50 protein-coding genes and 1 other annotated feature (1 of these 51 running past the window's edge) are annotated in these 57671 nt (G+C 55.4%); of the genes, 9 read left to right on the top strand and 41 right to left on the bottom strand.

Going from position 1 to position 57671, the window contains the following annotated elements:
* Positions 1 to 1178, top strand: the 3' portion of a protein-coding gene (gene hemG / locus QMF38_RS11695) for a protoporphyrinogen oxidase (RefSeq protein ID WP_281759533.1). Its footprint begins 247 nt before the window's first position; the window shows 1178 of its 1425 coding nt (coding positions 248-1425); its start codon lies off the left edge, out of view; it ends in the stop codon at positions 1176 to 1178.
* Positions 1179 to 1198: 20 nt separating this feature from the next.
* Here the strand turns inward: hemG and QMF38_RS11690 are convergent, their stop codons facing one another.
* Positions 1199 to 2476: a WD40/YVTN/BNR-like repeat-containing protein gene (locus tag QMF38_RS11690; protein ID WP_281759532.1), complete on the bottom strand. Its 1278-nt coding sequence runs from the start codon at positions 2474 to 2476 to the stop codon at positions 1199 to 1201.
* A 74-nt stretch (positions 2477 to 2550) separates the two neighbouring features.
* On the opposite strand from QMF38_RS11690, the gene QMF38_RS11685 reads away from it, so the two are divergent.
* The 3 genes from QMF38_RS11685 (at position 2551) to QMF38_RS11675 (ending at position 7149) form a co-directional block, all read left to right on the top strand.
* Complete coding sequence (locus QMF38_RS11685; protein ID WP_232302100.1) at positions 2551 to 3408, top strand: sulfite exporter TauE/SafE family protein; 858 nt, start codon at positions 2551 to 2553, stop codon at positions 3406 to 3408.
* 58 nt (positions 3409 to 3466) lie between these two features.
* Complete coding sequence (locus QMF38_RS11680) at positions 3467 to 4663, top strand: cation:proton antiporter (protein ID WP_281759531.1); 1197 nt, start codon at positions 3467 to 3469, stop codon at positions 4661 to 4663.
* Between the two features lie 152 nt (positions 4664 to 4815).
* Positions 4816 to 7149, top strand: coding sequence for an EAL domain-containing protein (locus QMF38_RS11675; RefSeq protein WP_281759530.1), 2334 nt, complete (start codon positions 4816 to 4818; stop codon positions 7147 to 7149).
* A 37-nt stretch (positions 7150 to 7186) separates the two neighbouring features.
* Here QMF38_RS11675 and QMF38_RS11670 read toward each other — a convergent pair whose 3' ends face one another.
* From QMF38_RS11670 to QMF38_RS11630, 9 genes are all read right to left on the bottom strand, one after another.
* On the bottom strand, positions 7187 to 7411 hold the full coding sequence (locus tag QMF38_RS11670) for a hypothetical protein (RefSeq protein WP_281759529.1): 225 nt from the start codon (positions 7409 to 7411) through the stop codon (positions 7187 to 7189).
* Positions 7412 to 7507: 96 nt separating this feature from the next.
* Entirely contained in the window at positions 7508 to 7957 is a 450-nt protein-coding gene (gene dtd / locus QMF38_RS11665) for a D-aminoacyl-tRNA deacylase (protein ID WP_281759528.1), read from the bottom strand.
* Between the two features lie 24 nt (positions 7958 to 7981).
* Positions 7982 to 10159 (bottom strand): RelA/SpoT family protein, encoded by a 2178-nt coding sequence (locus tag QMF38_RS11660; RefSeq protein WP_058093631.1) that lies wholly within the window; start codon positions 10157 to 10159, stop codon positions 7982 to 7984.
* A gap of 31 nt (positions 10160 to 10190) precedes the next feature.
* Entirely contained in the window at positions 10191 to 10709 is a 519-nt protein-coding gene (locus tag QMF38_RS11655) for an adenine phosphoribosyltransferase (protein WP_281759555.1), read from the bottom strand.
* A 19-nt stretch (positions 10710 to 10728) separates the two neighbouring features.
* Positions 10729 to 12783, bottom strand: a complete 2055-nt coding sequence (recJ, locus tag QMF38_RS11650) for a single-stranded-DNA-specific exonuclease RecJ (RefSeq protein WP_281759527.1) — start codon at positions 12781 to 12783, stop codon at positions 10729 to 10731.
* A 1-nt stretch (position 12784) separates the two neighbouring features.
* Positions 12785 to 13720 carry a cation diffusion facilitator family transporter gene (locus tag QMF38_RS11645; protein WP_157057148.1) on the bottom strand — a complete coding sequence of 312 codons (936 nt, stop codon included), beginning with the start codon at positions 13718 to 13720 and terminating at the stop codon, positions 12785 to 12787.
* 97 nt (positions 13721 to 13817) lie between these two features.
* Positions 13818 to 14741: a protein translocase subunit SecF gene (secF, locus tag QMF38_RS11640; protein ID WP_058093633.1), complete on the bottom strand. Its 924-nt coding sequence runs from the start codon at positions 14739 to 14741 to the stop codon at positions 13818 to 13820.
* Positions 14725 to 16026 (bottom strand): protein translocase subunit SecD, encoded by a 1302-nt coding sequence (gene secD / locus QMF38_RS11635; protein WP_074691151.1) that lies wholly within the window; start codon positions 16024 to 16026, stop codon positions 14725 to 14727. Before secD ends, secF begins: the two co-directional genes overlap by 17 nt.
* Before the next feature lie 181 nt (positions 16027 to 16207).
* Complete coding sequence (locus QMF38_RS11630; protein ID WP_281759526.1) at positions 16208 to 16483, bottom strand: post-transcriptional regulator; 276 nt, start codon at positions 16481 to 16483, stop codon at positions 16208 to 16210.
* A gap of 162 nt (positions 16484 to 16645) precedes the next feature.
* On the opposite strand from QMF38_RS11630, the gene spoVB reads away from it, so the two are divergent.
* Positions 16646 to 18232 (top strand): stage V sporulation protein B, encoded by a 1587-nt coding sequence (spoVB, locus tag QMF38_RS11625; RefSeq protein ID WP_281759525.1) that lies wholly within the window; start codon positions 16646 to 16648, stop codon positions 18230 to 18232.
* A gap of 27 nt (positions 18233 to 18259) precedes the next feature.
* Here the strand turns inward: spoVB and QMF38_RS11620 are convergent, their stop codons facing one another.
* Both QMF38_RS11620 and QMF38_RS11615 read right to left on the bottom strand, forming a co-directional pair.
* Positions 18260 to 18949 (bottom strand): DUF421 domain-containing protein, encoded by a 690-nt coding sequence (locus tag QMF38_RS11620; protein WP_281759524.1) that lies wholly within the window; start codon positions 18947 to 18949, stop codon positions 18260 to 18262.
* Positions 18950 to 19092: 143 nt separating this feature from the next.
* On the bottom strand, positions 19093 to 21243 hold the full coding sequence (locus QMF38_RS11615; protein ID WP_281759523.1) for a sensor domain-containing diguanylate cyclase: 2151 nt from the start codon (positions 21241 to 21243) through the stop codon (positions 19093 to 19095).
* 131 nt (positions 21244 to 21374) lie between these two features.
* Here QMF38_RS11615 and QMF38_RS11610 point away from each other — a divergent pair, with 131 nt between their 5' ends.
* On the top strand, positions 21375 to 21782 hold the full coding sequence (locus QMF38_RS11610) for a TIGR04086 family membrane protein (protein ID WP_281759522.1): 408 nt from the start codon (positions 21375 to 21377) through the stop codon (positions 21780 to 21782).
* 92 nt (positions 21783 to 21874) lie between these two features.
* On the opposite strand, the gene yajC is transcribed toward QMF38_RS11610, so the two are convergent.
* From yajC to tyrS, 16 genes are all read right to left on the bottom strand, one after another.
* Positions 21875 to 22294, bottom strand: a complete 420-nt coding sequence (gene yajC, locus QMF38_RS11605; RefSeq protein ID WP_058093640.1) for a preprotein translocase subunit YajC — start codon at positions 22292 to 22294, stop codon at positions 21875 to 21877.
* A complete protein-coding gene (gene tgt, locus QMF38_RS11600) occupies positions 22291 to 23436 on the bottom strand; it encodes a tRNA guanosine(34) transglycosylase Tgt (RefSeq protein WP_281759521.1) in 1146 nt (381 codons plus the stop codon). Before tgt ends, yajC begins: the two co-directional genes overlap by 4 nt.
* Positions 23414 to 24481: a tRNA preQ1(34) S-adenosylmethionine ribosyltransferase-isomerase QueA gene (gene queA, locus QMF38_RS11595; protein ID WP_281759520.1), complete on the bottom strand. Its 1068-nt coding sequence runs from the start codon at positions 24479 to 24481 to the stop codon at positions 23414 to 23416. The genes tgt and queA overlap by 23 nt, the downstream gene beginning before the upstream one ends.
* 66 nt (positions 24482 to 24547) lie before the next feature.
* Complete coding sequence (locus tag QMF38_RS11590) at positions 24548 to 25429, bottom strand: anti-sigma-I factor RsgI family protein (RefSeq protein ID WP_281759519.1); 882 nt, start codon at positions 25427 to 25429, stop codon at positions 24548 to 24550.
* A gap of 4 nt (positions 25430 to 25433) precedes the next feature.
* Complete coding sequence (sigI, locus tag QMF38_RS11585) at positions 25434 to 26195, bottom strand: RNA polymerase sigma factor SigI (RefSeq protein WP_058093644.1); 762 nt, start codon at positions 26193 to 26195, stop codon at positions 25434 to 25436.
* A gap of 114 nt (positions 26196 to 26309) precedes the next feature.
* A complete protein-coding gene (gene ruvB / locus QMF38_RS11580) occupies positions 26310 to 27302 on the bottom strand; it encodes a Holliday junction branch migration DNA helicase RuvB (RefSeq protein ID WP_058093645.1) in 993 nt (330 codons plus the stop codon).
* Between the two features lie 56 nt (positions 27303 to 27358).
* Positions 27359 to 27973: a Holliday junction branch migration protein RuvA gene (ruvA, locus tag QMF38_RS11575; RefSeq protein ID WP_281759518.1), complete on the bottom strand. Its 615-nt coding sequence runs from the start codon at positions 27971 to 27973 to the stop codon at positions 27359 to 27361.
* Positions 27970 to 28527, bottom strand: coding sequence for a crossover junction endodeoxyribonuclease RuvC (ruvC, locus tag QMF38_RS11570; protein ID WP_058093647.1), 558 nt, complete (start codon positions 28525 to 28527; stop codon positions 27970 to 27972). The genes ruvA and ruvC overlap by 4 nt, the downstream gene beginning before the upstream one ends.
* Before the next feature lie 128 nt (positions 28528 to 28655).
* Positions 28656 to 29036: a hypothetical protein gene (locus QMF38_RS11565; protein WP_157057149.1), complete on the bottom strand. Its 381-nt coding sequence runs from the start codon at positions 29034 to 29036 to the stop codon at positions 28656 to 28658.
* 79 nt (positions 29037 to 29115) lie between these two features.
* Positions 29116 to 29856, bottom strand: coding sequence for a YebC/PmpR family DNA-binding transcriptional regulator (locus QMF38_RS11560; protein WP_281759517.1), 741 nt, complete (start codon positions 29854 to 29856; stop codon positions 29116 to 29118).
* A gap of 21 nt (positions 29857 to 29877) precedes the next feature.
* Complete coding sequence (locus QMF38_RS11555) at positions 29878 to 30729, bottom strand: NAD+ synthase (protein WP_052012242.1); 852 nt, start codon at positions 30727 to 30729, stop codon at positions 29878 to 29880.
* The gene (locus QMF38_RS11550) at positions 30713 to 31594 is read right to left on the bottom strand and encodes a nitrilase-related carbon-nitrogen hydrolase (RefSeq protein ID WP_281759516.1); all 882 of its coding nucleotides are present in this window, start codon (positions 31592 to 31594) and stop codon (positions 30713 to 30715) included. Before QMF38_RS11550 ends, QMF38_RS11555 begins: the two co-directional genes overlap by 17 nt.
* A gap of 79 nt (positions 31595 to 31673) precedes the next feature.
* A complete protein-coding gene (locus QMF38_RS11545; RefSeq protein ID WP_281759515.1) occupies positions 31674 to 32666 on the bottom strand; it encodes a phosphotransferase in 993 nt (330 codons plus the stop codon).
* Between the two features lie 2 nt (positions 32667 to 32668).
* A complete protein-coding gene (locus tag QMF38_RS11540) occupies positions 32669 to 33736 on the bottom strand; it encodes a LysM peptidoglycan-binding domain-containing protein (protein WP_281759514.1) in 1068 nt (355 codons plus the stop codon).
* Positions 33737 to 33828: 92 nt separating this feature from the next.
* Positions 33829 to 34548: a sporulation protein YunB gene (locus QMF38_RS11535; protein ID WP_281759513.1), complete on the bottom strand. Its 720-nt coding sequence runs from the start codon at positions 34546 to 34548 to the stop codon at positions 33829 to 33831.
* A 67-nt stretch (positions 34549 to 34615) separates the two neighbouring features.
* Positions 34616 to 35848 carry a tyrosine--tRNA ligase gene (gene tyrS / locus QMF38_RS11530; RefSeq protein ID WP_452038982.1) on the bottom strand — a complete coding sequence of 411 codons (1233 nt, stop codon included), beginning with the start codon at positions 35846 to 35848 and terminating at the stop codon, positions 34616 to 34618.
* Positions 35849 to 36095: 247 nt separating this feature from the next.
* On the opposite strand from tyrS, the gene QMF38_RS11525 reads away from it, so the two are divergent.
* A complete protein-coding gene (locus tag QMF38_RS11525) occupies positions 36096 to 39008 on the top strand; it encodes a transglycosylase domain-containing protein (protein ID WP_281759511.1) in 2913 nt (970 codons plus the stop codon).
* An 8-nt stretch (positions 39009 to 39016) separates the two neighbouring features.
* Here QMF38_RS11525 and QMF38_RS11520 read toward each other — a convergent pair whose 3' ends face one another.
* Positions 39017 to 41350 carry an endonuclease MutS2 gene (locus QMF38_RS11520; protein WP_281759510.1) on the bottom strand — a complete coding sequence of 778 codons (2334 nt, stop codon included), beginning with the start codon at positions 41348 to 41350 and terminating at the stop codon, positions 39017 to 39019.
* Positions 41351 to 41460: 110 nt separating this feature from the next.
* On the opposite strand from QMF38_RS11520, the gene QMF38_RS11515 reads away from it, so the two are divergent.
* The gene (locus QMF38_RS11515) at positions 41461 to 41814 is read left to right on the top strand and encodes a phage holin family protein (protein ID WP_040289024.1); all 354 of its coding nucleotides are present in this window, start codon (positions 41461 to 41463) and stop codon (positions 41812 to 41814) included.
* Between the two features lie 70 nt (positions 41815 to 41884).
* Here the strand turns inward: QMF38_RS11515 and QMF38_RS11510 are convergent, their stop codons facing one another.
* The 4 genes from QMF38_RS11510 to pheS all read right to left on the bottom strand — a co-directional run bounded on the left by QMF38_RS11510 (position 41885) and on the right by pheS (position 46295).
* Positions 41885 to 42436: a CvpA family protein gene (locus tag QMF38_RS11510; RefSeq protein WP_058093656.1), complete on the bottom strand. Its 552-nt coding sequence runs from the start codon at positions 42434 to 42436 to the stop codon at positions 41885 to 41887.
* Positions 42433 to 42708 carry a cell division protein ZapA gene (locus QMF38_RS11505; RefSeq protein ID WP_040289023.1) on the bottom strand — a complete coding sequence of 92 codons (276 nt, stop codon included), beginning with the start codon at positions 42706 to 42708 and terminating at the stop codon, positions 42433 to 42435. The genes QMF38_RS11510 and QMF38_RS11505 overlap by 4 nt, the downstream gene beginning before the upstream one ends.
* A gap of 101 nt (positions 42709 to 42809) precedes the next feature.
* Positions 42810 to 45224: a phenylalanine--tRNA ligase subunit beta gene (pheT, locus tag QMF38_RS11500; protein WP_281759509.1), complete on the bottom strand. Its 2415-nt coding sequence runs from the start codon at positions 45222 to 45224 to the stop codon at positions 42810 to 42812.
* Between the two features lie 27 nt (positions 45225 to 45251).
* A complete protein-coding gene (gene pheS, locus QMF38_RS11495) occupies positions 45252 to 46295 on the bottom strand; it encodes a phenylalanine--tRNA ligase subunit alpha (RefSeq protein ID WP_390854574.1) in 1044 nt (347 codons plus the stop codon).
* Positions 46296 to 46388: 93 nt separating this feature from the next.
* Positions 46389 to 46654, bottom strand: a binding site (T-box leader).
* Positions 46655 to 46850: 196 nt separating this feature from the next.
* Here pheS and QMF38_RS11490 point away from each other — a divergent pair.
* A complete protein-coding gene (locus tag QMF38_RS11490; protein WP_279586199.1) occupies positions 46851 to 46985 on the top strand; it encodes a hypothetical protein in 135 nt (44 codons plus the stop codon).
* A 77-nt stretch (positions 46986 to 47062) separates the two neighbouring features.
* On the opposite strand, the gene purK is transcribed toward QMF38_RS11490, so the two are convergent.
* From purK to QMF38_RS11450, 8 genes are all read right to left on the bottom strand, one after another.
* Positions 47063 to 48253, bottom strand: coding sequence for a 5-(carboxyamino)imidazole ribonucleotide synthase (purK, locus tag QMF38_RS11485; protein WP_281759508.1), 1191 nt, complete (start codon positions 48251 to 48253; stop codon positions 47063 to 47065).
* Entirely contained in the window at positions 48240 to 48737 is a 498-nt protein-coding gene (gene purE, locus QMF38_RS11480) for a 5-(carboxyamino)imidazole ribonucleotide mutase (protein WP_006446357.1), read from the bottom strand. Before purE ends, purK begins: the two co-directional genes overlap by 14 nt.
* A 35-nt stretch (positions 48738 to 48772) precedes the next feature.
* Complete coding sequence (locus QMF38_RS11475; protein ID WP_232302104.1) at positions 48773 to 49849, bottom strand: class I fructose-bisphosphate aldolase; 1077 nt, start codon at positions 49847 to 49849, stop codon at positions 48773 to 48775.
* Positions 49850 to 49882: 33 nt separating this feature from the next.
* A complete protein-coding gene (pfkA, locus tag QMF38_RS11470) occupies positions 49883 to 50842 on the bottom strand; it encodes a 6-phosphofructokinase (RefSeq protein WP_040289059.1) in 960 nt (319 codons plus the stop codon).
* A gap of 78 nt (positions 50843 to 50920) precedes the next feature.
* Positions 50921 to 53635, bottom strand: a complete 2715-nt coding sequence (gene ppc, locus QMF38_RS11465; protein WP_281759507.1) for a phosphoenolpyruvate carboxylase — start codon at positions 53633 to 53635, stop codon at positions 50921 to 50923.
* A 135-nt stretch (positions 53636 to 53770) separates the two neighbouring features.
* Positions 53771 to 55504, bottom strand: coding sequence for a methyl-accepting chemotaxis protein (locus QMF38_RS11460; RefSeq protein WP_281759506.1), 1734 nt, complete (start codon positions 55502 to 55504; stop codon positions 53771 to 53773).
* 363 nt (positions 55505 to 55867) lie between these two features.
* Positions 55868 to 56269, bottom strand: a complete 402-nt coding sequence (locus QMF38_RS11455) for a hypothetical protein (RefSeq protein ID WP_281759505.1) — start codon at positions 56267 to 56269, stop codon at positions 55868 to 55870.
* Between the two features lie 111 nt (positions 56270 to 56380).
* On the bottom strand, positions 56381 to 57226 hold the full coding sequence (locus QMF38_RS11450; RefSeq protein ID WP_281759504.1) for a DUF2785 domain-containing protein: 846 nt from the start codon (positions 57224 to 57226) through the stop codon (positions 56381 to 56383).
* Between the last annotated feature and the right edge of the window lie 445 nt (positions 57227 to 57671).

Genomic DNA, 57671 nt, shown 5'->3' with positions numbered 1-57671 from the left:
TATATATGAATCCGGAAGCCTCACAGACATTCATCGTACGCAACGGCAAACTGCACCCTATGCCACAAGGTACCTTCGTCGGTATTCCTGCCGAAGTGGAAAAGTTCCTCGCCTCGTCTTTACTGTCGGGGACTGGGAAATTGCGGGCGCTGGCGGACGTCTGGCTGCCAGCCAGTCCGATTCAACAGGATGTGTCGCTTGGAGCGTTTTTGCGATCTCGCCTGGGGGATGAATGGGTCGATTATTTAGGCGAACCTTTGCTCGCAGGCATCTATGCGGGGCGCATCGACCAACTAAGCCTGTTTGCCACCTGGCGTCAATTGTACGATCTCGCCGTGCAATCGCGCAGTTTAATCATTGGGGCGATGGCCAGCCGCAAGCGACAACAAACCAATCGCAGCGGACTGTCTGGACGCAGCGCCTTCGTGACGGTGCGCACGGGGCTCGAAAGCGTGATCGAACGTTTGCGCGACGACATCGCGCAAGCGGTCTCGATTCGTCTCGAAACGCAAGTTGTGGCCATGCGCCGGACGGAGAATGGCTATGAGGTGCGAGCCACGGGCGACAATGGCAGCAGTGCCAGCGAAACGTTTGATGGTGTTGTTCTCACGACGCCTGTCTCAGTTGCCAAGCCGTTGCTCCGTCAGCTAGACATTGTCAGCGACGAGTTTGACGTGCCGTATGCGTCGACGGCAACCATCATCCTCGCGTACCGAAAGCAAGATGTCACCGTCGATTTGTCACATGCTTCAGGTTTTTTGGTTCCTCGCTCTGAAGGTATGGCCATGACAGCGAGCACGTGGATGTCGAGCAAGTGGCCACACACGACCCCCAGCGATATGGTTGTACTACGCTGTTACGTCGGGCGCGCGGGACAAGAAGAGTATCTTCAGTTGGACGACGAGGCGATGGTCAAACAGGTGAGTCGCGAAGTGGAGAGCATAGTGGGCATTCAAGCCGAACCAGTCTGGCACAAGGTCACACGCTGGTCGCACGCGATGCCCAATTATCTCGTTGGCCACGGCGACCACCTGCAAAGGCTGCACGCCGCGATTCAAAGCCAAGCGCCCGCCCTTGCTGTGGCGGGCGCCGGATACGAAGGTCTGGGGTTGCCCGACTGCATTGTGCAGGGTCAGCGGGCAGCCGATGAAGTCTTTACTGCGTTGTTCCGGCGTTGAACTGCCACTGTTGCAGCCGGTTAGGGGACCGGCTGCCAACGGTCGCGCAGGCCTGCAGTTTGCAACAACACCGTATGCTTTTGGGTGGCGTCGGCCAACAGCATGTAACCTTGCGTATAGGATACAAAGTTCATCGCTAAGACGCACGGATAACGTTGTAGCCACAGTTCCAAGGACGGCGAGTGAACCGTCAGCCAACTGTCGCCGGAGTCTGTGGTGCGTAGCAAACGGCCATCGTTGACGGCATAGCCGTAGTCCGGCGTCGCGAACACGGCTGGCTGTCCTTCATAGTTCGCCTTGGCTCCATCCAGCTGATCCGTCAACTCGCCAGCAAACGTCTTGCCACCGTCGCGGGATCGGAAGATGACCACGTGTTGCTTGCTGGACTTTCCTGTTCCAGTAGTGAAAACGGCGGCAAACGTCCCTTCGTTTTCGAGTAGTTGCGGCTGATAAACCTTAACGGCCTTCGCGCCAAGGATTTGCTTCGGAGGCTTCAGGGTGCGCACGGACCAGTGACGACCGCCATCGTCTGTCCTATAAAGCGACAGTTCTCCGGACGACGTGGTCGTAAGCAACCACCCACTGCGCAGGTTGGTGAAGGCGACGACAGCTTGCGCGTTCATGGGCAGACCGGAGGCCGACGGCAAGTGACCGACCTTGACTTGTGCGACCGTAGCGCCGCCGTTCGTCACATGATACAAGAGGGTCACTCCGCTATTTGCGGCACCCGTTCCAGCGAGTAAAACCCATCCTTGTGACTTTGCTGGCTGACTTACGCTTGTCACCCGGAATCCATCTGCACCTAAATCTGTGCGATAAACACTCCAATGCGCACCCCCATCACTTGTTCCCGCCCGCACGAAGGAATGCCCAGAGACGCCATACAAATAAAGCGTGTCCAGGTTGACCACGGCTAGTTGTGGGTTTTCTACTCCGCGGTAGACAGATTCTGTGCTTAAGTCAAAACGGACGGGAACGTTCACGCCGCGCCAAGTTGCGCCGCGATCGTCCGTGCGCTGAATTTGAAAGACCCCGTGCATATATCCCCAGCGATAGCCTGTATCGCCGTCCGGCAGGTCGATGTTGTACCATACATTGTTTCGCTGCAAGGCTGTCAATGAGACAGCGGCTGGAATACCTGCCGGATCTGGCTTTTGTAATACGGCAGCAGTGTCGTGAGACGGCCGCAACGACGTTTGTGACTTCGATATCATGGCACCCGTGTTTGCACCGCATCCGACGACCATGAGCGCGACGGCGCCAGCCGCAGCAACTGACAACAAGCGCGATCGATACATGCGCATCCCCCTCGTCTCCAGTTCATCTAGCGTTAGCTTGGCTGGCCGCTGAAAAACCATGCACGCAAAGGGTTATGAAACAAACGAAGGTTGTCAGACAAGGCGGTCGGCAGTACAATATTCAGGATTTTGGAACGAGCATCGTGCGCACAGAAAGGACGCGTTACACCGTGCACCTGTCACTCATAACCGTCATCACCCTGGCAGTTTCCGGCTTCGTTGCTGCTTTCATCGATGCGACGGTCGGCGGCGGCGGCCTCATTTCGCTGCCTGCTCTTTTGTTCGTCGGACTGCCCCCATCCTTGGCCTTGGGCACAAACAAGTTGGCGGGAACCATGTCCGCGGTCACGAGCTTTACGTCGTACTTGACGTCGGGGAAGGTGAGCATTCGCCTGGTTGGCCCCCTCTTTCCGCTCGGCGTGTTCGCGTCGGCGGCCGGCGCCATCGTTGTCCATCACCTTCCGTCTTCCTTTCTCCGCCCGTTCGTCCTTGTCATGCTCGTCTTCGTCGCCTCGTATACAATCTTTAAGAAGAACTTGGGTCTGGTCGAAGCGATGCGTACGACGAAGGCTCGCACCTACTTGTGGACAGCATTGCTTGCCATCGTGCTCGGCTTTTATGACGGCTTTTTCGGCCCAGGTACAGGTTCGTTCCTGATGATGGGCTTTGTCCTGCTCGGCTTTGATTTTTTAGCGGCGAGCGGCAACGCCCGCACACTGAACTTTGCGAGCAATGTAGGCGCCTTGATCGCATTTGCCAGTGTCGGCTCCATCCGCTATGAGGATGGCCTCATCCTTGGCGTATGTATGATGCTTGGCGCGTTTACGGGATCGCGGTTTGCCATTCGCAAGGGTTCACGGTACGTGCGCCCCTTGTTTATCGGCGTTACTTGTATCGTGATCGCGCAACAGATTTATACTTTGATTCACTGAGGTGCTGTCATTCGCTTGTCCCGCAACGCATATCGTATACCGTTTGCGGGGTGAGCGAATGGATGCTACCATGTTTCGATTTCTCACATTGTTTGTTGCCGCATTTGCGGTTGCCGCATTGCTTGGACGCACACCGCTGTTCAAAGTGCCAAGCGCCATATCGTATTTGATCTTTGGCTTGCTTCTCAAACTTCCCGCACTGCACCTAACCCCCATGGACGCTTGGTGGTTGCGCCGACTCGGCGATTTGGGACTTTTGTTTCTTATGTTCCTGTCCGGCATGGAAATAGATGTTCACTTGCTGTTTAGGAAGCGCGATGATCACAAAGAGGGTACATCCCCGGCCATCGTCGGAACCATGATGTTTTGCGCCACCCTGCTCTTTAGCTTCGTGTGCTGCGCATGTCTGGCACATTTTTCCCCCGATGGTGCGAATCCGTATATGCTGTCGCTTTTGTTCGCCACAACATCGCTTGGCGTCGTCCTGCCCGTGCTTGAAGAAACAGGGTACCTTCATCGGCCTTTGGGCCAAGCCATCTTATACAGCGCCGTGATCGCAGACTTCATGACCATGCTGTTGGTCTCACTACTCCTTGGCGCCCACAAATCGGCGGATCCCTGGCGAGTCTGGCTTACACTCGCCATCGTGCCGATCGCGCTTGGTGTGGGCCTGAGCCTCGAGAAATTGCGGCAAGTGCCTGCCGCAGGCCGCTTGTTGGGGCAAGCCATGGATCGAACGCGCGCGACGATCGCGCTTGTCGCCATCTTTGCCATACTGGCAGAGGCGACAGGCAGCGAACCGATTTTGGGCGCTTTTTTGGCCGGCGTGATCGTCCGTGGGCTCAAATTTGCGCACAAGCCGCTCGTCGTCACCTATAGCTATGGCGTCGGTTATGCCGTATTTGTGCCCATGTTCTTTGTGGCAACTGGGTATGCAATGCCTATCGCGCAACTGCACTCGGTAAGGGCATTATCCTGGCTGCCTGTCTTCGCAGGGCTGGCTTTTGCTGTGAAACTCCTACCTGCACTCACCCTGCTGCGCTTCCACGGCAAACGCCAGGCATGGGCGGCAGGCTTCCTCCTCTCGAGCCGGCTAAGCTTGGTGGCAGCAGCCGCGCAGCTTGCCGTCAATGCCCACTTGCTCCCAGAAATCTGGGCCGCCAGCACCATCCTGGTATCTATCGTAACGAGCCTTATAGGCCCTCTGGCCTGGGCAATTCTCGCACCACAACTGCCTCCTGTCGATAGCCGCTGAGATATGCCGAGACAAGAGGACTTTCCTCTACGAATGTCGAAAGAGTGAAAGTGCGACATCAAGTAGGGAACTGAACTTTTGTCATGCGCTATAGAAATAAGATTTTTCTTAAGATGCTTCTGTAGTGCGGCATTTTACGAGGCGGTGGCTTTGTGGGCAATGACTTTCTAACAATGCAGCGGGACGGCTTGACCAACTTGTTTTCCCGTAGCCATTTTCTATATGCCGTGGCACAGGCAATGCCCAACGCGCCAACGGTTTCAATACTCCTTGTCAACCTGGATCGGTTTCGCTTGGTCAATGAGCATTTCAGCTACGCAGATGGAGACATTGTTCTGCGCGAAACCGCAAAGCGTATCGTCGCGGTCATACCGAGCTCAGCTACAGCAAGCAGACTCTGCGCTGACGAGTTTGCCGTCGCCTTGATCGACGTTGACCAGGACGGTGCGCAAGCGATGGCCGAACGGATTCGACTCGCCATCGCCGAGCCCCATCACATTGCCGGCACCGAAGTCATTGTCACCGCCAGCGTCGGCATCGCAACGGGATCACATCCACAGATGACAGCTGAACAACTGCTGCGCCAAGCCGATGCAGCAGTCCGCTGTGCAAAGCAATTGGGGAGTAATCAGGTGCGCACCGACTGCGCGAGGCCTCCTCGTGAATTGCCACCGCTGATGGTCGAAACCATGCTCCGCCATGCACTGCGCAATCGCGATTTACAAATTTATTATCAACCAAAAGTGCATGCTAAATCGATGCAAGTCGTCGGAGCCGAAGCTCTGTGCCGCTGGCGGCATCCGGAGCTTGGTGACATTCCACCCCACGCGTTCATCCCTATCGCCGAATCGAGCGATCTCATTCTGCCAATCGACGAGTACGTCCTTCGCGCCGTCTGCGAACAAGGCAGTTCCTGGCTTTCACAAGGTTATCGCGTGCGCACGAGTGTCAATATTTCAAGCCGCCAGTTTTTACAACCGTCATTTCCCCAACTGGTTCAGCAGGCTCTGGCTGAATCAGGCTTGGATCCATCATTGCTGGAGCTTGAAATCACCGAGCGAACGGCCATGTACGACGTCGAACGAGCGGTTCACATCTTGACCCAGTTGCGCCAAATCGGTGTACGCATCGCGATCGACGATTTTGGCGTTGGGTATTCGTCGCTTAACTATCTCATGCAGTTTCCAGTACATACGCTCAAAATTGACCGTTCGTTTACTGCAGGCATTCAGAGCGCGGTCAACCAGACGCCGATTATTGGGGCCATCATTTCACTTGCAAAATCACTCAACTTAAGCGTTGTCGCGGAAGGCGTGGAAACCGTCCAGCAGTTTGACTTTCTGCGCGATAGCAAGTGTGACGAGATTCAGGGGTATTTATTCGGCGCCCCGGTTCCACCGGCATCCTTTCAACTCTCTGCGTTCATTGCGACGTTGCAGCCGCGCCAGCCCCATCTCGTGCCTGACGACACACATAACCTGGAGCGCTTGAGTGAACGCGAGTGGCTCGATGTAGTGCTCACGGGTGTGCAACGTCATCCGCGCTTGCACGAGTTGACCTCGTACTTGGCTGACGCCATTGTCGAGCAACTGCCCTTAGACCGACTAAGCCTTGAATTCGTCGAAGAAGGCGCCGCGTTTTCTGCTGTACACGAAGTGTCCCTGCGCGATGACGTGCCGGCTAGACCCGTTGGCACGTTGATACCTGTTGCCAATAGTGGTTTGGCATTTGTACAGCGCACGAAACAACCCGTGATGTGCGCGGACATCTTGCGCAACCCTGAATTTCAAGATGATTACAGCTTAGCAGCACAAGGAATTCAGTCTATTATTCGGGTGCCTTTGATACGGGGCAACCACGTCTTTGGTACGATGAATGTGCAGTCCACGCTTGAGCGCGTGTATACAGAAGCGGATCGCAACCGTCTGCAGCGGACAGCCCAACGCCTAAGCGACGCGGTTTATGCCGCGTATCAAGATACACGGCGACCAATTGCACATTTATATGACACGAAAACAAAACTTTACCATCGCCAGTTTCTCGTCGAGCTACTCGCCGCAGACCAGCCCGCAGAGTGGCTATCGCAAACCGTTTTGCGCCCGTTTCCCGAGTGGACGACAGTAACGGCTGTGGTAGTCTCGATTGCCAACCATGATAGCATGGGCGTCGTGGAAGGCGAACAAGCCGTCGCCTACATTGGACAATGCTGGTCGACCCACGCCGTGCCAAATGCGGTCGCCATCCGTATGGGAGCAGGAGAGGTGCTCTTCGTCGCATTTGATCAACCGAGTCTGTCCGTGACGCAATTTGTTCACCAATTGCGTTCACATATTCAATTGTTGAATGCACGAGCGGAGCGGCTGGGAGATGCCAGTCTTCGCCTGGAGGTCAATACCGGCCAGGCGTCAGGAGACTGGTGTGCGTTTTGGAATGTTTATGTAGACGCAAGGGAACAAGCATTGGTCCTACAGCGCACAAATGCTTAAATAAGCGCGGTGCCTCGGCGAGGTACAAACCAAAACTTCACGTCTTTGGGTGAAGCGCTTTGAACTGATTAATGGCGTTGCATTTCGGGCACTGGAGTTCGATTGCCATCTCAACATAGTTACTAGTTGTTCCAGTGACCGAGATCGTGGCGTCCACCTCGTTTCCATGCGCCACGACAATTCCGCCAAAAATGTGGCCTGCAAACGGCATGATATGGCCGCATGCGTAACAGGTGTGTGTGGCGTGAATCTCGTTTTCCATGACTGCACCTCCCCGGCCTAGCGTCCGTCAAACACATGACGTCTATGCGCGGGGAGCGTTTCCTCACATAACTGCGCACAAAAGCCAGGGATACACTTAAAATGTCTTTTTGCTGTCGAGCAACAAGGTCACCGGCCCGTCATTCACGAGATACACTTGCATCATGGCTCGAAACTGCCCTGTCTCCACATGAACGTTGCGATCGCGCAACAATTCATTAAACCGGTTATATAATTCCACTGCCATGTCAGGCGGTGCCGCATCAGCATAACTTGGCCGCCGACCTTTGCGCGCATCTCCGTAGAGCGTAAATTGGCTGACGGAGAGAATGCTACCCCGAGCCTCGCGCACATCATGGTTCAATTTCCCTTCTGTGTCCGGGAAAATGCGCAGTCCAACAATCTTGTCCGCCAAATACACGGCATCCGCTTCCGTATCATCCCTGCTGACACCAACCAATAGCACGAGCCCTTTCTCGATTTGTCCGACGATCTCGCCGTCAACTTCAACTCGAGCAGGACCACTTCTCTGCACGACTACGCGCATACCACGCCTCCTTGCCACGCTTCTTCACTGAATGATGCGTCGCACACTATACATGTCTTTGATCCGCTTTAAGCGCTCGACGACCGAGCGCAGGTGATCCAAATTGCGAATGCGGATGCTCATATGGATGTGCGCAACCTTTTTCGCATCCGCCCGGGCACTCACGGCGGTAATATCGGTTTTCGTCTCGGCGACGGCGTTAAGGACCTCATTGACAAGACCATGCCTATCCAACGCAGTCACCTCAATTTCAGCGTTGTACGACCAGTCTTTGCTGGTCGCCCACTCGACCTCCAGGGTCCGCGTCTCAGTCGCTGAGAGGGCAGCGACATTTGGACAATCGACGCGGTGCACCGAAACACCGCGACCGCGCGTAATGAAGCCCACAATGTCATCGCCGGGTACAGGATTACAACAACGTGCGAAGCGAATTAACACGTTGTCAACGCCTTTGACGCGCACACCCGTATCTGATGGCTTCGCCTGTCCCTTCGTAATGGACATCGAATCGACTGGCTTCTCTTCCAGAGACCGCCGGTATACTTCCACGAGCCGTGTTACAACCTGAGCCGCACTCAAGCCTCCATAACCGACCGCAGCGTAGAGATCCTCCTCACGGGAGAAACTGAATTTATGCATCGCTTCGGCGAGTCCCGCAGAGGTCAACAACTGTTTAGGCTCTAAGCGTTGACGAACGATCTCGCGCTCGATTTGTTCACGACCACGCGCGACGTTCTCCTCTCGCTTTTCACGTTTGAACCACTGTCTAATTTTGCTTTTTGACTGAGATGATTGTACAATTTTCAGCCAGTCACGGCTCGGGCCGTACGAATGTTTGCTGGTGATGACCTCGACGATATCGCCAGTGCGCAGGCGGTAGTCGAGAGGTACCATCTTGCCGTTCACTTTTGCGCCGATACAGTGGTTTCCAATATCCGTGTGAATGCGGTATGCGAAGTCGATGGGTACAGAACCAGCGGGCAGTTCAATCACGTCGCCCTTGGGAGTGAACACAAAAACCTGGTCCGAGAACAAATCGATTTTGAGGGTTTCCATGAACTCCTGGGCATCGCGAAAATCCTGCTGCCATTCAAGTACCTCGCGAAACCAAGCCAACTTCTTCGCGAAGTCGTCCTCGACCCTGCGCGATCCAGACTCCTTATATACCCAGTGCGCGGCAATACCGTATTCGGCGGTCTGGTGCATTTCCCAGGTGCGAATCTGAATCTCCAGAGGTTCTCCATTAGGCCCGATGACCGTCGTATGCAGACTCTGATACATGTTCGCTTTCGGCATCGCGATGTAGTCTTTAAAACGCCCGGGCATAGGCTTCCACATGGTGTGTACGACACCGAGCACCCCATAGCAGTCTTTGATGCTTTCGACTGTGACGCGAATCGCAAAAAGGTCGTAAATTTCGTTAAACTCCTTATGCTGCGTCGTCATCTTGCGATAGATGCTGTAAATGTGCTTCGCCCGTCCGCTGACTTCAGCCTTAAGATTGAGCTCGCCAAGTTTCTGGCGCAAAACGTCCATCACACCTTCGATGAACTGCTCGCGCTCCTGTCGCTTGCGCGCCATCAAATTGACAATCCGATAGTACTGTTGCGGATTGAGATACCTTAGCGAGATGTCTTCCAGTTCCCACTTAATTGTGTTAATTCCAAGGCGGTGTGCCAAAGGAGCGAAGATTTCAAGTGTTTCGCGCGCTTTGCGCATCTGTGTCGCTGGCGTTTGATAGCGCAGCGTACGCATATTGTGCAAGCGATCCGCCAACTTGATGATCAGCACGCGTATGTCGCGCGCCATCGCCATAAACATCTTGCGCAGATTTTCGGCTTGTTGTTCCTCTCGTGAATCGAAGCGGATCCGCTTCAGCTTTGTCACGCCGTCGACGAGTGACGCCACCTCGGCCCCAAACGTCTGCACGATGTTGGAATCCGTCACGGATGTGTCCTCGACCACGTCATGCAGAAGAGCCGCGACGACGGCGGTCGCGTCAAGCTGCAGGTCTGCAAGAATATACGCGACCGCCAACGGGTGCGTGATATAGGGTTCACCCGACATGCGCACCTGCCCCGCATGGGCACGGCTTGCAAACTCGTAAGCCTGACGCACTTCATCAAGTTCTTCCTGGCTGCAGTACGATGCCAACTTTTCGCATAAGCCATCTATTGACTGATCCTTCGTTTGCTCCGTCATGGCAGTCACCTCCCGTCGACAGCATGCCAGTTCACGATTCGTATTGAACCAGCGTGTGAATCGGAATATCACCCAAGCGAGAACGCCCCGCTAACGCCTGTAACTCGATGAAAAAAGCCGCGCCGACAACTTCTCCTCCCAACTTGCGCACCAGTTCGATAGTCGCGCTCATCGTTCCCCCAGTTGCGAGTAAATCGTCTGCGACGACCACACGTTGTCCCTGTTGAATGGCATCACTATGAATTTCAAGCCTATCCTGACCATATTCTAAGTCATAGGTCACAGATACTGTGGTATATGGCAATTTGCCCGGCTTACGAACCGGCACGAAGCCCAGTCCCAGCATCGCTGCAAGGGGTGCACCAACCACATAGCCACGAGCCTCCGGCCCGGCGATCACGTCAGCACCCCACGCCCGCACGCGCTCGGCGAGATCTGTAATGGCCTGTCTATAGACGGGACCATTGCCCAAAAGCGGTGTAATGTCTCGAAACAAGATGCCCGGCTTAGGAAAGTCCGGAACATCGCGAATCCAATCACGATATCGAATGGTCAACACATTCTCTCCTCTACGCCCTTTGCTGTCGCTCGTCCAAACCAGAGCCTGTCCACCCGCTGTCATCTAATGGCGACAGGTGCTCGCGCACCAGCGACTGGTATGTCATTGCATCGCGTAAATCGCGCTTTTCTCCCTCTATGACATGATACGCACCATCGCGCTCAGCGGCAAATCCCAATTCGACAAATGTCGCCAAAATCGCAGCGAGCTCCTCGGGTGTACTGCCTTCCCCGCGATTGTGCAGGTGCTCAAGCAAGGCTTGCGCCCGCTTGACACCTTGGCGCAAGAGGCGGTACACCGTGGCAAAGCGCGATCGCAAAACCGGTGCATCCAGCACCCAGCCGCGGCGAATGAGCAACTGCGCCGAGCGCCTGCCTTGCCATACGTTTTCTTCGATTTCGACCAAAAACGCACAAACCTTTGGCAGGCCTGCCGCCAACCTGGCAGCTGCAATCGGCGGTACCTGAAACCAAACTGCATCCTGTTCGACGCCGCCTTCTGCAAGCCTAAGGCGCACATGTGAACCATTTCCTATCTTCGTAGCCTGACGTACTTCCACTGGCCCAACAAACAGCTGCAAAGGTTCGTTCTCAGGCCCAAATGGCGCGAATCGCTGTGCCCACTCAAGCAACTCCAACCCATGTTCCGACAGTGGCAGGTAGTCATCTGCGAGCATCTCCTGTGAAGAGCATGTGACTGTTTCGCCGTTTGCTTCCCGCAAATGCGCCACGGCTGCTGCGAACGCCGTTCGAAAATCGGCCAAGGACGACGCTTGTAAACCGCAACCAATTGCCGCATCGTGGCCGCCAAAGTGGCTGAGATACGATGCGCAAAGGGCCACCGCCGAGTGTAGCGAGATGCCAGAAGGTGCCCGCCCGGACCCGCGCAACGTGCCGTCCTCCATATGGGCCAGCGCGATGGCCGGGCAACCAAAGTGGTTCACCAGCTTGGCTGCTACAATGCCGACAACGCCTAATGGCCACGCGCCACACGCCACGACTGCATCTGGGTTGGGTCCATACATCGATTCGACCTGGGCGATGGCTTCTTGCGTCGCACGCTCCGTCGCCTGTCTCCGCTGAACGTTTAACCTCTCGATCTCGTCCGCGAGTTCGAGAGCCTCCGCCCGGTGTTCGGCCATGAGCAAAGAAAATGCCGTACCCGCATGAGCCATTCGTCCGGCCGCGTTTAGGCGCGGCCCAATCCGCCACGAGATGTCACTTACGGACAACTGGTTCACATCGACCCTGGCTCGTTCACAAAGCAGTAACCAGCCAGGGCGCTGGCACGTGCGCAGGGCGGTGAGTCCTTCCCGAACCAGCCGCCGGTTCTCGCCACGCATCGGCATCATATCGCTCACAGCACCAAGTGCCGCAAGGCCTATCAACCACTCCTCGTGAAACTGTGCAGGAGCACCTTGCGCCCGCCGCGGATCGACTGTTTGCATAGCTTGCGTCAGCTTCCACGCCACACCAGCGCCAGAAAGTGGACGGGACCGTTCGCTATCGGCGTGACGGCTATAGTGAACCACAGCTAAAGCACCTGTGAGAATCTCATCGCCCGGCTCATGGTGGTCTGTAATAATCACGTCGATGCCAAGATCGCAAGCCACTTCAAGGGCGGCCTGTGCCCGAATGCCATTGTCCACCGTGACAATGAGGGTGCCTCCAAGTTGTTCTGCACGCCCGACCAATGGCGGCGCCAGTCCGTAACCGTCTGCCACCCGCTCCGGAATGATGCAGTGCCAGTTGGCGCCCCGCGCCTCAAGTTCACTCGCCAGAATGGCGCTCGCTGTCACACCATCCACGTCGTAATCACCGACAATCACAATCTGCTCACGATTGCGCACCGCTGACAAGATGCGATCGACAGCCAAGCGCATGTCGAAAAAGTCGAATGGATCTGTCCACGCCTCGCGCGCAAACAAAAATCGGCGGGCCTCATCTTCGTTGCTGATATTGCGGGCCAACAGCCAGCGCGCAACACGCGTCGGCAGTCCCAGACGATCCGCAAGTGAGACGGCATACTCCGGAGGGACACTTGCGGCCCTCCACAATGGTTGCATATTACTCACAATCCCTATTCCCTTCTCTTCGCTCGTCCCCCACCTCATATGGGTTCACGTGAACAAACACGTCTTGCACACGAGCGAATTTCTCACGCAAGACGCGCCGGACTTCCGCGGCAATCTCGTGACCTGCGAACACGGTGATGTCCCCATCCACCGCAATCTCGATATCGACAATCACATACTGGCCGTGATCGCGCACGCGCAGTTCATCAATGGCCCTTACCCCGTGTACCTGCATCACTTGTTCACGGTACGGATGTAAGGCGGCTTCTTCTAGCACGACCCTGTCCATCAAACTCTGTAGCGAGTCTTGCGCAATATGAATCGCCATTTTGAGGACAAGACACGCCACGAACAGGCCAGCGGCGGCATCCATGTACATGAGCCAGCGGATGCGCAGCCGCTCACCGATGATGGCCAAGACAATGCCGACGAGCGCCGCCAACGACGAATAGACGTCGGAACGGTGGTCGTATGCCTGTGCCATCAGGCTCTTACTTTGCAAGCGACGGCCGATCCGCACGTTATATCGAAAAAGTAGCTCTTTGACTACGATCGCGACGAATGCCATTTCGGCTGCCGCCAGTTCAGGGGCTTTGGGGGACTTCATAAAAGACGAGATCGACGACACGCCCACATCAATGGCGGCGGCAATCAACAAACCGGCTACGACGATGGAAGCGATCAACTCCGCCTTGCCATGGCCGTAGGGATGGTCTTCATCAGGCGGTTTGCGGGCGATGCGAAGCCCGATAATGACGGCCAAGGAGCCGACGAGATCAGAAGCTGAGTGGACCGCGTCAGCGATGAGGGCGTCACTGTGTGCTATCGCGCCAACGAGTCCCTTCGCAGCCGTAAGGGCGACGTTAAACCCTGCATTGGCATAGGCGATGCGAGTTCCTTGACGCACAAGTCTGGTTGTTGCATCCACTGCGGATCTCGTCCTTTCCCACGCGTGACCGATGTACGTTCGCTAAGTGCGCGAAATTAAAGAAGCGCCCCTTGGGAGCGCTTCGGCGCAACATGAATCACTGCACACTTGCTTCATTGGCAACAGCTTTATGTTTACGCATGGAGCGACCTCTCCATGCAACCCAAATCGGACTCGCGATAAATATGGACGAGTATGCACCGCTGATGAGACCGATGATGAGTGCAAACGTGAAGTTGCGAATGGACACCCCGCCGAAGAAGTAGAGAATCACAGCCGCAACGAGCACGGTAAAGACCGTGTTGATAGATCTCGTCATCGTCTGCCACAGGCTCTTGTTGACCACTTCGCGCAGGGCATCGATGTCTTCCGGCTTGTGAATTTTCACGTTCTCACGGATGCGGTCAAAAATGACGATGGTGTCATTGATGGAATACCCCACAATGGTCAGCAACGCCGCGACAAAGGTCAAATCGACTTCGCGGCGCAAAAGAGCAAAGGCAGCAAGGACGATAAACGCGTCATGCAACAGGGCGATGATGCCGGCAATCGCAAAGCGGAATTCAAAGCGGATGGCCACGTAAACCACAATGCACACCGCCGCCGCGAGCACGGCCCAAATCGCTTTGCGCGCCGTTTGTTGTGCGACAAACGGATCGACCGAATTCACCTGAATGTCTTGCTTGGCGCTCGGAAAGAATTTGTGTTCAGCCGACTGAATGGCCGCAATCTGTTTGGCGCTCAACTGTTCAGGGAGTGTGACGATGGCGACATTACGTTCGATGCCACCAACCGTGAGACCGGTGTCGCCAATCGTGAGGCCGACGGATTGAAACATTTGCCGCACGCGCGCATCCGGAACTTGTTGATTCAATTGAAACTGGATTCGCGATCCGGCTTTAAAATCTGTGCTTAAGTTAAATCCGAACAATGCGAATACGATAATGCCGGCGATGGTAATGGCACCCGACAGCATAAAAAACCATTTGCTCAACCGAACAATGTTAAACCTGGGTTTCATGCTGTTTCAACACTCCCTTCCCGACGCCGTACCACCATGGGCGGCGAACGGCGCCAGACGCCGTGAACGTAAGCAGCATGAGACGGCTGAGCAACACTGCAGTCAAAAGGCTGACGATGATGCCGACCATGAGCGCGACGGCAAAGCCCCGAACGTCCCCTTGTCCGCCGAAGATGTACATGACAGCACCAGCGATAAACGTCGTCGCATTCGAGTCGACGATGGTGCGCAAGGCGTTCTTGTTGCCGATACGCACTGCGGATCGCAAGCTGCGGCCGTTTCGCATCTCGTCCTTAATGCGCTCATACGTGATGATATTCGCATCGACCGCAATCCCCACGCCCAGCACGAGAGCCGCCAATCCCGAAAGCGTGAGTACGACGTGCAGACCCGAGAAGACCAGCAAAGTCAAATAACCGTACGCGATGAGCGCAATATCGGCGATAAGACCGGCCAGGCGATACACGCAAATCATGAAGGCGAAGATGATAATGATGGCAATGAGACCTGCGACCATCGTCCGCTGCAAGCTCGTTTGGCCAAGCGACGGACCTACGCTCGTCTCACTTTCGAGCGTCAGCGGATACGGGAGTGCGCCCGCATTCAACTCGTTTGCCAACGCCATACACGCTTGCGGCGTCGTCAAGCTGCCACCCGATATTTCACTGCTGCCACTGTACATAACCTGCTGAATCACAGGATCTGTCAGCAATTGCCCGTTGAGAAATACAAAAATCGGCTTACCGACGTACTTTTTTGTGATGTCAATCCACTTCTGTGCCTGTTTAAACTCGATGGCGACCGCATTTTTGCCATCTTGCTGATCCACGACCCACTTGGCATTACTCTTCAGGTCGGCCCCGGTCGCAAGGGGTGCGCCAACAGGTGTGATTTTGCCTGTCTTTTTGTCAATGGTTGCGTCCCCGTAAATGGCCAACTGAGCGGTTGCGCCGATGACTTGCACTGCCTCTTGCTGATTTTTCACGCCTGCAACCTGGACGCGGATCTGATCTTGCCCAAGTTGGTTCTTGCCTTCGAGATCGATGCTCGGCGATGAAACGCCAAGCGAGTTCACGCGCATTTCAACCGCCTTTAATAAGGCTTGGCGGCCGCTGTCCGAAAGCGATTGCCCTTTTGGCGTATCGACCGCGTACAACAAATCGACACCGCCTCGCAAGTCGAGTCCGAGTGGGATCGACTTCCATACCTGTGGAACTGTGCCCGCTGTAACGCCGATGATAGCCGCGACCATCAGCAGAAACGCGAACAGGCGTCCCCATTTCATAGCTTGTCCTCCTTCAGTCCGCCGTCCAGCCTCACCCGGCAAACGGGTGGCGTCGAACCCAGCGAACGATCCGCTGTCGCTTCCAACAGCATGCCATGTTCAGTATACGAACGACAAATTTCGCCGTCAAACAAAAAAACCTGCCCCCGCGGCACGAGGGCGTACACCATCCCTGCTGCTGTCACGAACGCGGTGGATCACCAAGTCCACCTTCCATTTGGCGATAGGCGTTCACCGTCAAATAATTCATGTAATCCGTGATGCGAACGGATAGAATGAGTTCCACCAACTCGTGCAATTGAATACCAAACCGCACTTTTGATTCGATGTACGACCAGAACTCGTCAAACTCTACCCGATCATAACCGAGAAGCTTAAATTCCTCGATTTTGGCTCGGCAGAGATCGAGTATGGCCGCTTTGTGTTCCGCGATCGACGGTAGTTGGAACGGATCCATGCCCCATGCATCTCCCTTGGCTTGCCTGAGCTATCTATGTTTCCACCCGCACAGCGCAAATTCCTCTGTGGTCCAAAAAAAGGACTACCTCACGACCGTTTCGCATACGGAATAACGTACATGTCCGCCGCAGACAGAATCCAAAATGGGAGGTACTGTACCGTGAATCGCCACACCTTCCTGCACGGAGCGCTTGTGCTGATGATCGCAGGGCTCGTCACACGCGTGATGGGCTTTATATACCGCATCTTCCTCACGCGCATCATCGGAGCCGAGGGGATGGGGTTGTTCCAAATTGTCTTTCCCATTCTTGGCTTGGTGTTGACCTTTGTCACCATGGGCTTTCCCTTGGCCATCTCCAAGCTCGTGGCAGAGGCGGTTGCACAGCGCGATCGCGCCCGCATTCAGCGCATCATGCGTATCTCAGGAATTTCGGTCGCGTCGCTTGCCGTCCTGTTCACTCTGCTCATGTACCTATTTCGCCACGTGATCGAAACACATTGGCTGACCGACCCGCGCGCCTATCCGGCGTATCTTGCGATGATTCCAGTAGTCGGAATTATCGCCATCTCAAGCCTTTATCGCGGCTACTTTCAGGGACTGCAGGACATGGCACCGACGGCCTGGGCCTCGATTCTTGAGCAAACGGTGCGCATTCTAAGCATTTGGATCCTGGCGGCATACTTTGTTCGCTATTCGCTTTCCTACGCCGCGGCCGCTGCCATGATGGGCATGGTTCTCGGCGAACTCTCCGGCCTTTTGTTTATGGTCTTTCAGCAGCGGCGGCGAGCGCGTCTCGTCGACGTCATCCCTGACCCTGCCTACACGCGTGCCGCCGAGTCGATGCGAAACACTGTGCATGCGATCGGCCAAATTTCACTGCCTGTGACGTTAAGCAAATTGATCTGGTCGCTCTTGTTTGCAGCTGAACCGGTACTGGTCATGCGTGCGTTGCAGGCCGCAGGCTTTGTCACGAGCCAAGCCACCAGCATGTACGGCGAGTACAGCGGCATGGCGATCCCGCTGCTCGTATTCCCGACGGTGATCACATCCTCACTGGCAACCAATCTTGTGCCGGCTGTGTCGGAAGCGGCGGCGGCAGGCGAGATGTTCCGCATCCGCAAGCGACTCTCGCAAAGCTTCACTGCGACCGCACTTGTCTCGTTTCCTGCGTCCGTGGTGTTCACGCTGTTCGCAGGGCCTCTGACGACCGTCATTTACAAACAGCCTAACATCGGCCCCATTCTCGCCATTATGGCTCCGTTTGAGTTTTTGCTCTGCCTGCAAGCGCCCCTGACAGGCATTTTACAGGGTTTGAACAGGGCTGGTGTCGCAATGGTCAATTCCATTGTCGGTGGCGTCGCCAAACTGTTGCTCATCGTCGTATTGGCCCGTCGCCCCGAAGTCGGTATTCTCGGTGTGAGCATGGCAACGGCGTTTTCGTTTACACTCTCGACGCTGTTAAACTTGTGGTTTGTCGTGCGCATGATTGGCTTTCACATTCGACTACAGTCGCTCCTACGCGTCGGTATCGCTGCACTCGGGATGTTCGCCTACATGCAGGCCATCACGTTCCACCATCGCCCATTGCCCGGCTCTACCCTGCTCCTCGCCATTGGCGGTGGACTCATCGTCTACTTTGCGCTCTTGTGCGCCCTGAGGGTACTCACGAGCCGAGCGGTCTCGCGCATCCCCAAAGTGGGTCCAGCGTTGGCACGAATCGTCCGCTGGATGCCCTTTGCGGTGTGAGGGACAGCATGGACACATGCACGTGCCCTATATTTGGTCCCGCTCGTCAATCCATATACTTCCGTCAGCATCGATGGTCGCATAAAATACGTTTTCCAGGGTATAGCCGCGATGCCTTAGCTCATCTCGCAGCCACACCTCATCGCGGCCGATGATGGTGAGCGTCTTTGGCACGGGGCGGCCATCGATGACAAGCGGCCATGGAATGGCTTCTGCCGCGACCGGCTTGCCCAAGTCGCGGGGTGTGAGGGGGCGTGCCTCGGCTTTCGGAATCACACTCAATTGGCCAGACGTCTCCAGTATCGCAAACTCCACATCCGCTACGTTGGCGACACCTTTTTCGCGAAGCTGTGTGAGCAAATCGTGAACTGAGTAGCGAATTCTTCGCATTTCCCTATCCTGAATTCTCCCATGTTCGATGAGCACGGATGGTTCACCATCAATCAAGTGGCGAAAACGATGGCTCTTGATCTGGAGAAACGCGACTGCAACTTGAAATAGCACCAGTGACGCGATGGAGATGGCCGCTTCATAAATGGGCACGCGCCGATCCTCCATCGGCAAGGTGGACAACTCAGCCATCATGACGGATACGACGAGATCGAACACGGAGAGTTGACCAATTTCCCGTTTACCCATAATGCGCAGGGCAATCATCACAATCAAATAGAGCACGAGTGCGCGTGCTGGAAATTGCCATAAGGGAACGCTATGCATGGCTAATCCCTCCGGCGCTAGTATGACCTGGTAGCGCCGTCATTCATGCGTCCTCGGGGCGGACAAACGTGAAGCGAAGCGGGAAAGCGAAAAACGCCGGAGCAATGAAACATCTGCCACTCCCCCGTTTTCGCAACAGGGCGTTACGCCATCGTTTGCTCGGAAGCTGTGCTCAGTTGTGCAAACATCTCAGCCACCCGGTTGAATAAGTCTGGGCCGTCCGCGACATCTTCAAAAACGCAGTATGTAGCCGTTGTCCGCATGGAAAACACCACATTGTCGGAGACGACGTAACGGTGTTGTTCGATTGCGTTCACGACGCGATCGCAAACTCCCGCAAGCTCTGTTTCTGCAACATCCGGCAGGACGATCAAAATTTCGTCTCCCCCGTACCGACAGGCGAGTTCCGTATGGCGAAGGCATTGGCGGACGAGCACGCCCACCTGGCGTAGAACCGCGTCCCCTACATCAAAGCCAAATCCTGCATTGACTTTGCCGAACTGGTTCAGGTCAATACAGATGACCCCCCACTTTGTCACACCTTGCATCATGTCATCGCGGATCCGGATGTTGACGAAGTGGTGCGTGTACAAGCTGGTTAAACTGTCGACAAACAATTGCGTATCGAACTCTGGCGCATACATGGCCGTTCGGTTGCGCCCCCTCTGTTTCGCGCCCCAATACATCGCACTGTCGGCCTTGAGCAGGAGATCCCGATCCGAGACGCTATGGTCGGGACATGTGGCGACACCGACACTGACGGAAATTCCCTGTAGGTGGTAACCGTGAAACTCGACGGCCAACCGACTGACCTCTTGCCGAATCTGTTCCGCAATCCGATAAGCCTCTTCGGCGTTTGCCCAGATGAGGACGGCAAACTCTTCGCCTCCGTAACGGGCGGCGATTCCTTGAGCTCCAGCATGCCGCTGTAGCAGGCGCCCAACCTCACGCAACACGACATCGCCCGCCAAGTGCCCATAGGTGTCATTGAACTTTTTGAAGAAGTCAACGTCGGCAATCAACACCGAAACTGGACGGTTCTCTGTTACGGACGTTTGCACCCGTTTTGCCAATTCCTCGTAAAAATAGCGATAGTTAAACAGGCCCGTCGCTTCGTCACGGAAGGTGCGTTCCTGAAGTTCCTGGTATAGCTTCGCGTTCTCAAGCAAAACGGAAACTTGGTTGGACAAAGTGTCCATATATTGGTGTACGTGTGCAAAGGCCCGAGGCCGCTTGGCATAACAGACGATCGCGCCATGTGCTTTGAGATGGGCATGCATGGGGAAGATGGCCATACTTAAAAATGTTGGGTGATCGCCTAAAATGCGTACGCGCGCGTCCTTACGAACGTCCGGAATGTGCACGGGATCGCGGTGGTGAATGGTCTTCCATATGACACCGCCTTCTTCCTCAGGCCAACCGTTCTTGTCAAACAAGTGATCGTAGGCTTGCGGATACACGGCCATAGGGACAAGCGCATTGTGCTCGTTGTCGATCAAAAATACGACAACACAGTCGGCGAGCGTCATGCGGCGCGTGAGAATCGCCGCTTCCGCCGCGATTGCGCGGATGTCAAATTCGGTGGCGAGTTTGGTTGTCGCCTCGTGAATCATCTGTAAATCAAGTGTCTGCCGATGCGCGCGCAACATATAGGCAAGCATCGCCAACGGCAACATGACGATGGGCTCGAACCACACGTTATCAGGAGCCAGCGCCAGTACAAGGACGGCAAACGGCAGGCAAAGAGCCAGATTGGCGGCGTCCGTGACAAGCGCACTGACGATGGACGACGGCAACAAGTTGCCGCGAAGCCACTGCAAGGTGTGAACGAGCAAGTGATTGACCACCAAAAAGACCAGGGAACCGACGGCGAGATCGAAAAGGACAATGGCATGTACGGAGACAATGGGCAAAGGATGAAGCGCGTGCAAGACGAGCCATAAGGCGCATGTGCTAAGGGCATATTGCCCGGCGTTGAACAATACGATGACGCTGTCCCACGTTCGCAAGAACAGCGGCGCCGCACAGGCTGCCAACATTCCACACACCATCGCGGGTTCAAGTCCCCCGAGGCCGACGAGCGCGATGATGATCGCCGGCAACAAGGAAGCCTGTGCCTGTCGCAGCGGGATGGGGAGGGATTCGAGCAAGCACGCAATGACCGCCATCGCGGCGACGAGCCAGCCATTCTCATGGCGCAAACTCGGCAAACCGTATAATGCAACAAGGCAGCCGGCGATTCCGACAACCGCACTGTACGCGTTCTGGCGCCATAGCGTTGTACCCTCGGTCATGCCCTCACCCCCACAGCAAACCAATTACAGAATTCTTCAAGTTTCCAGTATAAACAATTCATATCTATTTGGACAAGATCATATTTATCTTGATACCCGAATATTTTGTAGTGAAACTTGTACAAGAGGTGATGAAAGTGCCTCAGGCGGAAAGTGGCAGTCGGCTCGACGTACTGCGTGCAATACCGGTTTTGTATGGGTGTCTTTGGAGTCTATTCATTGCCTTCTTAGGGACGGTTGCGATTTTTCTGTTCGCACACTCCGGCGAATGGGACGTCAACTCGCTCACCGCGGCCGCTTATGTCGTGCACTGTGTTGCCGTGTTTTGCGGCGCGATCGCGGCGGCCCGCCAAGTGGAGAGCCGAGGATGGTTTCACGGGGGCGCAACCGGTCTTCTTTACGCCCTCATCATGGTGGCTATCGGGCTATTCGTGTATAACACGTTCACCATGGACGGAAGTGGCCTGTTTCGCGTATTGCTGATGGCAGTCATCGGTGCATTCGGCGGCATGATAGGAACCGCATTCACGCGCACGTAAGGTGAATGCGCACACGTCGCACAGGGTGGCATGACAAAGCCAACGAGCAAAACGGCCGCAGGCGTATGCCCACGGCCGTCGTCGTCAATTGGTCACGATTCCCCATGCTGCTTGTGATGCTCGTCAAACTGACGCTCCGCGTCAGACGTTGTCAGTTCGTCATCTACTTGGTCCACGGTTTCCGATACGCCTGACACCACGTTGTCGTCCGCCTCCGGCAACTCGTCCACTTCGTCGTTGTACTGCGCCGGCCCCTCTTCAATCACGCGCACAACTGCGCGTTGATCCATTTCCACATTCACACCCTCAGCAATTTGGGCGACGACGATATCGCCGCGCGTCTCCACGACTTCGGCATACAAGCCGGACGCCGTCATCACGCGTGCTCCAGGGCCAATCTGTTTCATCATTTCTGCACGTTTCTTCTGCTGACGGCGCTGTGGCACAATCATCAAGAAGTAAAACACGATCACGACGATGATCAGAAAAATGAGACTGCTTCCGCCTTTCAATCCAACACGTCCTCTCGCTGACCAGTATAACCATACGTTTCATAAAATTCGCGTTTGAGTTGCAAAAACCTGTCTTCCTCAATGGACTTTCGGATCTTGGCCATCATGTCGAGCAGGAAGTGCACATTGTGATAGCTCGTCAGGCGCAGGCCTAAAATCTCGTCCGCCTTAAGCAAATGTCGGATGTATGCCCGCGAGAACGTCTTGCAGACCCGACACGAGCACGCCTCGTCGAGTGGGCGGAAATCATCGCGATATCGAGCATGTTTGAGCACGCGTTTGCCCGTTGCAGTGAAAACCGTTCCATTGCGTGCGATGCGAGTGGGCAGTACGCAGTCAAACATATCGATCCCGCGTTCCACGCCCTCAAAGAGATCATCAGGGCTGCCGACTCCCATCAAGTAGCGAGGCTTGTCCGCTGGCAGCAAAGGAGTGGTATAAGCGAGTATCTCGTACATCAATGGCTTCGGCTCGCCGACGCTAAGCCCTCCGACCGCATAGCCAGGAAAGTCGAGCTCGACAAGGCGCTCCGCCGCTTCTCTACGCATATCGAGATGCTCACCACCTTGCACGATGCCGAACAAGGCCTGTTCCTCTGGTCTGCGATGCGCTTCTTTGCAACGCTTTGCCCATGCCAGGGTGCGATCTAGCGACGTGCGCAAATACTCTCGGGACGCAGGATAGGGCGGACATTCGTCGAGTTGCATGATGATGTCGGCACCCAACGCGTTTTCAATGCCCATCACCGATTCGGGCGAAAAAAAGCGTGGACTCCCGTCGATGTGTGAACGGAAGGCGACGCCCTCATCGGTGATTTTGCGCAGACTCGCCAGGCTGAAGACTTGAAACCCGCCACTGTCCGTCAAAACCGCTCCTGGCCACTGCATGAAACCATGCAGGCCACCGGCCTGGCGCACGATATCTTCGCCTGGGCGAAGGTGCAAATGGTATGTATTCGACAAAATGATCTGGGCTCCGAGCTCGGTCAGTTCCCAAGGGGCCATCGTCTTCACAGTCGCCTGTGTGCCGACCGGCATGAACACTGGCGTTTCGATCGCGCCATGGGGAGTGTGAACACGTCCCCGACGCGCCAAAGTGTGTGAGCAACGCCCAATCAGTTCATACGTTACCGGTTGCTTCAACGTCGGCCCTCCTCGTAATAAACATCGCGTCGCCGAAACTGAAGAACCGGTAAGACTCCGCGACCGCTTCGGCATAGACGGTTTTGGCAAACTCTGTGCCCATCAACGCGCAGACAAGCATAAATAAGGTCGATTTTGGCAGATGAAAATTTGTAATCAACGCATCTATCATCTTAAATTTATATCCAGGGTAAACAAAAATATCCGTCTCATCCTGCTTGGCCTCAAGCGTTCCGGACGCACCTGCCGCTTCTAATGTACGTAGTGCCGTCGTACCCACCGCGACGATGCGCCGCCCCTCTGCCTTTGCCTGATTGACAGCCGCGGCCGTCTCTGGACTCACCTCATACCATTCGCTGTGCATGTGATGGCTTTCAACGGTCTCAACCTGTACAGGTCGAAATGTGCCAAGCCCAACGTGCAGGGTGACATGTCGAATATCGACACCCTTCGTAGCAATGCGCTCCAACAATTGCGGCGTGAAATGCAGTCCCGCGGTCGGTGCCGCAACCGATCCAACGCGCTTAGCGTACACAGTTTGATAGCGCTCCTGATCCTCCAGGTTATTGTGAATATAAGGAGGTAGCGGCATCTCGCCATACCGATTGGCGATGTCAATGACCGACTCCTCGGTCAGGAATCGAATTTCGCGGATACCTTCTTCGCCCTCCGCCACCACTTCAATTTCAATGGCATCTTCGCCTTCACCAAGCGTGAGTGGCGTTCCTTGGCGAAGACGCTTTGCTGGGCGAGCCAAGGCATACCATGTGTGCGAATCCGCTTCGGACGGGCGTAGCAACAGCAGCTCTACCTGGGCTCCCGTCGCACTTTTACGAGCATAGAGACGCGCTGGCAAGACGCGCGAATCGTTCATCACCAGCACGTCACCCGGATGTAGTTCTTCGACAATGTCGGCAAACTTGCGATGCCATATTGCTTGCACGACCGGATCGACCACAAGTAGACGGGATTGATCCCTTTCTGGCAACGGCTCTTGGGCAATCAGGTGCTCCGGGAGGTAATAGTCAAATTCATCGACCCGCACGGGTATCGTCCCATCCTTTCCTTACACACAATTCCGCACAGCTTGCGCTGTGCGGACGGGGCAACTTCACCCATTATACTGATACTGTTGTGTGGAATTCAAAGTGGATGACCCGACGGCACTTTCCACAATCGAGGCTACTTGCTGATAATCTCCCGTGTTGAAACCGGATAAAGCCGTATGCAAGTCGTGCGCCTCGGCGAGAACCGTCTGTAGGTTGGCCGAATTCAGAGCGGTCAACTTCACCGGTACCCCCACTTGTTGCGCGAGTAAGTATGTTGCGTATTGCCCGGGCGATACGTGCGCAGCTTGGGCCTGTGCCCACACAGATTTGGGTACATCCATATGGTACACATTCCCCGGATCACGCTTACCCAATGCCGTATGGATGGCCGATATGACTTGATCATCCACCGCGTGCACGTCGGCACTCTGCACAACAGAGGCCGTTGTCACAACAATGCTGTCATTGCGGGGCAACGCCTGTGTTTGTGCGAGCTTGCTGACCACTTCATCCACGGCCGACGTAAGCGGCAAACCTTTTACTGGGACAGCCGAGAGAACCTTTTGTCCCTCTGAGTTGAGCCCATGCGCCGACACGACGCGCATTTGGGCATCGACGGCGAAGCTCACTTGGCCGTTTGCGTCCAAAGATACCAACGCATAGTCGGAGCGATGGGATATTGCACCGACCATCAGCCCGCCAATGAGTACACAGCACGCCACAACAGCCGCCAGGCCCGTCGTTCGCCAACGTCGACCGCTGTTGCCTAGGTTGCGCAAGACACGAGCGTATCGGTGCTCTCGCGACGCTACCGAGCACAATTCGCCAACCTGTGCACCCTCCCTCACGCGGATGCGTCGAAAGCTGCCGTCGCGCATTAAAACAACTGCACAATCTCCGTCAAGCGATAAGATAACGGCCTCTTCCTCATCCCTTTTCCGCATGATGTCACGCCCCTTCCGCATTCATCAAGAAGGATTTGAGCAGTGGAAAATCACCCGCAAGTAAGATGACGATGGCTAAAATATATTTGCGCTGCCTCTCCAGCGTCTTTCGCGACACGTTGACCCGATCCTCCAGGGCTTTTAACGGAAGTGCACGCCTGCGTTCGACAAAGGCCAGCAACTCTGCGTCCGACGCGATGGCGCGCGCGCAGGCCAATGCATTCCGCCGTGCATCCTCGTGTTTTGGCGAAATGTCGATCAATTCGTGGAACGACAGATCAAACGCCGCCAGCCGATGCGCATACTCTTCGATTTCGAGAGCACGCATAGCCGCCTCCTGCTCTGCCTGATGAACTTCCAGCGATGAACTTACCTCTGCCCAATTGGAGACATTGTCTTCGTCGTCAATCACATCGAACTCGCTCCAAGGCAATTGCTTCAACCGATGCTGATGCTGGCTTCGGAAGAAATCGATCAAACGCCTGCGGATTACCGTCTCGGCAAAGGTCAAAAATGACGCTGCCTTGCCTTCCTGAAAACGATCGATCGCTTCGTTAAACGCGGACAAGCAGATACTATATTCGTCGTCAGCTTTGGGGTCGATATACCTGCGTGCCGTCTGTGCCGCAATCCGCAGAATAAAAGGAATGTACATCGCAATGAGCTCATTGCGCGCACTCGCATTCCCGGATTTTGCACCGTGGAGCAATCGGGCTAACTCGTTCCGTTCCTCGATACGACGCCCCCGAAACGGCAAAACGCCCACGCTTCCACCTCTCCTCACGCATTCGAATTCTCCACCCCAATTGTGGGGGTACGTCCGAGTGGCCGTTCAGACAACCGGGCCTCTATCGCACAGATGCTTCAGACTCTTTCACGATCATGGCATCTTTCTGCCAAAATGTCGATATGCCGCCGGCATCACCACACGTCCACGTGGCGTGCGCTTTAACAGGCCCATTTGCAGCAGATACGGTTCATAGACGTCTTCAATCGTGCTTGCTTCCTCACCTACCGCCGCCGCCAACGTTTCGAGCCCAACGGGTCCCCCGCCAAACTTGTCGATGGCGGTCATCACGATCCGCTCGTCGGTCGCATCGAGCCCCAAAGCGTCGACCTTTAACCGCGATAACGCCATGCCTGCCAAACGCTCATCAACGGTGGTCCAGCCGGAAACCTGCGCGATATCTCGCACCCGTTTGAGCAACCGATTGGCAATACGAGGCGTGCCGCGCGCTCTGCGAGCCACCTCAATACACGCCTCTTTCGTTAAAGCAACCTGTAGGATCTCAGCGCTGCGCGCCACGATGTGCGCCAGCTCCTCGACCGGATAATAATCAAGGTGCAGCATCACACCAAATCGATCGCGCAGCGGCGCCGATAAAAGCCCGGCTCGCGTCGTCGCACCGACCAACGTAAACGGAGGCAAATCCAGACGCACTGATCGCGCGGACGGCCCTTTTCCGATCACGATATCAATAGAAAAGTCCTCCATGGCTGGATACAGCACTTCTTCGACAGTTCGCGACAAGCGGTGAATTTCGTCGATGAACAGGACGTCACCCGGTTGCAGATTCGTCAAAATCGCTGCAAGATCACCTGCTCGCTCTATGGCGGGTCCCGAGGTCACGCGGATGTGGACGCCCAGTTCATTGGCGATGATCATCGCGAGCGACGTCTTCCCAAGCCCTGGAGGCCCATACAACAGAACGTGATCCAGTGACTCGCCGCGCTCCCGTGCAGCTTGAATAAAAATTTGCAAGTTTTCCTTGACTGCCCTTTGACCGATGTAATCGTCGAGAAAACGCGGCCGAATCGAGTCAAGTGTCATGTCTTCGCGGCTCCACTCTGCGGACACAACGCGATCCTCCATACACTCCCCCTCCTTCTCGCAAATGTCGTTCCATGTTCTCTATGAACGAGCCGACGTCATACGCGGCTACTCTGCTGCGCATAAAGCCAAGCCAGCGCCGTCTTCACCGCATCCTCAACCGTCTCACCAGGACGACGCTCGATGGCCGCAATAGCCTGTTCCGCCTCGCGCGGTCTGTAACCCAAGGCGACGAGTGTAGCGATCACGTCGTCCACTCCGTCGTTTTGGGGAACGTTAGACAATTCTGTGGCCATCGGCAGGATAAGCGCCAGGTCGGCCAATTTATCTTTTAAATCGAGCACCATGCGCTGCGCCGTTTTTTTCCCGATACCAGGAAGCGTGCACAAGTAACTTGTGTCTTCCGACTGCACTGCGGCGACAAGAGACGGGACGCTGGCCGCTCCTATGATCTGTAAGGCTAGGCGTGGGCCGATTCCGGAAACGACGAGCAACCTTTCAAAGAGTGTTCGCTCTTCAGCCGTCGCAAACCCGTACAAGACGATACCGTCTTCCCGCACGTGCTGGTAGGTATATAGGTAAGCCTGTGCTCCAATGGGATACTGTGCCAAGGCACCATCCGCGACATGAACGCGATAACCGACGTCGTGGACGTCGAGATCGAGAAAGCCTGGCCCGTGATTCACCACCAGCCCTCGTAAAAACGCGATCATCGTCCTCCCCTCCGTTCCCAATGCCAGCCCGTACTCTTCCGCTCGCGTACAGCATCGCCGAAACGGGCGATGGGTCCAGTGTGCGCATGTGCGATGGCGACAGCGAGCGCATCCGCCGCGTCGTCTGGCTTTGGAATGGCAGACAACGACAACAAAATCTTGACCATTTGCTGCACCTGCTGCTTATCCGCGCGACCGAACCCGGTGACGGCTTGCTTCACTTGCATCGGCGTGTATTCAAAGACAGCCAAATCTGCGTTGGCCCCTGCCAACAAGGCCACACCACGCGCCTGCCCAACTGTAAACGCCGTTGTTGTGTTGCGGTTAAAAAACAGTTCTTCCACCGCCAATACCTGTGGCCGATATGCGTCGATAAGAACTGTCAACTCTTGATAGATTTGCTGTAAGCGCTGTGGCAACGGTACATGTGACGGTGTTTCCACGCACCCGTGCACAATCTGACGAAGCTTGCCACCCACACTTTCGATGACACCGTAACCAAGCCGTGCGAGGCCCGGATCAATCCCCATGATGCGCTCCGCATCCACCCGCATGCCTCCTCTTGTTCGTTTAGACATTCGTCGCTTCTCGCAGATCTCCTACCCAATGTGCGAGTGAAAAAAGTTCTAGGTACGAAGAAAAAGGGAGCGTTGCGTGACGCTCCCAGACGATGCCCTTCCATTTATATCGCCAACTCGCGCTGCTCTGCGCCTTGCGCCGCATGGCGTTCATAAACAGGCTCCATAAAGTACCAAGACAAAGGTACATTTAACCGCCAAGCTGGATGTTCCGCAACAAACGCAACAATGGCATCGTCGCGCACCCCATGTTCTTCCCAAGCAACAGTGCCCTCGTCACTTTCTGTCACAAACAGCGCACTGTGCAGGTGTCTTTGCGCGTGTAACGGCACATCGCGCTGACCAAAGTCGGTCAACGACGGGGTATCCGCCCGTACCACAGCCGGTGCGGCAACACTCCATATCACCGGGAATAAGACGGCTAACGTATAAGCACACGTATTTGCGATCCGGCGGCGCTTGTGAGCCTGGCGTCTGGTGGTCAAAACCCTCACCTCTCCGGCTGTTTGCACAGCCATTGCTCCTCGCCGTTAATGTGTGCGTCAGTAAACAAGTTATGCAAGATTAGTCCGTTTCCTCTTCGTCGCCCATATCGACGTTCGTGTACACGGTCTGCACGTCATCACAGTTCTCCAAGGCTTCGACAAGTTCATAGACCTCTTCCAACGCCTCGTCCGACAATTCGATTTTCGTCGCAGGTTCATACACAAGCTCGGCATCGTCGTATTTCACGCCAGCCTCCTCGAGCGCCACACGCACCTGCTTAAAATCTTCGGGTGCCGTCACGACAACGAACGCGTTCTCCTGCTCGATCACGTCTTCGGCGCCAGCTTCCAGCGCGAGCATCATCAGTTCGTCTCCGTCAACGCCCGCTTTGGGCAGCTCAATTTGGCCCTGGCGTTTAAACATCCAGGCAACAGCTCCTGATTCCGCCAAACTGCCGCCCCGCTTGCGAAAAATATGACGAACCTCGGCCGCCGTGCGGTTTCGGTTATCCGTGACGATCTCGATCAGCAATGCAACCCCGTGAGGTCCATAGCCCTCGTACAGAAGTTCCTCGTACGTCACGCCCTCCAACGTCCCGGTCGCCTTCGCAATGGTACGCGAGATGTTTTCGGCCGGAAGATTATTGGCCTTTGCCCGCTCAATGGCGACTTTCAAGCGAAAATTGGTGTCTGGATTGCCGCCGCCCTCGCGCGCCGCTTGGTAAATATCCTTAGAGAGTTTGGTAAAAAGCTGACCGCGAATTGCGTCCTGCTTGCCTTTACGCCGCTGTATGTTATGCCACTTCGAATGTCCTGACATGCTACTCACCCTTTTGCGAAATCAATGTCCCCAATCGCGGAGATAGCGAAAATCGATACCAATCGTGCGCCCCGAAAGCTTCGCAATGATAGGCGGCTTACGCTTGTATTGATTGCGCGCAACGCGCTGAACGATATGGCGCACGAGCGATGCGTCGTAGCCGCGCTCGATGATTTCATCGGGCGTCAAACGGAGATCGACCCACTGATACAGAATCTCATCTGCATCGTCGTAGGTAAAACCGAGCTCTTTTTCATCCGTTTGATCTGCCCACAAATCGGCACTCGGCGCCTTCTTCAGAATGCTTTGCGGGACACCGACGTATGCCGATAACTGGCGAACCTGACACTTGTATAGATCCCCAATCGGATTGAGCGCGCTCGCCATATCGCCAAACTGAGTGCCGTAGCCGAGCAACAGCTCCGTTTTATTGCTCGTACCGACAACGAGTGCATTCATCGCTGCTGACAAGTCGTACAAGGTCACCATCCGCTCGCGTGCCATGCGGTTACCCCGTCGCAATGGCGACGCCTGTTCACCCAACAGCTTGTCCATCTGTTCAAAATAGGCGTCAACCGGCCCTGTGATTTCGACCACTGTATGTGGAATGTCGAGATCGCGCACGACTTCCATGGCATCCGCGAGACTGGAGGGACTGCTGCTGCGATACGGCATGAGCACGGCGTGCACGTGTTCGCGGCCAAGGGCACGCGTGGCAAGGTACGCGGAAAGGGCTGAGTCGATCCCGCCCGACAAGCCGAATACGACGCGCTCAAAGCCAACTTTGCGCACCTCGTCGCGCAAAAACCCTTCCAGCACCGATGTGGTCAATTCTTCACGCAAACGCAATGCCTGTTCAATGTCCGGGCGCACCGAAATCCCCCCTCTGCAACAAGGCTTGTAGCTGCGAAGCCACCAAATGGACGCGTTCGTCGCGGACCAGTGGCGTCGTATAACGCGTACGACGCGTCAAGCGGCGGTCGATCTCGGCGACGATCAGTTCGCTCTCACCGGTTCCGGCCTCGACCAACCAACTGCCATTGGGTGCGACAATCCCGCTCCCACCATAAAAGTGCACGCCGTCCTCGTAGCCGACGCGGTTGGCAAAGACGATGTGCACGCCAAGCAACTGTGCATACATCTGCAACAGATGCCGCCAAAACGCATGCGAACCGAAATTCGCTGCCGCCATCGTATTTCGCCATGGACTTGAAGCTGGCACCAAGAGAAGCGTCGCCTTCTGCATCGCAAGCAGGTACGGTGCAGACAGGTGCCACGCGTCTTCGCAGATCAGGACGCCGAGCGTCCCGAGCGAACTTTTCAATACGTCAAACCGGTCGCCAGGTGCAAAATACCTGCGCTCGTCGAACATACCATACGTCGGCAGGTACACTTTACGATGCTTATGTACAATCTCGCCTTTTGAGGCGTAAAGTGCGGTCACGTAGAATCGGTGATCGTCCGTTTCTTCCACAAATGAAAATAAGACGTCGATCTCCATGCTCATGCCGACAATGGATTGAATTTCTGGACTCGCCGCCGAGCGAGCCACCTCCAACGTCAAATCCTGAGTCTGATACCCGGTCAGTCCGAGCTCCGGAAACACAATCAAATGAGCGCCCTGCGCCGACGCCTCGCGTATGTATTCGTGATGACGCTCTACATTCGCGCCAATATCGCCCAATTTGGGCGCCATCTGCGCGATCGCCACGCGTTGTATGTCGAAAGCCACGGCCATTCCCCCAGTACCGTTGATACCCAAACAGTATACATGCGCTGGCTGACAAACGGAAGAAAGGCGCAGGCTCGAGGCGCCATCACGCCTCGAGCCGCAGTTTGGCGAGCACGGCCGCATTCAGCTCGGATCGCCGCCGCTCGCACGCGACCGCGTATTGTACCTTTGCAACCGCAAGATGCCGATCCTCGGCCTCGGCCTTGCCCCATTCCGCGAGGGCGCGTACCCAGATATCTGGCCATTGGGCCAAACCAAGCAAGATCGCCAACTCGTTGCGCCTTAAGGCCGCGTGCTCCGCATAGACTTCCCACATTTCCTGGTACTCAGGCACTCGAAGTTCGTTTAAGAACAGCGTATGGCTGATGAATTGCACAGGATCGGCATACATGTCGTCGTAGCCGGCGTGGTCAAAGTCGATCAAGGCGATATTTCCATCGCCATCAATCAGCACGTTGTGCGGGGCGAGATCGCGGTGGCACAAGGTCGCCCGCTTGCGCCACTGCGACCGCGTCTGCTCCAGATTTGCTCGATACAGCGCAATGGTGCGCTCCGCCCGCGCCTGCACCTCGACTGCAAACGGCGCAAACTGTGACAACTCGCGAGCGGCTTGCGGCCATAGTTTGGCGATCGCGTTTGCCTTGACGCGCAATTTGCCGTACAGCGACCCGCGTCGCAATGTCCGATGTTCAGGATACCCGGCCGCTTGCACCGCCCGCTGTACCCTTGCGACGGCGGCAATTGCCCGCAGTCGTTCATCGCGGCTCGCAGTCTGAACGTGCCGCCCGGGTAGCCAAGGCTGCAAGTATCCGCGGGTGCCATCTTTGCATTCTGCGAGCATGCGCCCGTCTCGCTTGGGCAAGGGGGCAGCCGCTCGCACATCGGCGCGATCGTAAGCCTCTAAGGCTCGCGCCAGAGCCTGCAAACGTTCGTCCGTATCGCCGAAGGCCGCCTGTTTCCAGATGTATCGCCGTCCGTCTGCCGCGACAATGCCATATACTGTACGCTTACGCACAATGCATTCGGCGCAAATGCCATACGCGTTCTTCGCGACTGACGCCACATCCGGTACGTCCATACCTACTCATCCTCGCGCAGGCGAATGGTGAAAGGCTTTGACCATCCGTCGTCGTCCGTCTGCGGCACTTCGCCATCGGCCCACGCCTTCGCTTCCTCCTGTGGCAAAGCAGATGGCGTTTCGTACGATCGCCACTCGTCGCTCTGAACCGAATCGATCGCTCGCAAATGAGGCTCATCCGGATCGGCCGGGGCAAACCACGCATCAGTGGACAAGCGATACGGATTATGCGTATGCGGACCGACTTCACCGGGTGCCTCATCTTGTGGCGTCGGTTCGAGCTGTTGCATGGAAGGCGCCACAGGCGTCACACTGGCCGTCGTGTCCGTCGTCAATCCCGGGGCCGCAGGCGTCTCTCCGAGAGGCGCTGCACCCTGCGCAGGCGCGGCAGAACCGGGACCATGTGCATGGCCCGGGACATAGCCTGACGCTGGCCCTGCGTAACCCGCTGCCTGCGGATACCCCGGTGCGTAGCCTGGCATAGGCGCTGCGTAACCCGGTGCCTGCGGGTACCCCGGCGCGTAGCCTGGCATAGGCGCTGCGTAACCCGGTGCCTGCGGATACCCCGGCGCGTAGCCTGGCGTGGGCCCTGCGTAACCCGGTGCTTGCGGGTACCCCGGCGCGTAGCCTGGAGTAGGCGCTGCGTAACCCGGTGCTTGCGGATAGCCCATGGACGAAGTGGCGTGAGACAGCGGTACATACACAATCGTGCCGGGCTGCAACGGTTGCCCTGCAACAGTCGGATTGAGATGCTCTACTTGAGCGACCGAAACGCCATAGCGGGCAGCGATCTCTGCCCATGTCTCCCCAGCCTGCACATGGTGCGGCCAGACGAACCCGAAGTAGGGTTTGGCTTTGGTCTGCTTGGTCGTTTTGGCAGCCGACGCTTTCTTCGTTTTTCCGGACTTAACGGGTTTTCCGAGCTCCGGAATGACGATGGTCATTCCTGGTACGATGTCGTTAGCGTTCTGAATCTGCGGGTTAGCTGCCAGCAATAAAGGCAAGCGAACGCCGGTCTTGCGGCTGATTTGATATAGAGATTCACCTGGTTTCACGACATACTTCTTCATCTACAAAACCTCCTAGGCGAAAGGGCAGTCGCATCACTGCAGCAGTATATGCACTCGCCTAGGAAGTGGCACTCGCCCACACGGTCGACGCGTCATCGCGGAGGAACGGCCGGTGAACCTTGGTAATACGCGTTTGGCACCGGTCCTGTCATAACAAGGTACACAACCGGTGCCCTCGTCTGTACCGTGGTAGGAACATGAACCAAAGGCGTAATCACCATAACGTTGGCGGTCAGTTCGAGGTACACGACGTGAACCACCTGGTTTACGCCCTTCGACTCAATATCCGTTTGCAAATTGGAATGGACGGTTCCCATCAAGGAAAAGCGAACAGGCACCGTCAAGGCATAACCGGAGAGAAGAGAACCACTGAGCAATTGCAGCACCGGCAACCGCAAGTGTTGATGGGACAACTCGCGCAAGCGAGTTTGCGCATCGCGCGTGGCAACTCCTTGAAGCGCTGCTAATTTAGCCATGTCCAGACTCGTGACCGCCAAGGACGTACCGCCTGCCCCGCGTTCGATCTCGCTTTTGACCAGCGACTTGGCATCCGGATAATCCGAAATGGCATCGACAAGCGCTTCGTTCAACGCCTCGCTGCCAATGCGCTGCGCAAGTGCTGAAGATGTGTTTATGACAATGGGGCGCAACCGATAATCAATCAAGAAAATGAGCCCGACAAAGACGAGGATGGCGCAGGCTACAGGCCAAAACCAAGCGGGTAAGCGCGGATGTGAAGAACGGTTGGAAACATGTATCGCGTCACGCCGACTGGCGGATCGGACAGGGCGCGCAACAAAACGCCGTGGCACAAAAATTCCCCCTCGTCCCATCGTACGCGGGGGAATTTCAGATCATGTCGCAGCCTCCAACAGACCCTCACACGCGAAGGCGCCGGAACTGCCGCTTGCCACGCTGCAAAACGTCGCCGTCGTGCGGTTCGTATTGCAGATCGACGTCGAGCACCTTTTCTCCGTTCAGTCGCACAGAACCTTCGGCAATGGCTCGCCGAGCCTCGCTGTTGCTATTGGCCAGACCGAGATCCGTGAGCAGTTTGACAATCCAAATCGGCTCTCCCGGAACCGTTACCTCTTCCATGTCTTCTGGCAATGCCCCTGCCTGAAAGACTTTGTGCCAATGATCGACGGCTTCGACAGCCGCTTCTTCGCCGAGAAAGCGAGTGACCAACTCCTTGGCAAGTTCCATTTTGGCATCGCGCGGATTCATTTGCCCGGCGTCGACGGCCTGTCGCATCCGTTCGATGTCTGCCGCCTCGCGCAACGACAATAGATCATAGTACTTGAACAACAAGGAATCTGGAATCGACATCAACTTCCCAAACATGTCGTTTGGCGCTTCGTCGATCCCGATATAGTTACCCAGGCTCTTTGACATCTTGTGCACGCCGTCCAAGCCTTCGAGCAGCGGCATCATGACCGCAATCTGCATCGGTTGTCCGAATTCGCGCTGCAAAGTGCGCCCCATGAGCAGATTGAACTTTTGATCCGTTCCACCCAACTCGACGTCGGTCTCAAGATGCACGGAATCGTACGCCTGCATCAGCGGATAGAAAAACTCATGAATGTGAATCGGTCGATTGTCGCGGAAGCGTTTCGTAAAGTCTTCGCGCTCCAGCATCCTCGCTACGGTGACCGTCGATGCAAGCCGGATGACATCCGCAAAATCAAGCGGAGCGAGCCAATCGGCGTTGTAAACAATTTCGGTCTTTGCAGGGTCCAGCACTTTGTAGACCTGGCGCACATAGGTCTTCGCGTTTTCGGCCACTTCTTCCGCACTCAGTTGTTTGCGTGTCTCCGACTTATCCGTCGGATCGCCAATGCGACCCGTGAAGTTTCCGATCACGAGATGCGCGTGGTGTCCTAGTTCCTGGAATTGACGAACCTTGTGCAGTACGACCGTGTGTCCCAGATGGATGTCAGCGGCCGTCGGATCCATGCCAAGTTTCACCCGCAACGGTTTGCCTGTGGCCACCGACATGCGTATCTTCTCGACCAGTTCCTGCTCTGGAACAATTTCAGCGACACCGCGGCGAATCCACGCGAGCTGGCGCTCGACTTCCGCCTCTTGCGCCGGCGTGAGCTGCCACTCCATGTAAACCATCCTCTCTAGCCGTTTCAATGGGTCCCATTTTTGCAAATAAGGAGCCAGTATACACAAAAAGCCCAGCCAAGGCCGAAGGCGCGTATGCGTATGGCAATTTTACTCAATATAACTATAAGCCATTTGCACTGTCAACGCAGGACTTTCAATCATCCGTGCACGAATCATAGCGAAAAACTTACCATGATGTCCAATTTTGTCGTGTGATATAATCTTGGCAACGAAGGGAGGGGCGCCCGTGAAGAAGCGACGCAACCGTGTCGGTCAGGAAACCATCGTCGTCCGCGACCCTCGTGCAACTGCGCGCAAGCGTGAACAAAAGGCCTCGCGGTTTTGGGTTGCAATGCGGGTCAGCCTGTTCTCTTTGGGTAGCCTCGGCGTGTTAGGTAGCGCTGCGGGCGCTGGATATGTCGCATCATTGTTAAAAGGCCTGCCCAAAGTGAATGCAGCGACGTTTGTCAACAACAGCGCTGCATCTGTCGTGTATGATTGCCACGGCAAGGTCATTGGACGGTTCACAGGCGATGGCGACCGTCAACCCATTGCGTCCATCTCACAGGTATCCCCTTATTTGGTCAACGCGTTTGTCGCAGCGGAAGACAAGACGTTTTTTACAAACATTGGCATAAACCCTTTATCCATGGCTCGTGCCCTCGTACAGGACCTCGCAGGTCACAGCATCGAGAGCGGTGCCAGCACCATCACGCAACAGACCGTCAAACTTGCCGTGTTTCCAGAGCAACAACGGACAATGCGGCGCAAAATCCAAGAGATTGCCTTGGCCATCCAAGTCAATCATGTTCTCACAAAAGACGAAATCTTGACCGACTATATGAATTGGGTATACATGGGGCGTATGGGCACCGACACGGTATATGGTGTCAGACGCGCATCCGAAATTCTGTTTGGCAAAAATCCAAAGGATTTAAATTTGCCCGAAGCGGCCTTTCTGGCAGCTTTGCCAAATAACCCGTCGTATTTTTCACCCTATCAATTTCCACAACACACATTGCAACGTCAGCACTACATCTTGGATCAAATGCTGGCGGACAAGCTCATTAGTCGTGCCGAATACGACCAAGCGTATCACTACGATGTGCTCAAACATATTCATCCCGCTCCAGAGAGCGGTCTGCCCGCCCATCCATACTTAATGCTCGACGAGATTAAACCCCGCGTCATTCAGGCGCTTGTACAAGCAGGCGTGTATGAAAACGCGGTCCAAGCCGAGTCGGCTTTGCCGGTGGCGGGGTTGAAAATTTATACCACCATCGATTTGACCAAGCAGGATCAAGTTGAACGAGTTCTGTCTAACGATGCCTTGTTCGCGGGCACCGACAAAACATACAGACTTGCTGGCGGCAAAACGGCGACGGATTTGTACGAAGCAGGCTTTACGCTCATCGACAACCAGACCGGTGGCATTCTTGCGGTCGGCGGTGGCCGGGACTACCTGAAAGACGCTATCGATCACGCCGACATCGCTCGGCAACCGGGCTCCTCCATCAAACCTTTGCTTGACTACGGTCCAGCCATCGACCGCGGACTGATCACAGCTGGTACTGTACTGTATGATGCGCCTACCTTGTTTCCAGGCAGCGGCGGGGAACCAGCGTACGAACCACACGACGACGAACCAGACTTTGCAGGTTTGATGTCGGCTCGGCAGGCGCTCTACGAATCGCGCAACGTACCGGCTATCGACATTCTCGCTGAGCTGACGCCCCAGGTTGGGTTTAGCTACTTAAGCAAGATGGGACTAGGTACGAACGCCAAAACACTCGATGGCGAACCGACCATCGTCGCCGACGACGAAAATCACTTGGCGGCGGCGATTGGCGGCCTGGACAATGGCGCGACAGTCGAACAGATGACAAGTGCGTACACAACCCTGGCCAATCAAGGCGTATGGCACGAGAGCTATATGATTAGCCAGATTGAGGACAATACCGGGCGGGTCTTATATCAAGCAGATCCACAGACACATCAGGTGTTTTCTCCAGCAACAGCCTATATCGTGACTGACATGTTGCACGACGTTTTGTATCACTCCGGGGGCACGGCGACGATGATTGGCGCGCATTTCCCTGGTCAGTATATTTCCGGGAAGACAGGTACGACAGATGCTCTTGGCGACGGCTGGTTCATCGGCTACACACAGCAATACACCGCAGGCATCTGGATGGGATATAACAATCATGAACTGATTTCGCCAGGCGCAGAGTACAACTTGAAGTTCACATTGTGGAATGACATCATGACGCCCATTCTCGCAGCCACCCCGGCCAAGAAACCCTGGTCAAAACCGGCCAACGTGGTTAGCAAAGCGGTGAGCAGCACCAGCGGGTTGTTGCCGACGCCCTTGTCGACCGCGCATGGTGAGATCACAACGGAACCGTTTGTGCAGGGTACGGAACCGACGCAATATGACGACGTGGACGTCGAAGTCAAATACGTCGTGATCCGTGGCAAGAAGTATTTGGCCACGAGCCATACACCTTTGTCCGAAGTGCGCACAGGCGTTTTCATGAAGCTCCCGGAAAACAGAATCCTCGATTGGGAGCACAAGGTTCCAGGCGGCATAACGGACGACACGCCATACTTGGCGCCGACCGAGCCGGATCCACGTGGTGGTGTAGTGCTCGATGCAGGGAGCGTGCCCGCTGTCACAAATCCGTCGCAAATGGCGGCACCAACAGGTTTAACCGGAACCTTTGACGGCACGGATATCACATTGAGCTGGAAACCCGTTACAGGGGCAAACCAGTATGACGTGTATCGGGCGAGTGATCCGAATGGCCCATACACACAAATCGGAACAAACGTCGTGCCATGGTATGTCGATACGGCTGTACCGTCTGGCCAAACCACGTTGTATTACAAAGTGTTTGCCGAATCCAGCATCGCGCTTTCCCAGGCGTCGCAAACCATTGCCGTTCAGGTTGAAAAGAGTGGCGGATCGAATGGCAGCGCCAACAACACGGCAAACGGCAGCACGGGTGCACCTGCCGATACCCTCAACAGCACCACGCCTGCGGCAAACGAGAGCAACCGCGAGGGAGACAGCTCAGATAACAGCGGCAGTACAACTGACACAACGCGGCAGCCGAGAGCAACACAGCACTGGCTCCCAGGCCTTGGGGGCCAGTGACGCCGACACTAGATGCGTACCGAGACGACGGTGGCACCATCCCCACCTTCGCTTTGCGCGGCCGGCTCGCTCGTCTTCACCTGCGGATGCCCCTGTAGGTGGCGTCGAATGGCCGTTTTCAGGGCGCCGGTACCTTTACCATGAATAATGACGATGCGGGCTAAGCCAGCTACCACCGCATCGTCCAAGTATTTGTCGATCCGCATCAAGGCGTCCTCCACCGTCTCTCCACGCACGTCGAGCTGCATGCGGACATCCTTGTTGCCCACCCTCTTTTTCGAGTGCGAGATAGCCACCGGCTCAACCGCCTCGGCGAGAACCTCCAAATCGTTTGCCGCCACTTTCATACGCATGGCCCCGAGTTGGACCAGCGCACTTTTGGAATCCGGCGCCACTTCGACAACGTCGCCTTTTTGTCCCAGTGAAATGACACGCACACGCTGGCCGACGGAAAGCTTAGGACTCACCTTGCCAGAGCGCCTGGATGACGCCTTGCGTTCTGGCACAAGCCCCTCCAACCCTTTGCGCAGCTCGACCAATTCGTGATCTTTGACCGTCGTATGGCGCATTTGCCGGAGTTCCCGAATGATTCGCTCCGCTTCCTGCTGCGCCTTCTCCACGATGGAGGCCGCTTCGTTTCGCGCTCGCTCGCGCACATCGGCCAATTCCTTATCCAACGCCGTTTCGCGTGCGTCGAGTTGCTCCATTTGGGATCGTGCGTCCGCCCATGCTCGCGCCGCCTCATCGCGCAGCCGTTCTGCCTCGCGGTTGGCCGCCTCAAGTTTCCCAATGAGCTCCTCGACATGAACATCCGTTTCGGCGACATGTTCCCGCGCCGCGGCCAGAATATCATCAGGCAACCCCAGCCTTTGCGCAATGGCGAGCGCATTGGATCGCCCCGGAACACCCATCAAGAGTCGATATGTCGGGCGCAGACTCGCCAGATCAAACTCCATGCTCGCGTTCATGGCATGCGGATTGTGAAAAGCATAACCCTTCAATTCTGCGTAGTGTGTCGTCGCCATCACGCGAGCCCCCACCTGCGTCAAGCGATCCAAGATCGCGATCGCCAACGCCGATCCCTCTGCTGGATCTGTACCCGCGCCCAGCTCGTCCAACAGTACGAGACTCTTTTCGTCGACTTGTTGAAGCATGCGAATGATGTTTTTCATGTGGGAAGAAAATGTCGAAAGGCTTTGTTCAATACTCTGCTCGTCGCCAATATCGACGAACACGTCGCCACAAAAACCAATCTCACTCTCCCTGCGCGTCGGCAAAAACAGTCCCGACATTGCCATTAAAGTGAGTAAACCAACCGTTTTCAAGGTGACCGTTTTACCACCCGTGTTGGGTCCCGTGATGATCAACAGGCGGAAATCGGCACCAAGTTCGACGTCGATGGGCACACCTGTCGGGTGGAGCTGCGGATGGCGAGCGCCATGAAGGCGCCAAACACCGTCTGTCAGCTGCGGCCGTTTTCCGTCGATCCGCCGCGCGTAGCCAGCCTTCGCAAAGATCAGGTCTGCCTGCTCGAGCAGTGCGACATTAGTTTCCAGTTCTTCAGAGACCGCCCCAATCACGGCGCTGATTTGCTGCAAGATGCGCTCGATCTCGCGCTCTTCCAAGACTTCAATCTCGCGAATACGCTCGCCGATTTCTGATACTGCCCGCGGTTCAATAAAAACCGTTGAGCCAGATGAAGACACGTCGCGTACGATGCCGCGAAGCTGATTTTTGTGTTCGACGCGCACAGGCAGGCAGTAATACGGACCGCGCATCGCGACAATGGGCTCCTGTAGCAGCTTTTGATGAGTGCGTAACAACCTGTCCAGGGTCGTCCGCACCTCGCCTTCCCGGCGGCGCCGCTCCGACCTCAACTGTAGTAGCACATCGCTGGCGTGATCGAGCACTTGTCCGTCATCGCTGACAACTTGCCGAATCTCTTGTTCGGTGCGCCGCAAGTCGGCCATTGGTGCGACCAATTCGCCGAGCAGAGGAAGATCGATTTCCGTGGCAGCGTGTTCGATGAACTGCCGAAATGCTCGTCCTCCAGCGATAAACTGCGCTATGGCAAGCACCTGATCGGCTCCGAGCACACCGCCCACCTTGGCGCGAGACAGTGCCGGACGAATATCTGTAACACCTGCAAAGGGCGGGGATCCGGCACGTAGCAGACAGCGATAGGCTTCGTCGACTTTTGCCAAGGCGCTCTCTGCCTCAGCGCGAAAAGAAAATGGCGACATCGTCTGCGCCAATTGTTTACCAAGACTGGACATGGCTTCGTCAGCCACGCGTTGACGAACCCAATCGTATTCCAAGGCCTCAAGCGACCGTATGATCATGTATCGCACTCCATTGCATCAAACTCCAGAAATCCCATTCATTTTACCACATCGTCCGATGAGTGTCCGGCAACCATATCAGCAAGACACGTCAGGAGGGAGGCAGACATATGCACATTCTAGGCCATATTGTCCGCTTTGTTGTATCCGCACTGGTGCTGATGTTTGTCGGATACGTCGTTCCTGGTTTTGGCGTGATGGGATTTTGGTCAGCGATTTTGGCCGCCATCGTGATCACGCTTCTGGGACTCGCCATGGAGGCGCTGTTCGGCCGCCGCATTTCACCGTATGGGCGCGGCATTGTTGGCTTCATATCGGGTGCGATTGTGATTTACGTCGCCCAACTGTTTGTTCCTGGCCTACACGCGAGCATCCTAGGAGCATTGCTCGCATCGTTGGTCATCGGTATCATCGACCTGTTCATTCCGACAAACCTTCGTCGTACACATGGCGACGAGCATTGACGCGGGCAAGCTACGCCGGGGATACCCCCGGCGATTTTTTTGATCAATCAAGAGGGGACCACGGTATGGTCTACAGGGATTGTGTACCCATGGCGTGCGCTTTGCCTTTGCCAAGCCTTGAGACGGCTTGATTGAAGGAAGGGCTGTTTAGCCAGTGAACAATGGCGGAATGGTTGACCTGATGTTGAATGGAGGGTGTATTGACATAGTGCAAGATGAGGCCTATCACGTACACGAAAATGATGGCCAAAGCCACGCCAGCAATCAGTCCTGCCAAACGGTTGACAAACGATAACACAGGCAAACTGAACAGAGCGTCCAGCAAACCAGCCGCATATCGCAACAATAAAAAGGTCACAATAAACACCAAACCGAAGGCAATGGCTCCTGACAGGTTGCTGAATAACAGGGAAGCGATTCCGCCTTTTTCCTGAACCTGCGTGCCAATATGTAAGTGGGCAATGACAGGTGCCACGTACGGCCGAAGCCAGTATGACACAAAGTACGCGATAATGGCACCAAATAAGCGCGTCACCTGGCGGATGAGGCCAAGACGATAGCCGTTGATGGCCCCTAACACGATGATGGCCGCGAAAATCAGGTCAAGCACGTCTCCATTCACGATTGCGACGTGCCCCCCGTCTGTTCTTCCAACAAATTCACCAGCTCTTGGTATTCCTGCTGTAATTGATGCAGCTGTTCGGCTAGGTTAAGTGCAGCTAAGACGGCAACGCGCCGCTCGTCCATATACGAAGCTGTAGCAGCAATTTCCGCCATACACCTGTCGACCATCCTGGCGACTTCCTGAATATGTTGCTCGGAACTGGTCCCGCGCAAAGTATATTCGATACCATGGATGACGACTTTCACACGATTCACCGATTTGTTGTCCATCCATGTCCCGCCTTTCTACACGGCGAACACTTGTTCGCCGTGACATCCTTTCGTTACTTCCTACAAGATTCAGCATACCCATCTGAATCTCCTGCAATCGGTCATGACCGTAACTGTGCATTGTGATCGACGCGCAACGCGTCAATGGCCGTCGCAACAAGCTGCTCGATTTCGTCGTCTGTCAACGTGCGCTCCGCATCTTGGAAAAACATCGTGATCGCAACACTCTTCTTGCCTTCTGGCACACCTTCTCCGACATAGACGTCGAACGCCTTCAGGCCTTGCAGCAAACCTGACGTAGTAAGACGTTCACGCACCGTACGCAATAGATCCCCAACCAACGTCTCGCGGTCGACGACGATCGCGATATCACGGCGGCTTCCAGGAAACTTGGGGAGTGCCTTGGCCTGCATGTCGCCCTCGCGAGTGGCGAGCAAACTCGCAACATCGATTTCCGCATATATAGCCCGGTCGATTCCAAATACTTTCGCCGTTTCCGGATGCAGTTCACCGACAACGCCAATCGTTTCCCCGCCTGCCACGACGTCGGCAGAACGCCCTGGGTGTAGCCACGGTATGGCGGATCGAACATACGACGCATCGGCACCCAATGCAGCAAGGAGATTTTCCAGCACACCTTTGGCGTCGTAGAAATCGTACCGACGAGCCTTTTCATATAAGGTTCCTTCAGTCTCTCCAAACCATAGCATCGCAATCACTTCCCGTTCCTGCGGCTGTGCACAGAGAGGCAGTTCCGAAGTCAAGTACGACTTGCCGATTTCAAATATGGCTCCGCCCGACACCTGGTGCGCCAAGTTGTGTACCGCCACTTCGGCAAGGCTCGGCAACAGGTGTGTTCGCAATACACGACGTTCATCAGACATCGGCAACAGCAGCGGAATCGGCCGATAAGGTGACGAAAGTGGAGCCAACGCATCCGGGGACGTCAGCGCATAGGTGCGAACTTCGAACATTCCCATGTTCACAAGCAATTCCCGAGCCTTCGCCAACATCGCTTGCCGACGATCTCGCATACCTGGCGTGACAGGAAGTACCGTCACTGTCGACGGAATATTGTCGTAACCGTGTAAGCGGGCGATTTCTTCATACAAGTCAGCCGTCAGCGCAACATCAGCGCGACGTGACGGCACCTCGACCAGCCACTTATCCTCCTGCCTGTGCACGCCAAAGCCAAGCGCATGAAAGATGGCCTCCATCTCGTCATTTGAAATCGCAAAACCAAGCGCTTCGCGGCACTGCTCAGGCACAAAGGGGACTTGCCGTGAATCGCCTGCTTGGCGCTCCTGATGCACAGCGACCGACGGGCCAATGGGCCTTGCACCACCCAATTCGACCAACAAAGCCGTCGCGCGTGCCAGTGCTGGGGAAATAGCGGCCGGATCGACGCCCTTCTCAAAGCGCTGCTGTGCCTCCGAGCGCAGCCCCAGACGCTGCCCTGTCCGGCGGACGGAGCTGCCGTCAAAGCGCGCCGACTCTAGGGCAATGCGCCGCGTCGACGCCGTGATTTCGCTGTTTTCGCCACCCATGACACCGGCCAAGCCAATGGCCTTTTCAGGATCCGAAATGACAATCATGTCACGGTTCAACGTTCGCTTCTGCCCATCGAGCGTCACGAGCTCTTCGCCATCATGCGCCTGACGCACGACAATCTGCGATTGGGCAATGCTGTCTGCGTCGAAAGCGTGCAACGGCTGCCCCCATTCGAGCATGACATAGTTTGTCACATCGACCACCAGATCGATGGTGCGAATCCCCATCGCTATCAGGCGCATCTGCATCCAAAGCGGCGACGACGTCTGGTTGATACCATCAAGCACCTGGGCCTCGTAGCGCGGGCAACGCTCTGTGGCGAGGTCGATGGCGATAGGCGAATCACCCACGCCCTTTGGCGCCTCGACGCACTCTGGAAAAGAATGCCTAGACCGCAAAATGGCGGCCACTTCGTGAACAAGGCCGCGAATCGAAAAGCAGTCGCTGCGATTGGGCGTGAGATCGATGTCGAGCACTACGTCGTCCAGGCATAGTACCTTGACAATATCCTCACCAATCGGTGTCTCCTCGGGCAACACGAACAACCCGGTGGCCTGAGCACTGGGCAACAAACGCGTTTCCAAGCCAATTTCCGCCGCCGAGCAAAGCATGCCGTTCGATTCGACACCGCGCAATGTTGTGCGCCGAATCTGCACTCCACCAGGCAACGTTGCACCGGGCAACGCTACAGGCACGCGCAACCCCGGATTAGCATTGGGTGCACCACAGACGATTTGCAGAGGCTCACCGGTACCGACATTCACCATGCAGACGCGCAACCTGTCCGCATCCGGGTGCTGCCGAGCCGAGACGATCTCGCCGACCACCACGCCAGAGACCCCTTTATTGCGAGGTTCGACCGCGTCGACGGCGAGCCCTGCGCTGGTCAGCTTGTCCGCAAGTGCCTCCGGCGACAAATCCGCGAGATCGACATATTCACGCAACCATTGGTATGAGACTTTCACGCTTCCACTCCTCGTCGACGTATTTGATTATGCTCGAGCAAACTGCGCCAGAAAGCGCAAGTCATTTTGATACAACAAGCGAATGTCTGAGATTCCGTAGCGCAACATGGCGATGCGTTCTGGACCCATACCGAAGGCAAAACCACTATAGCGTGTGCTGTCGTAGCCAGACATGTCGAGGACGCGGGGATGAACCATGCCTGCGCCAAGAATCTCTATCCAACCCGTGCCCTTACACACGCGACAGCCTTCCCCATGACAGTGCACGCACAAAAGATCCACCTCAGCGCTTGGTTCGGTGAACGGAAAGTAACTGGGGCGCAATCGCACACGCTGCTCCGGTCCGAACAAAGCTTTGGCAAATGATTCGAGCGTGCCTTTTAAATCACTCATCCGAATTCCTTCGCCCACAACCAGGCCTTCGATCTGAGTGAATTGATGTGAGTGTGTCGCGTCATCCTCATCCCGACGGTACACTCTCCCAGGAACGATCACCTTGATGGGAACGTCGCCTTGCATACGTTCCATCGTGCGCACCTGCATCGGCGACGTGTGCGTGCGAAGCAGGAGTTCGTCACTTAGATAAAACGTATCCTGCATATCGCGCGCCGGATGATCTTTGGGCAGGTTCAGCAACTCGAAATTGTAATGGTCGGTTTCGATCTCGGGACCATCGACAATTGAAAAGCCCATACCGAGGAAGATATCCTCAATCTCTTGAATCACGCGCGAAATGGGGTGGATGGCCCCCCTGCCGATTGCCCTTCCCGGCAACGTGATGTCGATGGTCTCTTGTGCGAGACGAAGGGCTTGCTCGGCAGCTGCCAAGGCCGTTTGCCGTTCCAGATACGCGTCTTCGAACGCCTTACGCACCTCATTCACCCGCTCACCAAATAGCGGGCGTTCCTCCTGCCCAAGACTCCCCATTTGCTTCGACAGTGCATTCAACTCGCTCTTTTTTCCGAGATATTGCACACGCCAATTCGTCAAATCCCTGGTCGCCGAGATCCCCGTCAGTTCCGCCAGTGCGGTTTCCTGTAAACGCCGCAACTGGACGATCAACCCTTCCATATCCACAAGTCCTGCCCCCTTCGACTTCTTCTGCACATCCAACCTGCACGTACAAGTTGACTTTCTGGCACAATGAAAAAGCAACTCCCCCCAGCTAGGGACGAGTTGCTCGCGATACCACCCTAATTGACGGCAAAGTGCCGTCCGCCTTCATTTCCATAACGGATCTTCCCGGAGTACAATCCAAAGGGCGTTTCGATCCGGTGAGGCCTACTTAAATATGGCGATCCCAGCCACCATAACGTTCAGCCTCACAGCTCAAAGGTGAACTTCAATCGCTCGCATTCAGCACACTTCCAGTCTTGGTGCGCCTCCCTGGAGAACGCAAGACGATTTACTCTCCTCATCATCGCCGCAACTATTCCGATGTCACCAACGAGTATACGCAATGCTGTACCAGGCCGCAACCAGCCTGGCACAAAACGAGCCTGATTGCGCCAAGTTCCACACATCTAGGTGAATGTCGTGGTCCCGGCAACGGCTTTCGCAATAACGTAGAAGTGTGACCGGCAGTCAAAACCGGTTGCCGTAATAGCATTTGAAGGAGGCGTTTCTATGTACGGCGTTTTCGGTGGTTACACACAATGGGCGGTCGTCTTTTTGATCATCTTCGTGCTGTTCTTCCTGTTAGTACCCGCATACGGTGCCGTTGCAGGTACGGCTGCAGCCGCTCCCGGCGTCGTGTACTAACCGGCGAGCCAACCATAGACGCAACCAGGGAAGTCGCCACAGCGGCCGGCTTCCCTGGTTTCGCGTCGCCCATCCCCTTACGTGCCAACTTGCCAAATACCGAGATCTCGCTTCACTTGCAAAGCCTGCTCCACATCGGAAGCGAGGATATTTATATGACCCATTTTGCGATCGCGCTTGACCTCTGCCTTGCCATACAAATGGACCTTGACCTGCCCCGGCAAAGACGGCATCGCGCGCAACAGCGGATCGACATCTTGCCCAAGAACGTTAACCATGACAACAGGCGTCAACAGCGAAACGTCGCCGAGCGGTAAGTTGCAAATGGCACGCACATGCTGTTCAAACTGACTCGTCGAGCACGCATCCATCGTGTAATGACCACTGTTGTGTGGACGCGGTGCCAGTTCGTTGATGTAGAGTTGTCCGCCCTCCGCGACGAAAAACTCGACGGCAATCAGCCCGACCACATCCAACTTACGCGCCACATCGCACGCAATCGACCTAGCCTTGGCGAGCACCTCTTCAGGAAAACGCGCAGGTACAATAGACATGTGCAGAATGTGATTCATGTGCACATTCTCGGCAACCGGAAAGGCGGCCGTCTCTCCTCGTGGACTACGTGCCACAATCACAGAGCACTCGCCGACAAAGGGGATGTACTGTTCTGCGATGAGCGGTTCGTCGTCTGCGCCGGAACGTGCATGCGCCTCGATGATGGATTGCCATTGCGGCAAGAAGCGATCGACATCAGACGGCTCCCGAACCATCCACTGCCCCTTCCCATCGTAACCACCGCGGCACGTCTTAACGACCAGGCGTTCGCCCAGCTGTGCGAAAGCACTTTGGATGTCTTCCAGATTGGCAATGGGCACAAATGGAGTTACAGGCAAACCAGCTTTGGCCAACGTCGACTTTTCGCGCACCCTGTGTTGCGTCGTTGCCAACAATCGGCTGCCCTGCGGGACGTGCGCAGAATGTTCGAGTGCGGCCGCGACATCGACGTCGACGTTTTCAAACTCATACGTGATTACGTCACAACGATGCGAAAGGAGTTTTGCCGCCTCGACATCGTCGTACTTCGCAACCACTTGGCCATCGCTCACCTGCGCAGCGGGACAATCCGGTGTCGGATCGAGCACCTGAAAGCGATAGCCCATGCGGCGACCGTCTAATGCCATCATCCGGCCAAGCTGACCACCACCGAGAATGCCGATGACCGCAGGAGGCAGGATGGACGCCGCAGGCGAGTACTCATTTCGCGGCACCCGGGTCCCCTCCTTCCAGTACTCGATCGCGAATGTCATCGGCTCGGCGAGCGAGCTTGTCCGCCAAATCGGGATCGAAAGCCGCCAAAATGCGAGCGGCAAACAGCCCTGCATTCACCGCACCAGCTCGTCCAATGGCCATCGTGGCAACGGGAACCCCGCCTGGCATCTGCACGATGGACAGGAGCGAGTCGAGCCCTTGCAAGGTCGACGTCTGTACAGGCACGCCAATCACCGGCAAAGTTGTCTTGGCGGCGACCATGCCAGGCAAATGGGCGGCCCCACCCGCCCCTGCGACAATCACAGCGAGGCCCCGGTCCCGAGCGCTTGCAGCATATTCGAACATGTAATCGGGTGTGCGGTGGGCGGAAACCACCTTCCGTTCGTAGGGAATGGATAACTCATCCAGGACGGTACAGGTGTGTTGCATCGTCTCCCAGTCGCTCTGACTGCCCATTATGACACCCACGCGCGGTGTCGACATGAATGGTCATCCTCCTTACGCTATTCCACTATGGTTTACGCCAGCGTGACTTCTTTGCACAAATAGACATCCTGAATCGCGTTGAGAAGTTGCACACCCTCGGCCATGGGGCGTTGGAACGCCTTGCGTCCCGAAATCAAGCCCATGCCACCAGCCCGCTTGTTGATTACCGCGGTCTTCACAGCTTCGGCAAAATCGTTTTCACCTGAAGCGCCACCCGAGCTGATAAGGCCAATCTTACCCATATAGCAGTTGGCCACTTGATAACGAGTCAAGTCAATTGGATGATCCGTGGTCAATTCCGTGTAGACCCGCTTGTCGATCTTGCCATAGCTGCTTTCTCCCATGTTCAACGCCGTATAGCCGCCGTTGACAGTCGGCAGTTTTTGCTTGATGATGTCCGCCTCAATGGTCACACCAAGGTGATTCGCCTGACCCGTCAAATCTGCGGCCGTATGATAATCGACGCCACCTTGAACAAAGGCAGGATTGCGCAAATAGCACCAAAGAATTGTGAACATGCCCAGCTCGTGAGCGTGTTGGAATGCCTCGCTCACTTCTTGCAACTGGCGGGTAGATTCCGGCGAACCGAAATAGATGGTTGCGCCAATGCCTGCCGCCCCCATGTCCCAAGCTTGTTTCACGGATGCAAACATGACCTGGTCGTATTTATTCGGATAGGTCAACATCTCATTGTGGTTGATTTTCACGATGTACGGGATTTTGTGTGCATATTTGCGACTAGTCAGCGCAAGTACGCCGAGCGTCGAGGCAACGCCGTTGCAGCCACCCTCGATAGCGAGTTTGACAATATTTTCTGCGTCGAAGTAGGCCGGATTTTTTGCAAATGATGCCCCGGCTGAGTGTTCAATGCCTTGGTCGACAGGCAAAATGGAGAGGTAACCCGTGTTCGCCAATCGTCCGCTGCTGAACATCCACTGCAGGGAGCGCAGCACTTGATTATTGCGGTTGGTCAAAGTGAAAATATCGTCCAAGTATGTAGGGGAAGGCGCCGTTATGGATGCAGCGGGAATTGTCGTCGTCTTGTGTTCGAGCAGATTGTCTGCTTCAGCACCCAAATATTCACGAATCTTATCAATCACGGATGTCATCTCTCCTTTGTATACTGGCTTCCTGGCAATCGGTTAAATCGACAGGATTTCGGCCAACTCGCAGAGTTCTTGTGCCGGTTTGCGCTCGGATCGAAACACTTCATCGAAGGGAACAGCGACGAGCTCGCCGTTTTGCGTCGCCGCCATCGCCCCGGACACGCCCTGCATGCACAATTCTACTGCGTAGGCGCCCAGCCTGCTCGCCAACACGCGATCGACCGCGCTGGGTGCACCACCTCGTTGCACGTGTCCGAGTACCGTCACGCGCGTGTCAAACCCGGTGTGTTCTTCAATATAGCGCCCCACTTCGACGCCGTGTGCCGCGCCCTCTGCCACCACGATGATGGAGTGTTTTTTACCGCGCGCCACGCCGCGTTGGAGCTTTGCCACGACATCTTCCAGCTTGTACGGAACCTCGGGAATAAGCACGGACTCCGCTCCACCCGCAAGCCCGGCAGCCAGGGCGATGTGTCCGGCGCTTCGCCCCATGACTTCGATCACGTACGTGCGCTCGTGTGAAGTAGCCGTATCACGAATCTTGTCAATGGCCTGAATCGCGGTTTGGACAGCAGTGTCAAAGCCAATATTGGCATCGCACGCCCCGATGTCGTTGTCGATGGTACTTGGCACGCCAATCGTTCGAATGCCCAGTTCGTGCAACTTTTGTGCACCATGAAATGATCCATCGCCGCCAAAGACGACCAATCCCTCGATGCCAGCGTCCACAAGGCGCTGGTAGCCCCGCCGTTGGCCTTCTTCCGTCATAAACTCAAGACAGCGAGCGGTATATAAGCACGTGCCACCGCGCTGAATGATGTCCCCCACCGATTCCAGCGGCATAGGACGAAAATCGCCGTCGAGCAGTCCGGCGTAGCCGCGCCGGATGCCGACCACCTCTAAGCCGTGGTAGATTGCCTTGCGGACGACTGCCCGGACACCCGCATTCATCCCCGGTGCATCGCCGCCGCTCGTCAAAACGCCAATCTTGCGAATGGCCATCACCCCCATGCACGACTCTTTCATCGTAGTCGACGATTGCGAATCTTGCAACGAAGAGCTGACCCAAATGGATCAGCCCGTGTTGCGCAACCCTGCCGCAATGCCGTTAATCGTCTGCAACGCATCGGCGAGCAATGCGTCCCGCTCTGCTTCATCCGTCGTTTCGCGCAGCTGCTGTAGCAGGCGAACTTGGAAGAACGAGAGCGGATCGACATACGGATTGCGCAGGGCGATAGACTCCTGGATCACGGAGCGATTGTCCAGAAGGTGATCGTACTCCGTGATGAGGAGTACCACGGTCCGACTCCGGTCATACTCCGCTTCAATTTCCGGGAAAATACGTTCGCCCGCTTCACCGGCAAGCAGGGCATATTCCCGCGCCACCAACATGTCGGCCTTCGCCAATGCCATTTGCAAGTTGTCAATAAGCGTTCGGAAAAACGGCCAGTGACGATACATCGCCCGGAAAGCATGCAGACTCTCAGCGTCTTCCTGCAACACATGCTGCATCGCCGTGCCGAAACCGTACCACGCCGGCAGCAAGTGGCGGCTCTGCGTCCACGAAAACACCCAAGGAATAGCTCGGAGATCCTGGATTTGCGCCGAGTTGGTGCGCTTTGCCGGACGCGAGCCGATATTCATTTTGCCGATCTCGTCGATGGGCGTCGCCTGGTGAAAATACTGCAGGAAATCTGGATGCTCGAACACCAGCTTGCGATACGCACGAAAGCTCTGTTCTGAAGCGCGATCGAGCAATGCAAACCAACGCTCGTGCGCGGCTTGCCATTCCGGGCTATTTTGCCGCGTAGCGCCAATGAGCACGGCTGCTGTTGCCGACTCCAGCGAACGCTCGGCAATCCCTGGATGACCATACCGCTGCGAGATCACTTCACCCTGCTCAGTGATTTTGACGTGACCGCGCAACGCTTCTGTGGGCTGTGCCAAAATGCTCTGTTCGACCGGACCGCCCCCCCGTCCTAAAGCACCGCCGCGACCGTGGAAAAACTTAATTTTGACGTCTTGTTCCTTGGCGATGGCAAGCAGCCTGCGCTGGGCGGTATAAAGCGACCAGTTTGCCGTCAAGTACCCCCCGTCCTTGTTGCTGTCCGAATATCCCAACATGATTTCTTGACGGTGATCATGGGCAGCCAGATGGCGCCTGTACACGTCATTGGCAAACAGCGATTCCATGATAGCCGGTGCTGCTTCCAAATCTTCGATGGTCTCGAAAAGCGGTACAACGTTGATATCACTGCGAGGTGGTTCACTCGGACCTTCTGGCCAACCGAAAAGTCCGGATTCCTTGGCCAGAAGCAATACTTCAAGCAGGTCACTGGCACCTTGTGTCATCGAAATCAGATAGTCACGCACGCAGTCGCGCCCATAAATCTCGTGTCCGCGACGTACACAGTCGAAAACGGCCAAGGCCTCCGTCGTCACATCAGAATACGTGTGATATGGGTTTCGAATCGGCCGCGGCGACGCTAGGCACTCAGACAACAACCGCACGCGTTTTGCCTCATCGCACGCCATGTAGTCAGGCAACCCGGCCGTCTGAAAGAGCTCAGCCACCGCCTGTTCGTGAATGCCGCTGTGCTGGCGAATGTCCAGCGTGACCATATGGAAGCCAAACAGCTGTAATTGCAACATAAAGGGCCGCAGATATGCGTCAACCAAGCGTTCTCCACGATGATTGGCGAGCGATCGCGCCATCAATTCGACGTCTGCCATCATGTTGGCTGGAGTCGCGTAAAAATCGCCTTGTGGCAATTCTCCATGGATCCGGCGGCGCGTGTTTTGCAATCGCTCTATCATTTGATTGACCTTGGCCCGATACGGCTCGTCCGAAACCGTGTCGAGCGACCGCAATAACTCGTCATCAGCGCCGACACGTTCGACCGACGAACTGAGATCCCGCCCAAGTTCGCGCAGGCGCGAGGCATACTTATTGAGGGCGAGATCGCAGTGCAGAAGCAATGTCTGCTCCGTGATCTGCGCGGTGACATTCGGGTTGCCATCGCGATCTCCCCCCATCCAGGAGCCAAAGCGGATAACCGACGGCAGATCGATCGACTGCGCCCCGAATTGGTCGCGCACTGCGGCCTCCAGCTTTTGATGGACATGTGGGAGAACGTCGAACAGGATTTGGTCGAGAAAGTACAATCCGTTGCGCACTTCATCCAAAACCGTGATCCGTTGCTTGCGCACCGAGCGAGTCTGCCACAAAGCGACGATTTCGGTGCGAATTTGCTCGTGAATCGCGGTCAACTCGCGTGGCGTCTTGCGCGGATCGTCCATTTCTTCGAGGAGAGCGGCAATTTTGGTGTGTTTGTCGAGGACGCTTCGGCGCAACGCTTCGGTTGGATGCGCCGTGAGCACGAGTTCAATCCCGACTTCCTCCAGAAGACGGTTGACGTCATCTTCTTTCATACCGCGGTTGGCGAGCGTCGTCATCGCATCGCGAAACGAGCCTCGTAACACCTGCTGCGACCGATCATAATCCCGATGGCGGCGCAGGCGATGATTTTGCTCCGCCAAGTTCACCAATTGGAAATATACTGAAAACGCGTGAATCGTATCATTGCGCAGTTCCGCTGGCACCGCGGCGACCGCGTTGGTCAAAGCCTGCCGCGTAGCCGGCGATGGATCCGCGCGAAATGTCTTCGCAGCAAGGCGAATGCGTTCGACCTGCGAAAAGACCTCGGCGCCACACTGCTCCACCAAGACCTCACCCAGCAAATCGCCCAGCACGCGTATATCCCGATGTAGCGGTGCATCGTTTGCCACTAGGCATTCCTCCTGATCTCCCCACTCAGCGCGAGGGCGTACCGCTCTCGCGCCTCTCGTATCTCTCGTTCAAGCGTACACTGCGAAGCGATAACGTGCAATGAGTGTGAACAAACAGAATTGCGAAATACGCGTTTACATTTGGAAGCGCCCGATGAGTCCCTGCAGTTCTTGCGCGCGTTCGCTCAACGATCCCGCAGTGGCCGCAATTTCCTCCATGGATCCCGATTGAGTCTGCGAGGCCGCGACAACGCTTTGCGAATTTGCGGCTGCAGTTTGCGCGAGATGCACGACAACCTCCATATACTTCGCCATATCGACAGCTCGATCCGCAATGGTGCGCGTCGCCTCCGTCACGACATCCACGCGCTCTCCGACCGCGTCCATCGATTGCCGGATGCGCGCAAAGGTCTCCTTAGTGTGACCCGCCAGTACCGTGCCCTCCTGTACCTCCGAGGTGACGTCGTTAATGGAGCGCACCGTTTCCTCTGTTGCCTCCATCAGGCTGTTGATGATGTGGTCAATCTCGCGGGCCGCAGCCGCACTGCCCTGAGCAAGGTTGCGCACCTCTTCGGCGACGACACCGAAGCCGCGGCCGTGCTCACCCGCCCTGGCCGCTTCGATCGCGGCATTTAGCGCGAGTAGGTTGGTCTGATCAGCAATATTTGCAATGGTCTCAACAATATGGCGGATGTCTGCCGACTTCTCTGCCAGCCGCGCAATGAGTTCCGCGGCGCGATCCGCCCGCAAGCGGATGGTATCCATCTGATGTGCCATCGACTCCATCATGCCAGCACCTGTGCCCGCTTGCTCCTGCGTGGCCTCGGCAGTGGTGTGCAATTCGCCGGCCAGTTCCGACACCTTGTCGATCTCGTGAATCACCGTCTGCACCGAACCCGAAGTCTGATTGATCTCGTCCATCTGTTTCACCGCGCCAGCGGCAACTTGCTCAATGGATTGTGCGATTTCTTCCGTCGCGTGCATCATCTCGTCCGAACTAGCCGACAATTCCTCGGACGAGGCCGCGACGTGTTCCGAAGCTTCCGCAATTCCTAGAATCAGCGTGCGCAAGTTCGCCGCAAGCGTATTGAGCACATTGGCCAAGTCCGCCAATTCATCGCGCGACGCCAACTTCAGTTCTTCGACCTTCAAGTTTCCTTTTGAAAGTTCAAACGCCAATTTGCGCATGCGCAGAATCGGCTTGGTGATAACGACGGATAGCGTCCAGCTACCGCCAAAGCCAATCAGAATGGCGATGACTGCAATCAACACATTCCAGAGCACTGTCTGCTTAAGCAAGGCATCGACCTGGCTGTTGGCAGCGTTTTTGACGGCCTGTTCGTCATTGGTGAACTGCATCATGCTCTGAATCAGCGGTTGAATAGTGTTTGTTGTGTATTGTGTTTGGGCCGACGCGAGGTCCGTGCCCGCTACCTGAAACGCCATTTTATTCTGGGACAAAATAGGCTGCCATTGCGATTCGAACAAGTTTAAAATCGCTTCGTCTTGAGAACTCACGTGCATTTTTTGCAGTGCGCGCAAATCTTGTTGAACTTGCTGTGCATCGGTATCATACGTTTGCATTGCGAACTGCGCCTCGGGGCCATTCGGCGCTAACAAGTAAATCGCCCCATCGTTGTCAACACTGCGAATGTCATAGTCGAATTGACGAATCATGTTGAGCACCTGCTCGGCGCTTTCAACCTTTTGAATTGCCTTATGAATTTTCTGTACAATTACCCAGTTTGCTACGCCAATTGCGACAATCAACACCGTCAGCAATGCCGTATTGACCATGAATTTTTGCCGAATGCGCAAGCGTGGAATGAAGCGTGTCAACTGTGCCCCCACGTTGCTCCATAACGACACGATGCGACCCCCTGTTTGTCTGTTCATGCGATCCACTCCAATGACTAAGTGTACTGATGCACGCCATTACAGCGTATAGGCATCACCGCACCCCAAGGTAATCGGTTTCAACCCATACCTTGCTTTATTCGCGCTGTCGATACGTTTCCCTGCTTGGCGACGCAAGTCGAATCAACCTTTTTCGCGATCGCGATGACGCAGGGGCTATGTAAAAAAAAGGGGGCTTCGGAACAGCGTGCTGAAATTCCACGTTAGATATTCGGACCTGCACTGAGACCGCCGTATAATTATACAACTCAAACAGGTTATCAAGGAGAATTCTTCTGTCGCTAACGCTCCCAATAGTCCCGAACAGTGGCCATATCATGTCGCCTTTAAATAGCTCGCTAATTGCTCCAAAAGGTGTCCAATTTGTTCGGGAGAACCCGTCACGTGTAGCTGGTAAAGGAAGTTAAATCGAATGATTGCGGAACGCTCAGTTTGACGTTCCACCGTTTTGACTCGCTGGGTCACATCTATTTTATTGTGCCGTATGTAAAGTCTCTGGGAATGTACTGATACTGCTACCGGCTTTGAATATAAAAACAACATCGGTATGGTTATGATCAGTGGTGCTAAAAACAAATACCAGTCTCGCCAGTCGTGACTTATCACCATAAACAGCAGCCATCCTACCGACAAGGAAATATCGCACAAGAGGTATATTTGTATGGTCCAGGAATACCTTCCTGAAAGTTCACTAGCAGAATGCCAATCTTCCTTCACCAGTCGACTCCTCCCCTCTCTCAAGCTTGTTCCGCCCTTATGCGCCACAAGTCATGGTTGCCTGAAGTGAATAATCATACGATGTCACATGCTGAATCATCACCAACGACTTTAAAGTGCACCCGCTTGAACGTACCAACTTAGTGCGCGCAGTCGCTTGTCGAATTCTTCGATTAATCTTCCATCGACTTGTTTCCACTTCAACATAAAATATAGGCTACGAAGAAAGTGTCCCAAGTTCGTGAGCCGAATGACGCTCTCCGGTTCAGGACCTTCTGGCTTAGTGAACCTGTTAAGCCAATCCTCCAATGCGTCGATGGCGACCAGTTCTTTTTCGAGGATTCGACTTGCTGTAAACGCCAGCCTGTCGTCTTCTTGGAAATAGATTGGATTCGGCAACGTTGCTAAATCCACCACCCTATGAAGCACTTCCAACCGTTCGCTATCAGTGGACAGTGGATGTTGAGCGCAACTGTCCAACGCATCTGCGGTATGCGCAATGGTATGAGCCCAACCCTTCCCGCTAATGTAGCCGCGACGGTCGCGCTCCTCTCTCGCATAGGACAACACACTGCGGATTGTATCGTGTACCAGATCTGCATCCAGTTGAGGACGCTCTATGTCGGGGTCGAGGATTAACGGTACAACAAGAATTGAAAAACCTCGCATAAGAACGGAGTCTGTTCCAGACTCACCGATTCGATAAAACAAGTGTCGGTCGTCCAATGCGACCTTCAATAACGCTTCACGATCCTGAACGCTTAATACATTGTATTCTGTAAGCAAACGCGCCAAAAGGGAGTAAGAAAGTCCGTCTCGTAAACGCGCATCTGTTGAACCAAAATTCTCTAATAGTGCCAAGCAGAATGCTAAAGGGTCCGTCCCAGCAGGGAGTTGGCAGTCGTTCTCCAAAATCTGTGCCAATATTTCCGGATTGTATGCCGCATTCTGTGTCATTGGGTCCTCCACATAAACAAGTTAACAATAGGGTTGGACAGCGCTAATACAATGTCCTGCACGTTTGTAGCTGACGAACTAATGGATTTTTGGTACTCCGCTGTTCTATTGCCCCGAGCTAAACTCATTATTCTCCTTCGTTTACGAGTAGAAGCCTTATTGCGCATCACTGCCCGTTAGCTGAATTACTAGTACAAGGAGTAATTCGGATAAATATTCAATAACGCACATACGCATGAAAAATCATGCCCACATCTGTAAATATGTATATCGTAGCATTTCAACACGATAATCCGGATACCAAAAAGAAAAAAGGGGCTGTCCCAAAAGTGCCAAGCGCACTTAGGGGGAGCCCCTTATTTATGAAAATCTGTTTGAATGTTGCCCTACATGTCCACAAAAAGAATCGCCCTTCCGGTAAAATGTAAGTGCGAACAAACATCAA

This window comes from Alicyclobacillus hesperidum subsp. aegles, assembly GCF_027923525.1.
In the GTDB taxonomy this organism is placed as follows: Bacteria; Bacillota; Bacilli; order Alicyclobacillales; family Alicyclobacillaceae; genus Alicyclobacillus; species Alicyclobacillus aegles.
Note: the sequence above shows the minus strand (reverse complement) of the source record. Positions and strands in the feature narration are given on the sequence as shown.

Coding starts and splice junctions, on each gene's coding strand:
- QMF38_RS11615 (WP_281759523.1), bottom strand. CDS start 21,243: ATGACCGAGGGTACAACGCTATGGCGCCAGAACGCGTACAGTGCGGTT.
- purE (WP_006446357.1), bottom strand. CDS start 48,737: ATGTCGACACCGCGCGTGGGTGTCATAATGGGCAGTCAGAGCGACTGG.
- QMF38_RS11520 (WP_281759510.1), bottom strand. CDS start 41,350: ATGATCATACGGTCGCTTGAGGCCTTGGAATACGATTGGGTTCGTCAA.
- secF (WP_058093633.1), bottom strand. CDS start 14,741: ATGAAACCCAGGTTTAACATTGTTCGGTTGAGCAAATGGTTTTTTATG.
- QMF38_RS11550 (WP_281759516.1), bottom strand. CDS start 31,594: ATGGCCGTGGCTTTCGACATACAACGCGTGGCGATCGCGCAGATGGCG.
- QMF38_RS11540 (WP_281759514.1), bottom strand. CDS start 33,736: ATGAAGAAGTATGTCGTGAAACCAGGTGAATCTCTATATCAAATCAGC.
- QMF38_RS11505 (WP_040289023.1), bottom strand. CDS start 42,708: ATGGACAACAAATCGGTGAATCGTGTGAAAGTCGTCATCCATGGTATC.
- QMF38_RS11490 (WP_279586199.1), top strand. CDS start 46,851: ATGTACGGCGTTTTCGGTGGTTACACACAATGGGCGGTCGTCTTTTTG.
- tyrS (WP_452038982.1), bottom strand. CDS start 35,848: ATGGAGTGGCAGCTCACGCCGGCGCAAGAGGCGGAAGTCGAGCGCCAG.
- ruvB (WP_058093645.1), bottom strand. CDS start 27,302: ATGGAGGATCGCGTTGTGTCCGCAGAGTGGAGCCGCGAAGACATGACA.
- QMF38_RS11670 (WP_281759529.1), bottom strand. CDS start 7,411: ATGGAAAACGAGATTCACGCCACACACACCTGTTACGCATGCGGCCAT.
- QMF38_RS11660 (WP_058093631.1), bottom strand. CDS start 10,159: ATGACGGAGCAAACGAAGGATCAGTCAATAGATGGCTTATGCGAAAAG.
- ruvA (WP_281759518.1), bottom strand. CDS start 27,973: ATGATCGCGTTTTTACGAGGGCTGGTGGTGAATCACGGGCCAGGCTTT.
- pheS (WP_390854574.1), bottom strand. CDS start 46,295: ATGGAAGGGTTGATCGTCCAGTTGCGGCGTTTACAGGAAACCGCACTG.
- QMF38_RS11620 (WP_281759524.1), bottom strand. CDS start 18,949: ATGCATAGCGTTCCCTTATGGCAATTTCCAGCACGCGCACTCGTGCTC.
- ruvC (WP_058093647.1), bottom strand. CDS start 28,527: ATGCGGGTGGATGCGGAGCGCATCATGGGGATTGATCCGGGCCTCGCA.
- QMF38_RS11590 (WP_281759519.1), bottom strand. CDS start 25,429: ATGCGGAAAAGGGATGAGGAAGAGGCCGTTATCTTATCGCTTGACGGA.
- QMF38_RS11475 (WP_232302104.1), bottom strand. CDS start 49,849: ATGACATCCGTGATTGATAAGATTCGTGAATATTTGGGTGCTGAAGCA.
- recJ (WP_281759527.1), bottom strand. CDS start 12,783: ATGCAACCATTGTGGAGGGCCGCAAGTGTCCCTCCGGAGTATGCCGTC.
- QMF38_RS11690 (WP_281759532.1), bottom strand. CDS start 2,476: ATGTATCGATCGCGCTTGTTGTCAGTTGCTGCGGCTGGCGCCGTCGCG.
- QMF38_RS11450 (WP_281759504.1), bottom strand. CDS start 57,226: ATGACACAGAATGCGGCATACAATCCGGAAATATTGGCACAGATTTTG.
- QMF38_RS11610 (WP_281759522.1), top strand. CDS start 21,375: ATGAAAGTGCCTCAGGCGGAAAGTGGCAGTCGGCTCGACGTACTGCGT.
- QMF38_RS11545 (WP_281759515.1), bottom strand. CDS start 32,666: ATGGACGTACCGGATGTGGCGTCAGTCGCGAAGAACGCGTATGGCATT.
- QMF38_RS11685 (WP_232302100.1), top strand. CDS start 2,551: ATGAAACAAACGAAGGTTGTCAGACAAGGCGGTCGGCAGTACAATATT.
- QMF38_RS11680 (WP_281759531.1), top strand. CDS start 3,467: ATGGATGCTACCATGTTTCGATTTCTCACATTGTTTGTTGCCGCATTT.
- QMF38_RS11560 (WP_281759517.1), bottom strand. CDS start 29,856: ATGTCAGGACATTCGAAGTGGCATAACATACAGCGGCGTAAAGGCAAG.
- QMF38_RS11515 (WP_040289024.1), top strand. CDS start 41,461: ATGCACATTCTAGGCCATATTGTCCGCTTTGTTGTATCCGCACTGGTG.
- secD (WP_074691151.1), bottom strand. CDS start 16,026: ATGAAATGGGGACGCCTGTTCGCGTTTCTGCTGATGGTCGCGGCTATC.
- dtd (WP_281759528.1), bottom strand. CDS start 7,957: ATGCGCGTAGTCGTGCAGAGAAGTGGTCCTGCTCGAGTTGAAGTTGAC.
- QMF38_RS11630 (WP_281759526.1), bottom strand. CDS start 16,483: ATGGATCCGTTCCAACTACCGTCGATCGCGGAACACAAAGCGGCCATA.